This is a genomic window from Methanobacterium subterraneum, assembly GCF_002813695.1.
Classification (GTDB): domain Archaea; phylum Methanobacteriota; class Methanobacteria; order Methanobacteriales; family Methanobacteriaceae; genus Methanobacterium; species Methanobacterium subterraneum.
Map to the genome: position 1 here is coordinate 1,300,858 of NZ_CP017768.1, position 57,671 is coordinate 1,358,528.

Here is a 57,671-nt window from a genome sequence, read left to right on the forward strand (position 1 = left end):
GTATGTTTGGTTTTCATCCAGAAATGTTAAATTGTATTTACCGAAACGTTTACTTTTAGGGAAAAGCCGGGACAGGCCTATCATCCTGTAAAATGATACACTGAATGTGGGAAAACTCCTGCGGCAAGCCCTGTCCAGTGAACCGTCAGGTAAGAGAACTTTACACCCCAGAGCACCTATATTATCATCTTTTTCCATGTGGTTGATGCATTTGGACAGGCAGTCTTTAAGGATCACCGTATCTGAGTTCAGTAACAACACGTAGCGGGCCTTGCTTTGTTGAATAGCCAGGTTATTAGCATGGGCAAAGCCACTGTTTCTGTTGTTGGCAATGATCTTTATTAAATCGGTTTCTATTTCTCGGGCAAAGTCTTCCTGCAATCTCTCCAGACTGCCATCATGGGAAGCATTGTCCACCAGGAATACCTCATAATGAATGGGATGATCCTTGCTGATTATTGATTCTATGGCCTGTTTTGTCAGTTCATAGGTACGATAGTGAACTATTATAATCGATAAATCCATTTTATCGCCTTTAAGCAACTTAAAACCTGATACTATTTTCCATTGCTTTTACAAAATATTAAATATGCTGGCGCGTTTACTATTAAAAACATTATTATTAAAGATGTTAAATAAATGATTTCTAAAATATTGTGAATTGTGAATTAAAGCCATCATAAACATATATTTGGTAGTTCTAACTATAATAAGTTACGTTGGAAATATGATTAATTTATGAATTTCAACACCTGAGACCCCTTCTCGTTGTGCTAGAAAATATGTTCTCGTGGAGAATAGGCGAAGTTAACTAATTACCTTGGACATATAATGATTGAAGTAACCTTGATTTATTTGATTTGAAAATGCGTTCTGAGTATAATAAAACTTATATTACTTAGAAATCAGAGAAGATTTAGTGCTGAGGGCCAGGTGAAAGCATGAAAGTCCAATGTTCAAAATGTGGGGAAGAATACCATTTAAGACCAGACGAAAATCCCTCTGACTTCCAATGCAAATGTGGGGGAGAACTAATAAAAACGAATGGCCCCCCATATAATCCTGAATCACCAGAGGATGAAGGGGAGACAGATCCTGAAGCATCAAACAATACCTATGATGACTTGGAGAAAAAACCACCTGTAGCATCAAATGATGACCGGGAGAAAAAAAAATCTAAGAGTATCTTCGATGACTGGAAAAAACAGTACATGATTGTTATAGCCGTGGTTTTTTTGGTTTTCATTATTATAGCTGTGGATAGTGCTTTTTTCTTTGGGGATCTGGTTGTGACCAATGTAACCGCTCCCTCAACTGCCTTGAAGGGTCAGGAAATAATCATACCTAACACCATTAAAAACGACGGTATTTTACCCACCGGTGATTGTAATGTTACCTTCCAGTTTACACCGGAACAGAATTCGAAAAACATCATATTTCTGGGAAAATTACGGATTAGTGATCTTGCCAGTGGGGCGAGTGTAACCCAGGATACAAAATTCACAGTACCCCAGAATATCACACCAGGCAGATACTACATTAGGGTGGTAGTAGATTCTAATAAAGAAATATACGAAGCCAACGAAAACAACAATGAGATCTACAGTTCTACTCAGGTCAACATAATATGATGATAACACCCTATTATTTTTATATTTTCTTAATAAAACAGGAATCTGAGGGTGTTCCTGATTAATATCCATTGGATGATGAAATAGTTTTTAAAATTTTTATGGGTATATGTTACTTTACCAATCTTTTTTCGTGATTTATATCCCTCTTTTAAACCAGCCCAATAGATCCTTCCATAACCTTTCCTGGAGAAAAAGATGTATTTAATGAAATAGCCTATACCGAGGAAAACAAGATTCACCAACAGTTGAGGCCAGGGCATGTTTTTATAAGGAACATATACATTGTTCCGGGCAGCTAATCTGGTTTTGAATTCATTGTACCTGCTCCCGCTGGTTTGGCTTCCCACATGGTAAACAACTGCTTCGGGACAGTACCAGCATTTGTAACCATGGATTCTGGCCCGGTAGCTGAGGTCCACGTCTTCCATGTAGGCGAAGAAGTTCTCATCAAAGTATCCGATTTCTTCCAGGATTCTTCTACGGTAGATTGATGCTGCGGCACAGGCACTGAAGATCTCCCTTTCCTGGACATAGTTGTCAGGAGATTTCCCATATCCCACCCGGCGTGTCCAGCCCAGGATGGTGTATTCATCCCCTGCATCATCCATTTTATTTGGATCATGGTACTGGATTATCTTCGAAGAAACTGCAAAGATGTTTTCATCCTTTTTAATGCATTTTAAAAGGCTGGAAATGGTCCCCTGCTCCAACTGCACATCATTATTCATGAGAAAAATATATTCTGAACTGGAAGCCTTTATTCCCTGATTTACAGCTGCTGCGAATCCAAGATTCTCTTGGTTTTCAATAAGGGTGAATTCTGGATAATTTTCACAGATATGAGCTGCACTTCCATCCTGAGACGCGTTGTCAATAACAATAACATCAAAGGGATGATCCTGATTTTTCAGAGATTCCAAACACTCCCCTAGAAAAGGTTGGCCATTGTAGTTGGGGATTATAACTGTTAAATCCATACAATTCACATTCCATCAATCCATACACCATTCCATCAAAAGAATGTCTGTTTTTACTATTCATTTAATAATAAAAGGAATATGAGCATGTTGAATCCACCTAATCGTTTAAGTTGATAAACTTCTCATAAGCATCACATACTTCGTCAACTGGACCCTGGGTGATTAATTTACCTTTATCCAGCCATATTGCCCTGTTACATATATTCCTAACTTGTTGAGTGGAATGCGATACAAAAAGAACCGTTGCATCCTCATCTAAGAGTGAATTCATTTTTTCACGGCTTTTCTCCTGGAATTTAGCATCTCCCACCGATAGAACCTCATCAATGATTAAGATTTCCGGTTCAACCATGGTGGCAATGGAGAATGCCAGCCTGGCTTTCATCCCTGATGAGTAATTTTTCAGGGGGACATCAATGAATTCTTCTAACTCGGAAAACTCCACTATTTCATCGAATTTTTCTTCTAAAAAACGCCGGGTGTACCCCAATAAAGCGCCTTTAAGAAAAATATTTTCCCGACCAGTGTAATCCGGATCAAAACCGGCCCCCATTTCTAGTAAGGGCACTATACCCCCAGTTACAGTTATATCCCCTTCAGTAGGTTTCATAACACCGGCGATTAGCTTTAAAAGTGTACTTTTCCCAGCACCGTTTAATCCAATGATCCCAAACTTATCTCCCTTGTTGACTTCAAAAGAAACACCTTTTAAGGCCCAGAATGGATGGTAATGCAGTTCTCTTTTTATGAACTTAATAAAATATTCTTTAAGGTTGTCTGTTTTTTCCTTACTTAAATTGAATTTCATTTTAACATTTTCAACCTTAATAACAGTTTTTGCCAATGTTTCACCTGTAATCAATTGTAGAATTTTATACGTGTAGTATGAATTTATCCTGGTATTTATAGAACAGTGTTAAACCTACAATCATAGCCACTGCAGCTGATATTAATGCGAATATTAGTTGATGTGGATCATACAATTTACCGTAAAGAAAAGCATCCCTACAGCAACTTATAACTGCATAGATAGGGTTATAATCCTGAATGAAACGGAAACTTGCAGGTACAATGCTAGGAGGATAAAATATGGGTGTAGCGTACATTAAAAGTGTTAAGAAAACTCCGTATAAATGTTGAAGATCCCGGAAGAAGACATTCACAGTGGCCAGTATCAGTCCCACCCCTATGGTGAAGAAAAGTAACGCAAGGATAGGTAAACTGGTGAAGATTATGTAAATTGTAAATGGAGCATGGGTAGCGGCCATGACTAAAAATAACACCACCAATGATAGTAAGAAGGTTACAAAGTTGGATAATATTGCCGAAAGGGAATAAATATACTTTGGCACATAAACTGTTTTTAAAATTCCGGCACTACCCCTTATGGATCTCATGGCAGCACTGGTTCCCCCTGCAAAGAAGGTGAAAATTAGCCGACCAGTTAATAGATAAACTGGATAATTTTGAACTCCCCATCCTTTAAATATAGTTGAAAATATGATTGTAAGCACGATCATGGTAAGAAGGGGTTCTAAAAAACTCCAAAATATTCCTAAAACAGATTTACGGTATTTAGTTTTTATGTCCCTGCTTACTAACTGGTAAAGTAGGAATTTATATTTTCTAAAATTGTGTAGAAATCTGTGTCCAGTGACGTTCCCTGCCATGTTCAACTTCCCTCGTAACCATTGCCTATTTGATGATATTCAAAGCCAAATTCTTTCAGTGTTTCCTTATTATACTGGTTTCTGCCGTCGAAAATTATTTTATTAACCATCCTTTTACTCATTTCCTCAAAGTCCGGACTTCTGAATTCCTTCCACTCAGTTAATAATAGTAAAGAATGGACACTATCCAGGGCATCATACTTATTTTTTGCATATTTTACCTTTTTATTATCTTCAAAATAGTATTTTTCAGCAACTTCCATTGCCTGTGGATCATAAACCTGCACTTTAGCCCCTAATTCACATAACTTGTTAATGGTGACCACTGAAGGTGCTTCTCGCATATCATCAGTACCAGGTTTAAAGGAAAGGCCCCATATTCCAAAAGTCAACCCAGAAAGGCTTTCCCCAAATTTATCTACTACTTTACGTACTAAAGTTAGTTTCTGTTGATTGTTAAGTGCTTCAACTTCTTTTAAAATGTTAGCGTCATACCCCTTATTAGCTGCGATTTTGATCAAAGCTTTAACATCTTTAGGGAAACAACTGCCTCCATATCCACAACCAGCGTACAAAAAATTGTATCCAATCCTTTTATCACTACCTATACCCTTTCGAACGTTATTAATATCCGCACCTACCTTTTCACAAATATTGGCTATTTCATTCATGAAGGATATTCTGGTGGCGAGCATGGCATTGGCTGCGTATTTAGTCATTTCTGCACTGCGAACATCCATGGTGATGAATCTCTCATGGTTGGTGGTGAATGGAGCGTATAATTCTTTCAAGGTTTCAATTACATTTTCATTACTTGATCCAATTATTACCCGGTCAGGTCGCATGAAATCTTCCACCGCAGATCCTTCTTTTAAAAATTCTGGGTTTGAAACTACTTCTATGTTGAATTTAAGATTTCTTTGCTCTAGTTCTTCAAGTATGGTTGTTTTCACTTTATCTGCGGTTCCCACTGGAACCGTGGATTTGTTAACCACAATCAAGTCATGGTTTACCAATTGACCTACCTCTTTAGCAGCATCCAGAACATGTTGCAAATTAGCACTGCCATCTTCACCCATGGGAGTGCCCACGGCAATGAAACAAATATTAGAGTTATTCAAACCCTCTTTAAGGTTATTGGTGAAGATAAGATCGCCATTAGACTGATTTTTAAGTACTAATTCTTCCAGTCCGGGTTCGTAGATAGGTACTATGCCTTTTTTAAGACATTCTATCTTCCCATTATCAATATCTATGCAATAAACATTATTTCCCATCTCTGAAAAACAGGTTCCCGTGACTAATCCCACGTATCCTGTTCCGATAACTGTAATTTTCATATCGGTCCACCTGAAAGATAGTTTATCTTCAAACTGAGTTTATTTTCTTAATGACAAATCTTTTTCCATTTCTTGAAATGAATAATACTTTGCCGCTGCAGCAAAATCCATTAATATTTGCATTTTATTAAGATATGGATAACGATTTTCTTTTGTCATAGTTATCATATTTCCTTTACGATAATATTTGTCAGCAGAAAATCGTTCATTTAATAATTCTTTGAAACATTCTATTAGATTAATTTGTTTTTCGTGATATAAATTGATGATTTTACTTATTTCTTCATTAATGAAATAATCTAACTCGTTTAAGCCTATAACTTTTATAATATTTCGGTCGAATTTGTCAAGTTCGTTGAACTTATTCCTTAAGACTTGCTTTAAGTTTTCATTAACATAACCATAATCCCACAAGAAAGGATCTTTTTGATGGTATGTAGAATCAAGTTTTGTTAGATGGGGTTTTACATCGGTTTGAGGTAATGAATCCCCAGCAAACGGAATAGTTAATAATTTAGGTTCAGAACGTTGCAATATTTCATAAACAAATTCTTTGAAAGCATTTTCATCTCCGTGTTCAGCATACAATAAAGCAAACCATGTCTCATATTCTGTGAAGAACAACGGAAAGAAAAAATTTTTATGGAAAAGAATTCTTCTTGCAAACCACCTATTACCTGAACATATTTTATCTATTGTATATCTTTTAAAAGCATCCATGCCTAATTGAGCAATTACAGAAAAGTTGGATATTTTTCTAGTATAACCAATTACAAAATCTTTTGAATTCCAATCTCCTTGGGCCATATAAAATGTTAAAGCATAGTCTTTATACTCATTAGTATTTGGACGTTTATTATTTTGAGGAACAACATGAAAATGTTTGACATTAAGAACTTTGGCCACTTTTTTAGCAATAACTACATCTGGATGAGTGTCTTGACCAGAAGTACTGCATTCAAAGGATATTCCCTGCTTTTTACATATTGGTGAAAGAATAGCTGCAGTTAATCTAGAATCTAATCCTCCAGTTAATCCTAAAGTTATTTTTTCAAAGTTAGGTTTCAAACTAACTAAATTTGCCTCCACAAAATTAATCAAACTATCATAATAATCATCAAATAACTTGTGTTTATTATTGTTATATGAATCTCTAAACCATTGCGGAATTTCAATAGATTCTTTTCTTTCTATTAATATTTTACCTTCTTTAAAATATTTAGTATCTTGTGGGAATATCCTCTTTATCTCTTTAAAAATAGTATTTCGTGGAAAATCTCTTGGTGTCCACTCCCTGAAAACAGAATCTTCTATGAAATCATAATCATAATGATGAACGAAAGGTTTTTCCCTAAATTTTTGAATACCATCAACAATTAGTTTTATTTCTGTTGAAATTACATCACAGTTCTCGTCTTCATAATGAAATAATTGCCTTACACTTAAAGGAGGAGTTCTAATAAATCCATTACCTTCTTTATCTATCGAAATTATTTGGTAATCACCAAAAAATTCTGTTGAATCGTTTAACTGATCAAAAAATACGCTTATATCTGGATTCCTTAGATCATTGTTAACATTAACAATTCCATTAACCAACAAAAGTCTATCTTCATCAGCAAAATAAGAATAACCATAAACCTCATGATCAATATGGTCATAGGGATAAATATAAATGATAAAATTAGAAATTTCAAATTTAATGGCCTCTCTAGAAATTAAAGAAGGAGCATCAGAAGAGTTTAATAAGTGTTCATTTATTTGTTCATCCTTAAATGAATCTTTTTTTGAAATCAGAATAAAATGCATATTAACTCCTCATTTAATTTTCTTCCTTAATTATTCATATGTATAATATGGAGAGGGGAGACTAAATGTTAGCTTGAACCTTATAACCATTAGTTAAGTAATCACTATAAAAATCATTTAGATAGTTTAATAACCCATTTATACCGTGATTTTTAACATAAGCGTTTTTTTCATTTAACATTCAACCTTTTTTTAGCATCAATCACCCAAGGCCAATGATTTATTTCATCCAAACATAACTCCTTAGTCATCTGTCGAGTTTTTTGTAATTGTTCAACATTATTTTGAGTTCTCTTTTGGGGCCTATGATGATAAAGATGGTATAATGTATCGTCGATTCTATATTGTTTTAGGTTAAATATATCTGCTCTTAGCATTAGTTCGTTGTCTTCGCCACCCCAACCAGTGAAATATTCATTTTGCATTCCAATATTTATAAAAGAATATTTATTCCAGAAAACAATACCTCCATCAGCCCAAGGCCTATTCTGTTCAGGAGTTTTGACTGTGTTAAAATCATAGTTTTTTATGAAAGTTTTCTTATCAACTATATCATTAACTCTTTTATTGAATGGATGGACAACATCATAATGCTTATTTAATAAAAAAATAGCCATATTAATATTTTTTTTCTTCGTTAAACAATCAACATCATAATAAGCAATGTAAGGAGTTTTAGCTTTATCCACACCCCTATTAACAGCTTTAGCTAATTGGAATAAGTCTCCATTTGAATTTGTGTGGACAACAATAAATGATTTAAATAATTTGGAAAATTTAGAAGTTAGAAAATTTCTAGCTGAGACATCTGCATGTTCAGATATTATTATATTATTAATCCCTATTTTACTTAAATAATTCAAAGTAATATCCAGATTCTCTTCACGATCCGGATCATTTGTTTTTCGGTAGGGTAGAATTAATGTTAAATCATCATATCGTGTGGAAGGGTTAAACCCCTGCAGTTGGATATATAGTTTAAAAATTCTATCTTTTTTATTTACCGAAAAATTTTCTAATTTGAGATACAAATTGTTAATACTCAATTTAAATCGTTTATTGATCCGATAAGCAATATTTTTCGATTTGTATTTTATATAACCAGTAAAAGTTAGGTGTTCTGACAATTCGTTTTTATTTGAATCTAATATTCGTTGTAAATCATTTTTTTCTTTTTCTATTTTATTTTGAGTTTCTATGAAATTTTTAATAATCTCAGACAGTGAAATTGCATCATTATATCTTTTATCGACTATATTATTAAAAAGTGGAGTTAAATACCTTTTATTGAGTTCTATATCATATTTATTGAATTCCTCGATAAGAAAACCTATTGTTTCTAACAATTCTCTTTTTTCAATTGAACTTGTATTACTTATAATAAAACCATCCATCCAGAATTGTAAATGTCCCTTAAAAAGAGTTGGATAAAATTCTTCTTTCCCATAATTCTTCAATAAATCGAATGTTTTATGGTATGCCTGAATCATACCCATTAAGTTTTTCTTATTCCTATTTCGACTTATGCCTTTATCACCTTTTGAATCACGTATTCGATTATAATTAAACAAAAAACGATTATTTAAGTATACAATTCCATTTGCTTCTAGAAAAGAATGGACTACGAAAGTCAGGTCTTGGGCAGGAACACCTTCTGGAAATCTAATATCATTTTCCACAATGAAACTTCTTTTAAATATTTTTGTCCATACTGACGGAGGAATTGTAAAGAGTCCAGGTTCTTCATCAATTTTTTTGACTTTTATTTCATCTAAATCTCCAAAAATACTGTGACATCTTTGGATTTTATTTTCAAAAACATAAACATATCTACTAAATACAATATCTACATTTTCCGCAACGATCCTATTATATAAGACTTCACAAGCATCCTCAGTATAATAATCATCAGGATCAAGGAACATTAAATAATTTCCATTAGAATTTTCAATTCCAATGTTTCTTGGCTTTCCAGCAGCTCCGCTGTTTTCGGGTAGATGTATAGCCTTGAAATTTTTATATTTACTAGCATATTCGTCCATTATTTTCCCACTATTATCAGTGGAACAATCATTCACCATAATAACTTCTAGATGTTCTAAACCAATACTTTGTCTTATAATTGAGTTTAAAGCATTTCGAATATAGTTTTCTACATTATATACGGGGATTATTATGCTTATTTTGAATTGACTATTATCTAAAAGTGATTTTAGATATTTGATTTGATCATTAGCTCTGATTGGATATATATACAATTTTTCTTGATTATTCATACAATCAACACAACAATAATATTTGATTATTATAATTTGAACTGTTTATAATTAAACAATTTATATTTCAAACTATAGTTCTCTAATAATCTTTTTTCAATATTTTAAGAATTTTTTAATCCACTTTTTGGCATAACTTAACGATTGTGAGCATTTTTGAAGTTTTTTCAATTAATTTTCGTAGTTGTTCTTTGGTTTTTATGGATAGTGGAGATAATTTTCGTTCACTTTTTTCCAGATGAATTTTATTGGATTGAGTTGTGGAAGGTATGGTGGGTAGAAATAAGAGGTCTATGTTGAGTTTTCCTGCGGTTTCAGTGGTTAGTTTGGTGTGGTGGGCTCTGAAGTTGTCAAGTATGATCATTATTCTACCATAAGAGTTTACTGTTCTTATTTGTTTGAGGAAAGCATTTATGTCTTCTTTTTTGGAATTTCTTTGAAATCTATTTTACTTTGTCATTTTATAGCGTAAAATCCCATTGTATTGGATTTTAGACAGGTGCTGTTTTTGGTTATAGTGGATTTGGTAATTGACCAAACTCTTTGAGTGTTGACTGTGTTTTGTGGTGAAAATTCGTCAAAAAACCTATTAAATCATCTTTTTTAGTTAAAGAGTGGTTTATGTTGTTTTTAACTGGTTTTCTGCATCTGGTGGTCTTCTGTAATCTTTTGAGTAGGGTTACCGAATTTTTAATCCCATATTTCTTAAAATGATCCCTACTTGTTTAGGCTGTATTCAACTCCAAATTCTTCATGAATCATTTTTCTGATTTCTTTGGTTGTCCAATCGTTTCTTTCTTTTAAAGTTTCTTTAATGCTTTTTTCTTGGTCTGTGAGTTTTGATCGTCTTCTCCCTACAAATCAGGTAATAAGACCTTCATTCAATCTTTCCAGCCGGTTTTTATGAATCGAATAATTCAAAGAACAATTAAAACAATTAATTAAATATAAAGTGGAAGATAAAATTCGGTTTCCATACATTTTTTTCCACAGCAATATCCAATTAAAAATATTATTCCTCATCCCAATTTGTCACTATATCTGTCTAAACTGTGATTTCTTTCTAAACAACCATAAAATTAGCCGATGTGAGTATTATTTAATTTCAGATACTTTATTATACACTATTTAAAGTATATGGAATCATTAAAGTTACTAGGATTAATAAACCTTTTTAAATTTAACCGCAAGAATTCCATACCTTTTTTCAGCATTATCATGATCATATGGTACATTAACATGAATACTTTGATATAAGCCATTTTCAGATTTTTCGTAGTGCCTTTCATCTAACACCTTAAAAGGCTTAAATTTTTCTGTAATATTAAACGAAAAAGAAATGGGTTCACATTCAGTGGGTTCATGATTAACATCAGTTAATAATAAGAATAACCCTCCCACTTTCAAAACCCTTTTAATTTCAGATATTGATTTTTCCAGATTGTCAACATGATCTAATGAATTAAAACTACAAACAACATCAAAATAATTATCGAAAAAAGGAATATGCTCACTTCCTGAAGATACATAATTCATATTATGTTTGTCAGTACCTAACTCCACATAATCATCTGCTAACGGATCCAGTCCTATCCTTTCCTTTGCCATATCTGCCCATTCTAAACTTCCTCTAGGACCACAACCAATATCCAGTATTTTTTTACCATTAAAATAATCTTTATCTAAACCAAAAAAAGTTGTATAGAAATACTCATAATGATCATTACTAAGATTACCTTCATTTTCTTTGGTTTTAAGCCAATAATGAAGTTCACTTTCTCCTTTAATTGAATTATTATCATAATTTTCTATTAATTCATCTTTTCTAAAAATTTTTTTTAACTCAAGAATTTGGCTTGAAATGCCATCATTTTTTTGTGCATATACCCAATTTCCTTTTTCCACAAAATTATGATAACTTGGATGAGTTTTCACTAATAATTCATAAATTTTCCTTACATGAGCTGTGTTCCTTTCATCGAAAGGCATTTTTTGAACTTTTTCAGAATTTTTAAAGCTTGGACTTTTATTGAAAGTCAAGTTAATATCATCAAAAATTATCCAACCTCCAGGTACGAGTAATTTATCAACAAGAAAAAAAGCAAACCCATCATTAAACCAATCATGAACTCCATTAATATAACATAAATCAAATGTAGGAGCAGAATTTCGTTCAATTAACTTCATTAATCGCCAATTATAGGAAGTAGGCTCATGATAAATTGTAACATAAGAAAACAATCCTAATTTTTTCAAGACAGATTCAATATTCGGCTGTTTATTTCGTGCAAGTTCTAGAACTATTGTTGTAAGATGACCATTTTTCATTTCATCCAAACTACTTGCAATATAACAGGAAGATGCTCCATACGAAAACCTTAATTCTAATATATTCTTCAACTTTTTTGATTTGATAAAACTGGTCATTTCAGTCACTTTATCCAAATCCATTTCTGAAATACTATCAACAACAGCATATACTTGTTCAAGATCCATAACGATCTAACTCCACTATTGAAACTTCTCACTTGATTACTTATTATTTTTTTATTTTTTGTTGGGGTAGTTTTTCATATTTTTTTATCAATACTTAAAACCGCATTAAATGTGAAAAATATTTCCAGTATACATTTTTAGCAATATTATATTATATTCTTTTCCAATATAATACTATATTAATATCTATAAAGTTTATCCTATTAATATTTATAATTTAGACTTGTACAATTTAAGCTTAATGGTTAAATTATTATAAAAATAAAACATGGTTTGTCTTACATTTATTCAAATCATCTTGCATATAATCTTTAAATTGTTAGTGGAAGAATGTAAGGTATTTTATAATCTTATGATTTAATATCATAGTCTCTTGATCGATTGTTCTGATTGAATTAATATTCTCGATTTTCTAATTTTCAAGAATCAACAAATCATTTCAAAAATACCGATCTTTTATATTAAGTAAAGTATTACTAATTTTGTATCAGTTCCATTAATATTTAATGAAAAAAATATAAATTATTGAGGTGGTGAATATGGCGTCTTTTATGAGTCCTTTGAACTTTATAAAAAAAGCAAATAGAACATTTAATGTATATCTCGGTAATTATAAGAGAATAGATTCTTTTTTAAATTCATATGAAAGAAACCAAGAAAAGACAGAGGCCTTTTTAAAAGCCTTCTTAGATATATACGGAGAAAACCAAGCTAAAAACGAAGAATTCATAGAAAAATACGAAAACAACCAAGAAAAGACAGAGGCCTTTTTAAAAGCCTTCTTAGATATATACGGAGAAAACCAAGCTAAAAACGAAGAATTCATAGAAAAATACGAAAACAACCAAGAAAAATTAGAAACTTTTTTAAAAGGCTCCTTAGATATATACAGAGAAAACCAAGAAAAAATAAATGATTGTATTGATTCTTATATTTCCATAAAGGAAAATTTGGAAAAGGCTATTGACACCTTCAATCAAAATTATGATAGTTGCAAGGGATATTTCTTTAATTGTGCTGAAAATTCATATGAAATGATGAACACCGATCAATTCTTCCAAATGTGCTTTTTTAATAATATCAAACTTTTATCTCATTCTCCATCAGAAAATAGAATATACCTCGAAACTGAAGATGGGATTAAACTTGTGACAAATAATCGTTTTTACACTATTAGTGAGATTTATGCTAGGGATGGATATTCAGTACCACAATTATATCAGTTTAAAGAATTTGTTGTTTTTGATATAGGAATGAATAGGGGATATGCTGCACTGAAATTCGCTAATTATGATTCCTGCAAAGCAGTCTACGGTTTTGAAATAAATCAAGAAACGTATGATTTTGCTTTAGAGAATCTTAACCTCAACCCCAAGTTAACTCATAAAATAAAAGCATATGACTTTGGACTTTCCGATAAAAATGGAGAAATAGACATATATTGTCTTCCAGGTTCCGATGGGATCACAACCACTGAATTAGAGTTTACTAATGTCCAATCTGAATGGTTAAAAGGTAAAGAACAAATGAAGATTGAAAAGGCGATGATTAAAGAGGCAAGCGCAATTATATTAGATATCATCAAAAAGGATAATATCAATTCAAATATCGTGTTAAAAATAGACACTGAAGGTTCAGAACATAAAATTATTGATAATTTAATAGATAACGATGTATTAGATAAAGTCGATTTAATTATGGGTGAAAACCATTTATTGGGAGAAGATTTGGACGAAAAATTAGTAGGATTTAAAAATATTAGCAAAAAGTTTTATACAGACAAAATTTACAGTTTTTGCTATGTAAAGGATAAATATTTTAAAAAATTACCAAAGGCAAATTTTTAATCAATCATCAATTATTTAAGAAAAATAATGGAAAATATTATCTATTATCTTCTAAGAGCCCAATTAATCTTATATTTTTTTTTAAACGAACGCTTAATCTATTAACTGTAATATTAACTCTATCCTTTTTTCAAACGTAAAGTTAGAAAAATCAGTTCTTTCGAACGATTCTTCTTTTTTCTCATAATTGACTAAATAATAATTAATAAGTGATTGAAGATCATCAGAATCTCCATAAGTCACCACAGTATCTTCAAAAACATCCTCCACTCCCTTAACTTTATCCGAAATAATAAAAGCCCCGCAGGCAGATGCATCGAATAGGCGATTAGAAAGGAAACCTTTATCCCTCATATCATCCCAGTGATCACAGAGTAAGATCTTACAGGATGAATAGGCTTTTCTCAGTTCCTTGTTGGGTATGTGCTCTCCTTTAATATATTTTTTATCTATCAATCCTTCCCATCCTGCACCGTACACTGCCAGGTCCTCCTCTGTGGGCAGTAAATCCTTGATGATCCTCCGGTACACTCCCCGGGAGTTCCCTACAAACAAGAGATCATGTTTGTACCTATCATCAGGGTCCGGGTAGAATAACTCTGGGTCAGTGCACTGTAACATGGCTTCCACTGGAACATCCACTTTCTGGGCTATTTCCTCGGCCCAGTACTGGGAGGCTATGAACACGTGCTGGTACTGATTGTACTCCTCAATCAACACCCCATCAGGGTGGGATATGTTCCACATTATATTGAAATGCTGTGGTTTAGGCTGGTAACGGCTTAAACCCCTTAAAACCAGAACAATATCACAACGGGCATCACCATCACCATCCCACTCCGGTAAAACCTGCAATACGACATCACAATCCTTCCTCTCCAGTTCCTTCTTCAATCCTAGGGCCAGATGGTAATCACCCCACTCTTCCACTTCATCCCAGTTTGGTGCTGGGATTTTAATGGCCATCTTCTTCTTCAGGATGTAACTTTCCAGGCAGCTTTTTATCTTCTCCGCCCGCTGGTCATAGGTATGCTGGGATAAGACAAACTCCTGTAATTCCTCTATTTTTGCTTTCCTCCCCTCATCATGGGAGAGATAAAACTCAAGGAGTTCTTTAAGTTCATCCTTTGATTTATAAACTGGGAGGATTCCTTTAAAGGTTTCCTCTGCACCCAGGTCTCCGTTGGTAACCACCAGAACACCGCTGGCAATGGCATCAAAAACCCGGCTATTCACAGATCCGTATTCCTTGGTCACCCGGTTGGCATCATCCACCACAATCCTGGTGGATCTATAAACCCGTGGTATGTCATGATAGTTAACAAAACCTCCATAATAATCCTTTAATTTCTCGAATTCATCCCAGTTTTTACCGAAAAGTTTAAAGGTATATGGTAGGCTCTCCGGGTCCAGCATGTCCACGATTTCCCTGGGATCTTTCCAGTAACTGCCAGTGAAACAGTAATCACATTCCCATTCCTTATTTCCTGCAATTAAAGGGTTGAAGGTCTCTGGATCAGTGGCCAGAGGCAGTAGATCGGTTTTCATCCCAGTTTTTTCTTCTATGTAACGGCAGGCAGTTTCACTGGTGGCCATCACCAGGTCGAAATCCATAAAATCAGGGTGTGATATCCACCGGCTGAGCCAGTTACGTGGCCATGCCAGTTTAATGAGTAAATTATTCTCAGAACGGATTTTACGAATGTCATAGGCGTCAAGTAGGGATACCAGTACATCAACATCCGGGGCTACTTCGTACCAGTCCTTAGATTCTGTTCTGGAAATAAAATCGATTTCCCAACCGAATTTTTTGAAACTCTTCCCTAGTGATAGAGCTGTGAAGTAATCACCGGCAGAGCTGTTTTCACCAGTCTCAGTAACTACAAAGGCCACTTTCAAAGGTTTTTCAGAGTATAACTGGTTGCAGTTTAACTTATCCATTAACAGTTCCCTGCGCAGCCATCTACCCCATCTTTCCTGGAACAATTCCCTGTTACTTAAACGCCTTTGTTTAACTTCATGGTTTTTATCAGCTTCCTGTGTCCCGAACTCGTAGTGAAATAAAAGTGCCTTAGGGCAATATATGTTCTTGTAACCTTTTTTAAGTAGTTTTAAGCAGAAATCCACATCTTCATAACCATAAACAAATCCCTCATCCAGACCATCCACCTGGAAATATTTATCCTTAGAAATAAGTAACGCTGCAGCTGTAACTGCTGCCCGTGGTTCATCCAGCTCGCCTTTAACCTGGAAAACATCACCATTACCTATGTTATATGGTTTGATGAAACCATTTTCCTCCCGGAAGGCTATTCCAGTGTGCTGAATTTTAAATGAGTTCCTTCTATTGTAACGGGACCCTGAACAGTCAGGATAGACCAGTTTGGCCCCCACAGCACCCACCTCACTTGACTGGATTGCTGAATTCATCATCTGATTTAACCAACCATAAGTTGGTTCAATATCATTATTTAAAAACAGCAAATACTCTCCATCCGCTATTTCCGCTGCCTGGTTGTTTGATCTTGAGAATGATTCATTCTTTTTGTTTTTAATAATTTTCAGGGGTAGAATTCCCGAAATATCCTCTAAAAAAGGTATTGATCCATCGCTGGAATCATTGTCAACTACTATGATCTCGAAGTGGGGGTACTGGATTTTCTGGGTGAAGTCTTCCAACAATCTTTTTAAATGTTTAAGACCATTCCTGTTGATTATTATAATGGAAACCAGGGGTGCTTCATTGTTAAATTCCATCAGTTCAAGATTAGAAAAATTTTGATCAATTATTGATTCATATAATTCTTTTTTCTGACTTTCAGTGAGTTTATAATCCTGTTTAATAAAATCCATTATCCGTGATTCTTTCAATTGTTTAACTTTAGAAACAGTTCTATGTTTTAAGGAGTTATATGAATCCCGTATATGGTTTCTAAACATTCTTAATTCTTCGAATCCTTTTAATTTTCTCACGCTGGGGGGAATTTTCACCATAAAAACCTCGTGAACTAATCACTTTTTGAGTAATATCAATACAAGTCCATTAGATGGTTAGAATATCTGAATTTAAGTTGATAGGTAAAGATAATATTCTAAATGTATATTTTTGAGTTTTATAAATTTTTAGGATTTATGATGTATAAAGTAGACCGTTAAAGTATTCCATACTATATTCTTACCAAAATTTCAGTATGAACATTAATAATTGTAGGGGTACCTCAATGAACATTAATTATGGGAATACCTATAAAGTTTTATTAACTGAATGCAAATAAACCATACGTCATAACTAATGGGAAAATTTATTTCCAAAATAATATGTATTGTAAAACAATTTGGGAAATAATCAATTCCCTTATCAAACTAATTAAATAAAATTAATAAGAGTGGTTAAACAATGTCCAAGAAATTAATTGCCCTAATCATATTAATAATCCTCGTTGCCGGCGCAGGATTGGTTATATCTCATTTTTATTCCCAGGGAAAGGAAAAATTTGAGGGAAACTACAACGTACTACTCCTATGTGTGGACACTTCAGAGCAGAGACCCGGTGTTGGGGCAGTTGATATGGCCTTTGTGGTGAATGTTAACCAGGGAAAGGTTATAAACATGACCCCAGTTTACCCAGGAGGCCTGGCACACCCCACTTTATCTCCCACTTCTGATATGCGAAGTTATGGTGTGGATAAATTCTATCTGCATGATTCCCTGTGGACTACTGATGTGGAAAAAGGATCCAAAATTGCCCAAGAAACAGTTGAATATCATACTGGCCTGAAGACTGATATGGTGATTATTGTAACCCCCGAGTCTATAGATGCCATCATAAAAGCCATTGGCCCCATCTATGTGAATGGTCAGGGATACGTTACAGGAAACTCTGTTGAATTCCTGAGGGAAGAACAAGATAGTGGTGGTATGTCCCGGGGTAGTGCAGTGCAGTCCCTGATGGAGGGTATAAAAACTGCAATTCAAGACCCAAAAAATCGTAAAGCCCTCATGGATACCGTTTCCGCCCAGTACTCCCAGGGAAACATATACGTGATTCCTTCAAATGTTTTACAGGAGTTTTTAGTCTATGAGGGCATAAACACCCTCTTCTAACCTAATTTTTATTTTAAAGAGAAGTTAAAATCTTTTCTTGTAATCTAACTCCTTGAAGGTGATTTTAAATTCAGTACCGTGACTTCTTTCCAGGGTGATTTCACCATCGATCTGATGAACTAAACTGTTTACTAATTGCAGACCAAGGGATTCTGTTTTTTTGAAATTAAAGTTTTCAGGCACCCCTATTCCATTATCAGCAATAATTAATGTATGGTCACCATTGCTAGTTTTCATTTCAACGGTGACTGAACCCTCATCCATCTCTGGAAAGGCAAATTTAAGGCTGTTGGTAACCAGTTCATTAATGATAAGACCTAATGGTATGGCAGTTTCCATGTTCATTTCAATATCTTCAACTTTGAAAATAGCCTCTATTGTACCCTTCTTAATTCCATAGGTGTAAAAAATATCTGAAACCAGTTTTTCAGTGTAGTCTTTAAAATTGATATGGCTTAGATCACGGGACATGTAGAGCTTTTCATGGATCATGGCCATGGATTTCACCCGGCTCTGGCTATCTTTGAGCACGTTTCTGGTTTCATCCTCCTGGACATATGATCGTTGCAGGTTTAGTAAACTGGAGATGATCTGCATGTTATTTTTCACACGGTGATGAATTTCCCGTAATAAAACTTCTTTTTCATCTAAAGAGTTTTCAAGAGATTTCTCCCTTAATTTAAGTTCAGTTATATCCTCCAGAATCAGGGCAATTCCAATTATTTTCCCTTCCTTTTTCATGGGACTATAATGTACCTTGGCAAATTTTTGATGGCCTTCCTTGTTAATGAAACCCCATTCAGTCTTTTTTAGAGATTTTCCCATTAAAATATCCTTAAAAGCTCCCAAAACCTCTTTAGCATCGATTTTAATAGATGGTATCATCTGGATCAAATTTCGACCCACAACTTCGTCTTTTTCAAATCCAAGCAATTCTAAAGTTTTTAGATTAGTTTCAATAACAGTTCCTTTTCTATCAAAAAGAGTTATTCCTTCAGCTGCAGTTTCAACCACATGCCGGTATTTCTCTTCACTATGTTTTAATTCTTTTTCAGCATTTTTACGATCAGTGATATCCCTACTATTAAACACTAACGATTCAAAATTGCCCTCTGCATCGTATACTGCTTTCCCAAGGGCTTCCACCCATAAATAACTGCCATCTGATTTTTTAACCTGGTATTCAATAGTTACAGGTTGTCTAGTTATTATTGCCTGTTGAATTACTCCACTAACTATTTCCTGATCATCCGGATGAACTAAGTCAGATAAACCTTTACCTAAAACGTCAGAGGGGTTAAAACCAGTGAATTGTTTTATTGATGGGCTGAAATAGGTTATGATCCCTTCAGAATTAATCTGGCCCACAACATCAGACATGTTATCAGTTATGAACCGAAGCTGTTCTTCACTTTCCTCAATTTGCTGAATAGCCAGATGTCTTTCGTTAATATCTTCATTGCTGGCCCTTTGACCTAAAAATTCACCTTCTTCATTGAATACTGGTTGACAGTTGTGACTAATCCAGATTTCTTCACCATCTTTCCTTATGATCCTGAATTCAATTTCTCCACCAACTCTCATTTCATTAAAATCATTTTCATGTTTTAAAAAGAGTTTTTTATCATCAGGATGGATTATTTTTACCAGTAGCTTCGGTTCTTCAATGAATTCTTCAGGGGTGTATCCAGATATGCGTTCACATGAAGGTGAAACGTATAATAGATCTCCATTGGGACTCACCCAGTACTCCCAATCATAAGTAAAGTCAGCCACAGTTTTAAACTTCTGTTCACTCTCCATCAGCTTTATTTCAAGGTTTTTACGATCATCAATATCAAAAGAGAGAATAAAAATACCTTCCGGTACTGGAAAGACACTGAGTTCAAACCATTGGCCAGTGCCATCGGGAAAGGTGAAATAAATTTCCAGGTGATGTGATGTGCGTTTTTTCATGGCACTTTCCAATATCTTGAACATTTCACTTTCCCCAATACCCGGATACACTTCCATCATGGACCGGCCGTCCAAATCTTCTTTTACCACCCTTGCGTGTCTGGTAGCAGCATCGTTTACATAGATGTACCTCCAATCATAATCGATGAGCTGACAGCCTTCCATCATGTTGTCCAGGGCATGGCGATATTTTTTCTCACTTTCCCTGAGTCTTTTTTCACTTTCTTTAATCTCGGTGATGTCCCTGGCCACCACCACCGAACCAGTGATTTCACCCTCTTTATCACGTATTGGTCCAAAACTGTAATTACCCCACCATTTTTCACCAGTATCCTTCCGTTCTATAATATATTCTGCACTGGATACTGTCTCACCCCTAAGGGCACGGGGTACCGCCCACATATCCAAGGGGGCTAAGGTCCCATTATCAAAATAAACATTCACGTAATCAGGATATTCAGAAAGAGTTTTGTAGCATTCTTCCTTGTTTTTGAACTTGTGATAGGTTGCAAAGGCTTCGTTGAATTCTATAAAGTTACCTTCTTTATCAGATATGAATACCGCATCATTCATGCTTTCTATTACAGCTTCAAGTTTGGCTTCACTCCCACCTAACTTTTCTTCCATCTGTTTACGTTGGGAAATATCTTCAAAGATGTTGTACACTTGATATGGTTTATATTCCCCTTCCCTGAATTTGGGAGTTGCATTTATAGTTATCCAACGGGTTTTCCTCTTTTTAGGGTTAAAAAAACCCATCACCACATTTTTAACTTTTTTTCCAGTTTTTAATGCCACCATTGCCGGGTGTTCTTCACATGGAAAATCGGATCCATCTTCATGGATACACTTCCAACGAGGATCCTTGGAATTACGGCCCTGCATTTCATTAATGGTCAGGCCCAATATCTCCTCTGCTGCAGGATTGGCAGATAGGATTTCCCCATTTTTATCCTGGTATACCACTCCCTGATCCATGGTTTCGAAAAGGTTACGATAATTCTTTTCACTTTCTTTTAACTCTTCTTGCATTTTATTTCTATAAATAGCGAGTTCAATAGAATATTTAAGTTCTATAGTATTATAGGGCTTTGTTAAATATCCATAAGGTTCGGTGAGTTTGGCTCTTTCAATGGTAGATTCTTCAGGATGAGCTGTTAAAAATATAACTGGTATGTTAAACTTTTTAATCTCAAGAGCAGCATCAATACCATCAGTTTTCCCTTTTAAAATTATATCCATCAAAATAAGATCAGGCTTTATTTCTAAGGCCTTCTTAACAGCTTCTTCGCCATTGGAAGCAACATATGGGACCTCATATCCAAAAGATTCCAGTGTACGTTTAATATCCAGGGCTTCTATGCTTTCATCCTCAACCAGGAGAATTTTGTCTGCCAATGGAATAACCCCCCCCCCCCCACTGTAATTTATATTTAATGTTTATGAATGAAACCAAATAATGCTTCCCATGATCATTTTCCCAGTTTCCAGGTTAAAAAAACTATAAAAATTTGGTATTGATTTTAACCTAGATGGTTTTCTATTTCTTCTGGATCAAAACGTAGGATAATCAGCCGGGTATTACCCCTTACGCCCTTACCTGTGAATTGGGTGTCAATTATCCTCAAGAATTCCAGTTTCTTAAGAGCCCGGTCAAATGATGCGTAGCTTGAAGATTTCCACCCTTCTTTAAGACCCTCTTCCTTAAGTAGATTGAAAAGGTTCCCTGCAGTGGGATGATCCTCCTCTGCTTTAATTATTGCCTTCAACAGGTTTTTTTCATCCCCCGACAACTTAGTTACAGTATCCTGAAGGTGATGGGAGTCAAAATCCTGCATTGCTCGCTCCAAATGTTCCTTCTGGATGTTCCGGGAGGCATCAGCCTCGGCAAAATTTCCACTGGTGCGCAAAAGATCAATTCCCACCCTCAAATCGCCAGTAGAGAGCGTGGCCTCGGTGATTTCATCCAGAAGTTCTTCGGATAATACTGATGGATAAAAACCAACCCTCACCCGGTCATTCAGTATGTCTTTTACCTCCGGGAAGGTGTAGGGATCAAAGATCACTTCCTGAGGGATGAAAACAGAGCTAACATTCTTATCCAGCATGTAACGGAATTCTATGTCGGATATTATGGCAAAAACCCCAGTTCTAACCCCCGGAAATACCTCATGAGCCCGGAGTATGTCGTAAAGTATCTGGTTGGCATTTTTACTGTAAAAAAGGTGGTTGATATCATCCAGGGCCACCACCAGGGCCTTTCCCTCGTTGGACAGTTTTTTCATTATTTCCCCGTAGATACGTGAAAATGGAACACCAGTTTCTGGAGGAATATGACCGAAGATGTGCTGGTATATCTGGGAGAAAATATTGAAACGAGTGTTGTAAAGTTGGCAGTTGACATAGGCACAGACCAGTTTCTCGGACCTGCCCTCCACCATCTCAAAAATTTTACGGATAGCAGTGGTTTTACCAGTGGCAGGAGAACCCAAAACCACACTGTTAACCGGTTTACCTCCCTTTAATGCCGGTCGAAGGCACAGGGCCAGGGCTTCCATCTGGGATTCCCTATGGAGATAGTTTTCAGGAATGTAATCCGGATTAAAAGCAGCAATATTCTTGAAAAGAGTCTCTTCACCCATTAAAATATCCTCAACACGACCGGTCATGATTTTACCCCATTTTTTTACTTTATTGCCCTTTAAATAAACTCATAATAGTTATGGTTATATTTTCTTAATTTTAGAGATGATTATTTTAAATTCAAATCTGGATTTCCTGCAGGTATTCTGGATCCACATCCTCCACACCCTTAACTTTCTCCCCGGTGGAAATATTAAAAAACTTAATATCCGAGTTACTGGCAGCCCATTTAACCAGTTTTTTGGCCCATTTCAACTTTTTCTCCTTTATCGTGTCTGCAGGACCATCCTCCTGGTCCGGTCGAGAGTAGTGGGTGACTGTTTTCCCAAAATCCATTCCTGACAAAATGATAATCCGTGCTCCCAGGGCCATGGCCAGGAAAACACAACGATCACCATCGGTGAATCCTCCAAAGTTATGGACACTGGCCAGTGGTTCGCTTTGAGTGGTTCCCAGAACATTCACCAGTTGAGGAGTGTATTTTTCTATCTGTTCCAGGTTGTTTCCATGGGCATGGACCACCAGGAGGGAACCATTCTGGTTAGCACCCATAATATCATCCATTCGCCCATCAAGGTCAGTTACTATAATATCTGGTATAATACTCTCCTCTAACAGGGCAGTGGTTGCCCCGTCAGCAGCTATGAGGGTGAATTCATCCAGATCCACCTTTTTGAGATCCGCTAGATTGGGCTTTAGAGAGGGACCAGCACCGAAAACAATGACCTTTTCCTTAATTTTAATATCCTGAGGAGTTAAAGCACCAATATCATCTATTATATTGTTTAATATTTCTGCAGATAATTCATCATCCTTTCTTTTGAAATCGAAGTCTTCCAGGATTGATTGGTACCATTGCATCCAGAGGGTCAGTTCCATATATAAGGTATATCCCATTATATAGATAATATAACTTTGGAGGATATTTTTAAATTGGAGTTGAACAAGATGGATGAAACTTTACTGATGATTCCGGGACCCACCCGTGTGGCCCCCAGGGTCCTGAAGGCCATGTCAGAAAACATTATAAATCATAGAAGCGCCCTTTTCGGTGAAATTCTCACCGAAACCAACCAGATGATGTCTGAAGTGTTCCAGACTGAAAATCAGTCTTACCTTATTACTGGCTCCGGAACTGCAGCCATGGAAGCCGCCCTGGCCAACACCATCAGTAAGGGAGACCGTGTTTTAAACATCGTCGGGGGTAAATTCGGACAGAGATTCATGCAGATCACCGAAACCCATAAAGGTATTCCAGTGCAGCTGGAAGTGGAATGGGGGCATGGTGTGAACCCTGATGATGTGCGTTACATTATGGAAGAGGAAGAAGATATTAAAGCAGTGACCATTGTGCACAACGAAACCTCCACTGGTGTAACTAACCCCATCGATGAAGTGGGTAAGATCATGCAGGACTACGATGCCCTGTACATTGTGGACACTGTATCCAGCCTGGGTGGGGATGATGTGTTCGTGGATGGATACGGAATCGATATATGTGTCACTGGCTCCCAGAAGTGTCTGGCTGCACCTCCAGGTATGGCTGCCATTACCCTCAGTGATGATGCCTGGGATGTGGTGGATAAAACTGATAATCAGACTTACTACCTTAACCTGAAAAAATACAAAAAGAGTGGAGATGCAACACCACCAGAAACACCCTACACCCCTGCAGTTTCATTAATCTACGCCATGCAGGAAGCTCTAAGAGTTATAATGGAGGAAGGTTTAGAAGAAAGAGTTTTAAGACATAAACTCGCCGCTAAAGCCACCCAGAATGGTGTTACTGCCCTGGGATTGGATTTATTCGCCCAGAATGAGGTTTCCAGTAACACAGTAACCTCAGTTAAAATGCCAGAGGGAATAACTGATAAAGAGTTAAGGGGAACCATGAGGGAACGTTACCGGATTGAACTGGCCGGAGGTCAGGACCATCTTAAGGGTAATGTGTTCCGTATCGGTCACATGGGTAATGTAACCCACCGGGAGATAATCAGCACCATCGCTGCCCTGGAAATGACCCTGCAAGGACTTGGATTGGATTTAGAGATTGGAGAAGGTGTGGCTGCTGTGGCGGACACTTATCTAACTGAATAATCGACAATCAATCCCTATTTTTTTTATTTTTATAGATTCAAATAAAATTTTTATATGAATTTTTTTTTATAAATGCAGTTTTATTTACTCTAAATTTTAATTCTAAATTTCATCCACCCCAAAAGAATCTATTTAAAAATAGAAAAGATTAGGGAGGGATAAAAAAAATGATCAAAAAATCTTATTTTTTTGATAACCTTCCTAATAACTTTTTTAGATAACATCTCGAATAACCCAGACAACCGTTTTAAGAAGGATTGGCCCACCATGCCTGCCAGAGTAAGTAACCTGGTCAGAGGTAGAAGGCCTTGTACTGTAATTTCCTTAGTTATTCCAAGGATCAGTCCACCTTACCCCGCACTGGGGAGATGAGGTAACTCTTGGGAACTTCAATTCCCTATTGAGATTAATTTAAAATTTATTACTTCTTTAAACTTCTTTAATCATAGTAGCTACCGTTTTTAGAAGTATAGGACCATCCATCCTCACCTGTTTCATTAAATAAACTGGTCTAAGGTAGAATTGGCGGAAGGCCTTTTTCTGAAGTTTTTTAAGCTCGTCCAAAGAACAATCCACAGTATCCAGTACTGGGGATAGTAATGTGTACTTGGACCAGTCCTTAACCCTAATTATGTTATTTTGGACAGCCTCCTGATAGAACTTAGTTCCAGGATAGGGTGTGGCCAGACTGAAAACAGCATAAGAAGGGTTGATTTCTCGGGCAAATTTAATGGTTCTTTCTATACTGCTCCGTGTGTCTCCAGGCATTCCTAGCACTACCGAGGCTATGGTACGGATGTCATTTTCCCGGGCAAGCTTAAAGGCACTTCTTATTTTGTCAATGGTGATCTGCTTGTTCACCCGGTCCAGTTGTTGCTGATCAGCTGATTCCACCCCTAAAAACATGGTTATGCAACCAGAATCGCTCATTTTATGGAGTAATGGTCCTGAAAGAGTGTCTACCCGGGCAGTGCACCCCCAGTACACATCCATATCCCTTTTTTTGATCTCTTCACATATTGCTTCCACCTGGCTGGGTTTCAGGGTGAAAGTATCATCCATGAAGGCTATCATCCCGGCATTATGGTCATTAACCAGGTGTTCCATTTCATCAACCACATTACCCGGTGATCTCATCCGGAGTCGGTTCCCATGCAGGGCAGCTGATGCGCAGAAAGAACACTGCATAGGACATCCCCGGCCAGATATCATGGTAGCAGTGTGTAGTTTCATGTTTAGAATCTTATAATGTTCCATGGGGAGGAGGTGTCTGGCAGGGAATGGTAGTTCTTCCAGGTCACTGATTAATGGCCGTGGAGGGGTAACTCCCCCTTCATAGGCGATTCCCTGAACATTTTTAAGATCTCCCCCTTCATCCAGAGTCTCCACCAGATCCAGGAGTGTGATTTCTCCCTCACCCATTACCACAATATCCACATAATCCTTTGCTAACATTTCCTGGTAGTTGAAGGTTGGATGGTATCCTCCTAAAACCACTGTTGCATGGGGACATGTTTTTTTGGCCAGTTCCGCAGTTTGCAGAGCTTTAGCAATGGTGGGTGTCAGGGCAGTTATTGCCACCAGATCTGGGGAGATTCTTTTGATTTCAGTTTCCAGGGTTTCCCACCTCATTTCAAGGGCGGCTGCATCAATGATCTCCACATCGATATTGTTTTCTTCCAGTACTGCCGCCATATAGGCAATGCCTAATGGTGGGGCTACTAATCCTATGAATTTGTATTTAGAATTAAAGTATGGTGGGTTAATGAAAAGCACCTTCATTTAATCACCTGAAAATGTAAAATTTTCCATAAGTTCACCGGGGAGGGGGATGTCTTCATTTTTATCAACTATTATCTCTATAAGTACTGGTTTATTAAGTTTTACTGCCTCTTGCACTGCAACCAAAACATCACCAGGAGAATCTTCCATTCTGGCCTTTATATGGTAAGCATGGGCCAGTTTCATAAAATCGGGGTTCTCCAGTTCCACCTGGAATGGTCCATTGTGGTATAACTCCTGCCATTGGCGGATAATCCCCAGGGATTGGTTGTTCAAGAGACAGATGGTAATGGGCAGATCCATCTCCGCTATGGCAGCCAGTTCCTGGACGTTCATCTGGAACCCACCATCACCCACCACTACCACCACCTGCCTGGAGGGTCTGGCCAGGCTCACACCCACCGCCGCCGGGATCCCGTATCCCATGGGCCCGAATCCGCCTGAAAAGATCAATGATGATGGTTCCCTGACTTTCATGAGCAGGTTAACCCAGGTGGTATGGCTTCCAGCATCGTTAACCACAATAGAATCACCCATACCATCCAAGATCTCCTGGATGGCTCTTTGTGGTTTTAGGGGAGTGTCATCAAATTCAGTGAATACATCATGAGTTCTTTCATGTTTTTGGAGCTCTTCTAACCATTTACCAGTGTTTTTAATGGTAATTCCTTTGACTTTTTCCAGGAATTCTTTAACATCCCCCTGGAGGTTCAAATCTCCCTTTAAAACTGTCTCGTCCAGGTTAACCTGAATTACTGTACCTTTGCCTATCCCTTTCCGGGTTCTTTCGGATAACCGGCATCCCAGAGCCAGTATAAGATCTGCTTTTTCTCCTGCGAAATTAGCAGCAGGGGTGCCACGCAGACCAATCAGACCTAAAGAAAGGGGATGATCCTCACTTATAATCCCCCTAGCTGGATAAGTGGTTGTTACCGGAATTTGATTTTTTTCTGCAAATATTTCAAGATCCTCAACTGCATGGGACCATAATACACCGGCCCCAGCCAGGATCAGTGGTTTTTCTGAATTCTCGATCGGTTCCTTCAGATGATTTAAGGGGCCCCAATCAGTTTCTCTTTTAAGTTTCGCTGTTTCTCCCAACAGGGAAGGATCAATTTCTTCCTGGAGAATATCCTTGGGAAAATTAAGATGAATTGGGCCGGTTTTACCCTTTTTGAGTGTTAAAAATGCCTCTTTAATGATGGTGATTCCCTTTTGAGGGTCATCTATGAAGTGGGTCTGGAGGGTGATGGGATGAAAAACAGAGTTAACATCCACTTCCTGGAATACATTTTCACCCTTAAACTGGGAGGGTACATCACCAGTGATAACTAGTAAAGGAACTGAGTCCTTGTATGCAGTGGCAACTCCCATTACCATGTTTAACGCCCCGGGTCCTGCAGTTGCAACACATACTCCGGGTTGTGATGATGCCCGGGCATATCCATCAGCGGCATGAACGGCTCCCTGTTCATGGCGCATCAGAACATGTTTAATGGAGGATTTTTGGAGTGCCTGGTAGAATGGAAGAATTTGTTCTCCAGGGTAACCAAATATGAATTTTGTTTCCTCTTTTTCCAGTATTTTAACCAGTGCATCTGCCAATTTAATCTTGGCCGTGTTTTGCATGATTAGATTATATGGTTAGTTCCAATTAATTAAATGATGGACCCGTGGCAGTGATGATCATTTGCACCCGGAATGATCATTGAAACAATGTTCTATTGAAAAAAATTTATGACCTGGATGGACATAAAATATAGTAGGCATTAGTAATGGTGATTGATTTAGAATGGGGTTTACAGGAGGGGTTAATATTTCCAGTGATTTAGATGCTCTCTTACATGAGAACCGGTTATTCCCACCATCTGCGGATTTAATGGAAAATAGTAACATCCAGGAGTGGATGAAACGTTACGGGATTAAGGATTATGATGAACTTCTACAGCGGGCTCTTGAGGATCCGGATTGGTTCTGGGATGAGGTTGCCCGGGAACTGGAATGGTTCCAGCCCTATCAGGATGTTTTAAAGTGGGATCCTCCCCATGCAGAGTGGTTTTCCAGGGGTAAATTCAACATTGCTTATAATGCCCTGGACCGGCATGTGCAATCCTGGCGTAAAAATAAGGTGGCCTATATATGGGAGGGTGAATTGGGCCAGGTGAAGAAGTTAACCTATCATGATCTTTATGGTAAGGTTAACCAGATGGCTAATGCCCTCCGGGGTCTGGGTGTTGGGAAGGGGGATCGTGTGGCTATTTACTTGCCCATGATACTGGAGTTGCCCATTGCCATGCTGGCCTGTGCCAAGATCGGAGCGGTGCACAGTGTGGTTTTCTCCGGGTTCTGGGCCAAAGCATTCCATGAAAGGGCCAATGATGCCGAGGTGAAAGTGGCTATAACTGTGGATGGATTTTATCGCCGGGGAAAGGTCATACCCCTGAAAGAGAATGTGGATCAGGTTTTAGATGATATTCCTTCCCTTGAAAAACTGATTGTGGTACGTCATGCAGAGTGCCCGGTGGAGATGAAAGCAGGTCGGGATTTATGGTGGGATGAAGTAATTCGTGATCAGGAAAGGGAATGTCCCGCTGAAGTAATGGACTCAGAAGACCCCTTATTTATTTTATACACCTCTGGAACCACTGGTAAACCTAAGGGAGTGGTTCATGTCCATGGTGGCTACGCTGTTGGTATTTATACTACCTTGAAGATGGTATTTGACCTTAAAGATGAGGATATCTGGTGGTGTGCTGCGGATATAGGCTGGATAACCGGCCATAGCTACATTGTCTACGCACCCCTGCTCATGGGTGCCACCTCGGTGATGTATGAAGGTGCCCCGGATTATCCTGAACCAGATCGTATGTGGCAGATCATCGAGGAGTATGGGGTGAGTGTCTTATACACTGCCCCTACCACCATCCGTATGTTCATGAAACACGGGGAAAAATGGCCTCAGAAACATGATCTAACCTCCCTGAGACTTTTGGGTAGTGTGGGTGAGCCTATAAACCCGGAGGCCTGGATATGGTATCATAAACATATTGGCAACCGCCAGTGCCCTATTATGGATACCTGGTGGCAGACTGAGACTGGAATGCACCTCATAACACCCCTGCCCATCACCTCCCTCAAACCGGGATCAACAGTGAAACCTTTCCCCACTGTGGAGGCGGATGTGGTGGATGATGAGGGAAGATCTGTGAAAGAGGGTGGGGGTCACCTGGTTATTAAAAGTCCATGGCCGGCTATGTTCCGTACCCTCTACCATGACCCTGAACGTTACGTGGATGCTTACTGGAGTAAGTTTCCGGGGATGTATCTCAGTGGGGATGTAGCTCGTATTGATGAGGATGGTTATTTCTGGATACAGGGCCGTGAAGATGATGTTTTAAATGTTGCCGGACACCGGATAAGCACTGCTGAGGTGGAATCTGCCCTGGTGAGTTATGATGCTGTTGCTGAGGCAGCGGTGGTGGGAAAACCAGACCCAGTTAAGGGGGAAGAGATCTGCAGTTTCATCACCCTGAAAGAGGGATTCAAACCCAGCCCCAAGATGAAACACCTCCTCAGAGAACATGTACGGAAAGAGATCGGCCCGATAGCCAGTCCAGCCTGTGTTAATTTCGTTAATGATCTTCCTAAAACCCGTTCCGGTAAGATCATGCGTCGGGTGATTAAGGCCAAGGTTAAAGGGGATGATGTGGGAGATATAAGTACCCTGGCTAATCCTGAAGCTGTGGATGAACTGGATAATGCCGTTTAAAAAAAAACATTACATGAAAAAAATATGCAAAAAAAGGATTTATGCCCCAAATAGAAATTATATACTTTGAATGAGGCCTAAATCCTTTTATTTAATTTATTTATTAATTTATTCTTCTTTTTCCTGGTAACTGCCATTGTACTCCCCAGAACCTTCCACTGGGAAAACAACACCCTGGGCAATTCTTTCACCACGCCTGAGTGTGAAGGGATATTCTCCCTGGTTCACCAGTAGAAATTGCAGTGTACCATAAAAACCAGGATCACCCACTGCAGTGTGGATGCTTATGAAAGAACGCAGGAGTGTTGAACGGGGCACATACAGCATGGAATAACCTTTAGGGATTTTAATCTTCCGATCAATGGTTACACTGTAAGCGGTTTTTGGTTCCAGAGTGTAAAGGGGTGATTCCAGTCTTTCCAGTTCTGGAAGATCTTTTTCATTATCAATTAGAGATCCTGGTCCTTTCTGCCGGTAGACTTCATCCACCCGTAAGTCAATTCCAGATGGTTGAACCAGTTCTTTAAATTCAGGGAATAATTTTATGAGTTCTTTTTCACCTAACATGGGGAGATTCTCCTGCAATACATGGATATTTTAATCATTTTAATTACTTATTAGTGGGAATTTATTTGATAGGTTGGGATTCAACACTTAAAAATATGACATATGGAATATACTTGGAAAAAAATTGACAGTATGGATAATATTGAATTAATCCCAAAACTACTTCTTAACACATTGAATTTGCTTAAAATATTTCTTCCATTCAAAATCAGATCATTACAACAAATAAAGATAAAAAAATAATAAATATTTGATTAAGAGGTGGATTCGCCGCCTAAAAGTTTATTAGTCACCATCCCATCAACCCCCATTTTCAAAACAAACTTCATGTCCACTAGAGTGTCAACCACCCCAGTATATATCATCATATCGTGTTCATGGGCAGTTTCAACCATTTTTTCACTGAGATAATTATGAAATGGTAACATGTACTCTGCCCGAGCATCAAGTGCCATTTTTTCTGGATGAATGGGTTGAGCTATGAATATTATCCCGGTTTTCAATTTTTCTTCCATTAATTTGAGATTCAAAGATACATGATGATAAAAAGAGGCTACAATGACCTTTTTTACCATGTCTTCCTGTTTAATAATATCCAGAACCTCTTTTTCAATTCCGGGTTCTTTAATTTCAATTATAATACTCGGCTGATCTTTAAATTTAGATACTTTACCCAATTTAGATTTCACAAGTTTTAAAACTTCGTTGAGGGTGGGTATTGTTTCTCCATGGCCAGCATCTAATTTTTTCAACTCTAACAGTGTTTTATCCTTAACCATTCCAGTACCATTGGTGGTTCGGTCTAGAGTTGCATCATGGAAAACCACTATCTCCCCATCCCTTGACTGGCGAACATCAATTTCTACCATGTCTACTCCCACATCCAGAGCATTTCCTATTGAAAGCAGGGTGTTTTCTGGTAAGAGAAAGGAAGCACCCCGGTGAGCAATGATCTTCATGTGTATTTAATATATGCTTCCCATCAATAAGTCAGTTAGGGATCAGCTAAGTATCATTAAGGATAATATCAATTGAAAGAAAGAAAGGATCTTATTAATTGAAGGGATATTCACTTAAAATAGTTAAAGCCATTTGGAGTATTTTAAAATTATGTAAATTAAACCATTGAATAAATTATTTTATGACTTGAGACGATTAGATCATGGTGATTAAATGAAACAGGTTAAGGACCACTTTGAAAAGGAAGCAGAGATTTTTGACGAACTAATAAGAACTATAATTCCATTATACAAGGATATGGTTAATTCCCTGATTTTGGCACTTCCTTTTCACCGGAAAGAAGGGATGAAAGTTCTGGATCTTGGCTGTGGCACCGGAAACATATCCCTAGAGGTTAAAAATAGGTTTCCCAATGGACAAATAACCTGTGTGGATCTGGCAGAGAACATGATCAATATGGCCGAATCCAAACTCTCCCATTACAGTGATATAGAGTTTATCAGAGCGGATTTCCGTAACTTGGACTACCAAGAAGAATATGATGCAGTGGTATCCTCCCTGGCACTGCATCACCTCCAGAGGGAGGAACAAAAATCATTCTACCGTAGAATCAATCGCTTCTTAAAAGTGGGTGGAGTGTTTTACAATGCAGATATTGTACTGGGAAGCACTCCTTACCTGAAAGAGACCTACCTGGATAAGTGGGTGGAGTTCATGCTGGAAAATCACAGCCAGGAAGAAGTAGAAAAAATATGGTTACCCAAACATCGGGAAGAAGACTTTCCTGCACCCTTAATCAATCATATTCAGTGGTTAAAGGAGGCCGGGTTCCATGAGGTGGATGTGGTGTGGAAGTACTACATGTTCGGAGTTTATGGTGGAAAAAAGTAGATGACAACAATAAGGAATTATATAAAAAAATAGATTAGTATAAGGGATGAATAAGAGATTTAGATTAGTATAAGGGATAGATAAAGGATTTAGATTAGAATAAGAGATAAATTAATGATTAAAAGAAATAAATTAGAATAAATTAAAGATTTTTAAGAAAAAACAGCAAAATATTGGTTAATTATGGCAGATAAGTGGTTAATAAGGATTATTAATCCCCCAAAACCTGTTCAACCATCCAATCCGGGTGGAACTCCATAATATCCCCGTAACCCTGACCAACACCTAAAAAGAGTATTGGTTTATTTATAACATGACCAATGGATAGTGCTGCACCGCCTTTGGCGTCAGCATCGGCCTTGGTGAGTATGATCCCATCAACACCCACTGCGTCATCGAATTTACGGGCCTGTTCCACTGCATCGTTACCAGTAAGTGCATCCCCCACAAATATGGCTAGGTCCGGCTTTACAACCCTCTGGATCTTCTTCATTTCATCCATGAGGTTGATGTTAGTTTGCATTCTTCCAGCGGTGTCTATGAGAACCAGTTCTTTCTTCCGGGCTCTGGCGTGTTCCACTGCATCGTAGGCCACTGCCGCAGGATCAGCACCCTTCTTGTGGCGGATGATCTTCACTCCCACCTTTTCAGCATGGTGAGATATCTGTTCAATGGCCCCGGCACGGAAGGTATCTGAAGCGGCTATAACCGGAGTATAACCTTCTTTAACGTAATGATCAGCTATTTTAGAGATGGTAGTGGTTTTACCAGTTCCATTAACACCCACAAACATTACCTTAAGGGGTTCACCAGTTTCTTTGGCTTTCTGAACAAGTTCTTTTAAGTTAGGTCCATCAACAACCAGAATATCTGATATTGCTTTTTTAAGGGCATCACGGGTGAATTTGGCCACATCACTCCTTCTTTTGATCTTACGACCCACCAGATCTTCCTTGACTGTATTTATTATTTGTTCTGCCACTTCCATGGCAACATCGCCCTCCAGGAGGGCTAATTCCAGTTCAAAAAGAACATCATCAATATCTTTTTCTGATATGGTTTTGTGGGTGGCGAAGGTGAATAAACCTGAAGGTTCATCTTTAGTACCTTTTAGAGCTTCTTCCCCATCTTTACCCGGAGTAGTTGCGTCCTTCAAAAAATCAGCGCCAGATGTTTCAGAATCTTTTTCATTATCAGAAACATCTACGGATTCTCCCTCTTTGGAATCTTCATCTTCTGATTTCTTGCGGAAGAATGAAAAACGGGATTTCTTTTCCTCATCTTCTTCTTTGGGGTCTGAATCAGATTTGGCTTTTTTGGAAGTTTTATCTTTTATCCCTGAAGCAGTTTTAACCGTTTCACCTTTAGTTTTTCCTGTGGAAGATTTTTCAGTAGTTTTTACTTTTTCATCTTCCTTTAAAGCAGTTTTTGCCTTTTCTTTAGCAATTTCTTCTTCCTCTTCGGAAGATAGTTGATCAGAAATCTTTCCAATGGTTCCGGAAAACTTCTTTTTCAGAGATTCAAACAAAAAGATCCACTCCTTAAGGGAATGCTGTGGTATAAAATATTAAATATCTGGAATTTTTTGAAATGTTAAGAAATAAAAATTTAGGGTAGGGTTACCCTGGTGTGCCCTCAATTTTCTGGATGAGTTCCTCAGCTTCCGGGCTTTTCTGAGATATGATCTGGCTGATCTTCGTAAGATCGGACATCATCTTCTGCATGATGTTATCCAGTTCTTTCTTTTGCTCTTCAATGCTTTCCTTAGCATCATCTATATTTTTTTTAACCGCAGCACCGGATCCGAGACCAACAATTACTTCTTCAGTGTTCTTGATTTCGGTGATTAGAAATGAACCAGCACCAATTGGTACCAGAGTTTCAGGGGACTGTTTACCTTTAATAGCATCCAGGGTTTCCTGGGCTATGGTCAGGTCGGCTATGGTGGTTTTAAGGGTTTCCACCTGCTGGTTCAACATGTCAGCCTGTGCCTTGTAGGCGTTGAGTTCGTTTATAATCCCTTCCAGCCTTTGTCGGTCTTCCATGTTGTTCACTCCGAAGTCAGTGATTTTATCAGTGTGTCCTGAACTTCTTCAGCAGAGATTTCTTCTATCTTTTGAATGTGTATTTGATTGCGTACAATGTGATGTTTGCTACCAAATTCGGAGTATATTTTCTCCTTAATATCATCTTCACCCATGGCTTTCAGTTCCTTAGTGAATGGTTTGAACCTGTCGCCCATGATGAACTTACCTTGCACTCTAAATATTTTTGTCTTCATAATAATTCCTCAAGAAAACCTAATGATTCTTCTATTCTTGCCATTTCCGGACCGGTAGTCTTTTCTCCCACCATAACTCCATTGGAGTTAGCCACTGCGCCTGCTCCCACCAGTTTTGTTCCCTGGTTAACGGTTCCCACATCCACAGGAACCTTCATGGTTTTCTCCAGGAACTCTAATTCATCTGATGTTGCTAGTGGGTGAACCAGTACTCCTTTATTGGTGGCCACAGCCACTGATCCAGCGATTTTGAAATTAGCTATACTGCCTCTGACCACTTCAATATCCAGGGTTTCAGATACAACATCCACTGCTTCATCTGAGAGTAGTGGATTCACCATTGCCCCGTGGTCATTGGCCAGGATGATGTTACCCACTGCAGTGAGTCGGTCCGGTATCCGTTCTACTTCCAACCCAGAGTCCTTAATGGCATTTAACTCTGTGTCAAACGCATATTTGGATACTACAAATCCCCTGGAGTTTCCTACTGCAAGGGCACCGGCAAGGCTACTTCCACTGATGGGGGTTTTTATTACCGGGACCTGGAGGCATTCCTCCACAACTCCCACCATTTTTTCTCCCAGGTTAGGTGGGGCCAAAGCCACTTTATCGGTAGCTGCAATGGAAACACCAAGGTTGGGATTGCCTGCCAGATTAACTCTCCTAATCATAGGAGCTCACCTACTGAGCTAGGGTGACCAGAACGGAACCATCTTCTTCTTTGGTTGCCTTAACCTTGATCTTAGGGGGTATTTTCTGAATTCCCCTTTCCCATATTTTTTCATTTACCGATTCGTCCATTTTGACGTCTTCGGATTTCATGTGTTTCTGGATGAATTCCCTTACCACACGGGTGGCTTTAGGTGACCTTTTGGTACGGGGTGCCTTTTTTGCATCCCGAAGGGGTATAACGTAAACTCTTTCCATCTCTGTTCACTCCTCGTATTCAATATTTATACCTTTAGACTACTTCTTCTCCAGTGTCTCATCTTCGGGTGAGTTCTGACCTTACGATTGGTCTTCATCATAACCCATAGAGGCACTCGCCTGTTCTGCTTGCCTGCCTTTGCCATTCTTAACTTTTTGGCTAATGGTCTATTTCTGCTCATCTTCTCTCCATCCTATTACTCTTGATTGTGTGTGTGGTGGGAATAAATTACTAGCTGCTTCCTCACCTTCACGATTGGTTATGAGAAATCTTATTTCAATCTCATAGTCAGAATTGTTTTCCATACTGGTGGGTTCTTTCACCAGGTTGAAAAATTGTTCTGACAACTGTTTTATAGTTCTATGACCCCATCCTGCAAGGTTCAAATACTGGACACCTTTAGAATCTTCAAGGCTTTGTATTTCCATTTGATTTAGCTTAGGCACCCTATCATCTCTGCGGGTACCATCTGCCACTAAAGGATATTTCTCTGCGGCCAGTTTTAATACTTCCCGGTGCAGGTGGTTAATCCCCTGGTTGGGAAATCCATCGTGCAGGATCAAGTCCACCACTCCCTCCAGGAGATTGGGATCTGCTTCCAGGATACTGTGTTTGAAACCCAATGCGGATGCAGATTCTGCTGCTGATTTCCAGGAGGGATAAAAACCGAAATTGGCTGTTAAAAGGTCCACCTGATATCCTAAGCGTTTTAGTATGACAGCCATTAACGAGCTGTCTTTACCCCCGCTATAGAGTACCGCGGCTTTCATTTCCAAGTGATGTTAATATCTCTTTTTTGACCTGCTAGTTTGCGGAGTAACTCTTTAAGCTGCTCGTCAGTAATTTTTGACTGCACCCGGCCCATCTGGGCTAGTTGAATGAGTTGCATTTCGATTTGATCCACGAACTCGGGTTTGGTGAGACGGAGGTTAGCCAGGCGACTGCGTGCTTCAGGGGTGAGTATCTGCATCATTGCCTGTCTCTTCTGAGCTTCCATCTCCCTGCGCATTTGTTCCTGGGATTGGGCATCTGGAGATTGCTGTTGAGCCTGTTGAGCTGCTGCCTGCTGTTGCAGTTCTTCCATTCTCCTACGCCTTATTTCCTCAATATCGCTCATCTAATACCTCCCGATCCTATAAAGCATACCAATAAATGTTGATTCATTAATATTTTGCCAGTTCAGGAATATCTTTTTTTAACTCGAAGGATGCTTTGTCCATGAAAGACCTTCCAGCAGGAGTTACCACACGTCCGTCTTCTCGTTTTTCAACAAACCCGGCGTCTTCTAACTGGTGAAGGGCTGTTCGAGTTACAGAGCCACTACCTCGCCTGAATTTTTCAGGGCTGGTGCCTCTGTCCTTTTTCCCACCGTAGTAAGTTCTTAGGCTGTTAATTCCCACGGGACCATCTATGTAAACCCGGCGAAGTATGGATGCGCATCGCACATACCACCAGTCAGGGTTTTCAGGTCTTCTCTCTTTGTGAACCCCTGTTTTGACGAATGGAGTCCATTCTGGGGGGGTTATCTTTTTGTTTTCATTTAATTCCTTGGCGACTTGACTAATGAGCGAGTCGGCAGGTACATCGTAAATTGTAGTCATATTATCCTCCTAATTATCTCTTTTTTTTGAAGATTACTGCAACGTTACCTCGAAAATCAATGAGTTTAGCATTTGATTTTTCGATGATGTGGGTAATATAGTTTTCTTTCTCAGGGGATATACCCTTTGAAAATCTGAGCTTCACCACTTCTCTTTCTTTGAGTTGGCGGTTGATTTCATCCATAACACCAGAGTTAACTCCGGATTTGCCTATGTTTAGGGTGATGGTTGAAAGGGATCTATGCATCAGTTCCTTCTTGGAATGTGCGGGATTCAATTTTACTCCTCCGTTTTGCCTTTTTTTCTTTCATGTAAGGCTTTCTCATAATTTCTCCACATTCCATGCATTTTATGTTTACCATTGAATCTTTCAAACGGAGCTGACAGTTAGAACCTGGTTTCAGGAATTTATTACAGTTCCGGCAGAACCTTCCCCTCCATGAGGATGGCATTTTCAGGTTATACTTGGTGGCTATTTTTCGGGCCATTTCCACGTATCTATGGGAACGCTCAGGATGAAGAGCAAATTCTTCCTCAGCACGTTGTAAGAGGATTTCCATACGCTCTAGGGCTATTTTTATCATCCATCGCGGTCTTCTTCCCCTTCTCAACGTATATACCTCTTGTAAAACATTAGAATGCCAGAATACGGAGATCTTAAGTTCATCAGAATCTGAATTTTTAGGGGTTGATTCCTAAAAGCTGAGAATGTACTTAAGAATAATGTATTAGTTTATCTTTTTACCCCTTAAAAAGCTTTCCCTACTAAAGGTTACATGGATTCACGTAACCCCCATACACACTATCCACCTAGATATCCTGAAAAATCAATTTCACCAACAGGGAATAATTTTTTCCCTGCAATAACTTCTAAAATAAGGTTAACTGCTTCTTCAGGAGTTAAGTTGGTGGTTTCAATTTCATGTACTTTGGTGCTGTGTATCTGATGGGCTTCCCATGTGCAAATATCCAGGGCCTCTGCTTCCAGGTTTTCATGAATTTTAGTTTCTTTCCAGCCTCTTTTTTGGAGTCTTCCTTTGAGAATGCTGGGTTCAGTACGGAGGACCACCACCAGATCAGCCTGGGGGAAATAATGGGATAGGTGTCCCTCAATTATTATACCGAACTTTTCATCAGAATCAGCTCCAAGATGATCCTCTTCAAGGATCTTGTGAAGTTCTTCCTCTAAAGCCTCCATATCCACAATTTTATAGTCTTTTTCAGGGTCTAAACCGGTGTAGAGGTGTTTTTCATCTACCAGTTGGTTTACATCCACCAGTTGGTAGCCTAGTTTTTCAGCGAGAAGGCAGGAGATGGTGGTTTTACCAGTTCCAGGAGTTCCTGTGAGGATTAAAATCATTCTTCTACCACCATATTAATTAGTTTTGATTTAATAGCCATTGTTACCTATTTAGGTTCTAATAACCATTTGCGCATTATAGTTTAAACAACCATTGCACCCATTTACTCATTTCAGCTTTTCAATGAGCATCTCCGCCACTTTTTCTCCAGATAGAAGCATACCCCCAAAGATGGGACCCATACGTGGTGAACCGTGCACAGCGTTGGCTGCCATTCCAGTAACGTACATTCCAGGGTAGATTTCACCCACATTGCCCATTATGTTCTGTTCAGCTACATCAGCCCACATGGACTTTTCTCCCATGATTTTGCCGGTTTCAGTTTTAAGGGGTGCTTCCATTTTCCTTTCCAGGACCTTAACCACTTCACAGGGGTGTCCTGTGGCATCGATAACTGCCCGGGCACCGACGGTGATGGGATCTACGTGCAGACCTGCCATTTCCACCGGGCTCCAGTTGATTACCAACCCTTCCACACCTTCCCCCTTGATCATCACATCTTCAATTTCCATGAGGTTGAAGACTTTCAACCCCGCCTGGCAGGCTTTGGAGCAGATGGTGGAAGCTGATTCCACAGAATCGGCAAGGTAGTATCCTTCTTCATATTCCTGGTTTCGGATACCCATTTCATCCAGGATTCGTTTTCCTTCTTCCTGGACTACTATCTTGTTGAACATCATACCCCCACCCCACATTCCACCACCCATACTGAGTTTTTTCTCAAACAAAGCTACTTTCAGCCCTGCTTTGGCCAGGTAGTATCCGGCGGTGAGACCTGATGGGCCCCCTCCACCTATAGCCACATCCATTTCCATGTAATCCAGTAATTCTTCCATGTATCCGGCAACTATTCCCTTTGAGACTATGATATCATCCAGTTTCATTTTTCCACCTCATAGGTTGTGATTGATATTGATTTTTACAATTTTAATTATGATTTCATGACAATTGTCTATCCAACGAAATAATTCCAATTCAAGGTCTTTTACTCTTAAGGAATACTATTAATATAATTATTTCTTGATGATTAATCGTAGAACATCCTTATCTTCCATTACATGGTCCAGTCCTACTTTTTGTCCGGGGAATTTCACGGAGCTACCCCATATCTTTGCATGTCGGAAGTTTTTTAGGAAATCTCGGTGTAACTTACCGGCAACATCCTCCACAGTGGAACCTTTCCTCACAATTAAAGGATCTTCCAGGTCGGCTTTCTTACCCTGAGGCTTCAGATAAATTCGGATTAGTTTAAGATGGTCAAAGATTTCTTCTTTAAGCTCATCTATCATCATTCCCTTATCCGCAGCAATGTAGAGTGCATCCCCCATTTTTTCTTGGAGTTCTTCCAGGTAGGATGCATCTGCCAGGTCGATCTTATTCACCACCAGGAGGAGGGGGATGTATACGATACTGTTGTCCAGTGAATCTATGAAGCGATCCACAGTGACATCTTCCCTGATGAGAACATCGGCACTGTGCACACCGTACTCGTTGAGTATGGAACGGATGGTTCCATCATCCATGTGGGTAAGGGGTACTGTGGATGCAACTTTAACTCCACCTATTTTCCTGCGTTTTACAGTGACATCAGGCGCATTCTGGCTGGGCCTGATTCCAATGTTAAGGAGTTCTTCCAGGATAAGATCCTGGTGATGGGGGTTGAAAACATCCAGAACCATGACTATAAGGTCCGCATTCCGGGCCACTGAAAGGATTTCCCTTCCCCTTCCTTTTCCCTTGGAAGCTCCGGTTATTATTCCCGGAATGTCGAATATCTGTATCTGCGCTCCACGATAATCCATAACCCCGGGAATCACATCCAGGGTGGTGAACTCATAGGCCCCTATCTTGGACTGGGCATTGGTGATCTGGTTGAGTATGGTGGATTTTCCCACTGAAGGAAACCCTACCAGAACCACAGTTGAATCCCCACTCTTTTTAAGAGTGAACCCTCTCCCTTTAGTACCTGATGAACCTCTTTTTATTGATTCCTCCCTTAACTTGGAGATTTTTGCCTTTAATTTCCCAATATGATGGGAGGTTGCCTTGTTGTAAGGGGTTTTGGTGATCTCCTCTTCGATCTTGCGGATCCTGTCTTCGATGTCCATAAAGCTCACTTTAAAATAAGAATATGATTATCAAATTCCAAATTATCAATATTCTAAAAAATTTCTTATATTACTATTTGTAGTGCAATTGTCTTAAAAACTTACACTTAATTCTAGTATTGATTTTCCACTTAAAAAGGTTTTAATTAAAAATAATAAAGTGAGGGAATGGGGTTATTTAACTCACATTCCACACCATTACTTCTGATATTCCTTTAGCTGGTTCTTTGTGGGCCAGTTTAAAGTGGGTTAATCCGGCTCCCTGCATGAAGAACAATCGGGTGAACATGGAATCTTCCAGTTCCTTGTTCATGGCCACTGCAATCAGGTTGTCATCCTGTTTAATCACCAATATGGAAAATGTGCTCTGGTTGTTAACAATGGTGTCCACAGCAGTGGTTCCATCGGTAACGACAATCAGGCGATGAGGTGGGGCAATTTTGTTGGGACTGACCTGTATACCCCCAGTAACCCCTGTACCATTGATCTGGACCGTTACATTGTTTTCACCCTGGATGGTGACCACATTGTTTTCCGTGGTGGCATTGGCCTGGGCCAGGGAATAGATGTAGTTAGTGGAATTTTTACTGTCAAAGTTCCAGTTTCCAAAGTAGGACCACCAACCTGCTTTACCAACCATGTCCAGACTGGTGACGAATAGGCTGGGTGTGCTATTTGCAGGATGGGTGTATTGTAATACATTCTGGGCCTGTTCAGTGGTCAATCCGTACTGAGTAGTCATTATGTTCTGGGCTGAAGTTTTATCAGCAACCAGAATCTTGTCCATGATTTCCACAGTTTTTCCCGTGTTATTGGTGTAGTTTTCCAGGGTATTATAACCATTATCTCCACTGGAGGCCAGCATCTTAAGTATACCTGCCGAGAGGGCTTCATTATTGGTAGATAATGCTTTACCAACCCAGTATGCGCGTGCGTTGTTCTGTGAACCTCCGTCAAAGGTGACTCCTCTATCTGCCTTGGCTGCGAAGAGGTGTCCGAAATCCCACCAGGAGGTCATCACTGCATTGGATGGTGTGTTGTTCTTTACCCAGGTAAGTGTATTTACCATGGCATCATCAGTTCCAGGGATTACGGAGTTAGATATTGTGTTTGCAGAACTTACCGGGGCGAAACACACCAGCACCAATATTAAAGCCATGGCAATTGTGTGGAAGAGTGGTTTTTCTATTTGGGTTTTCAGATAATCAGCAATGAACCCTACAAAGATTCCTGCACAAAGCGCTATAGGGAGTGAAAATGCTTCCAAAAACCTTACACCCTTGGTAAAAGCGTAAGCTGTTATTAACAACCATACTGAGAAAAGAATGGCATAGTACAGGTAATTACCTCTCTTTTCAGGCGGTATAATGCTCCCCAATTCAGTTTGCTCAGGTTTAACCTCTTGTGGTTCTTCTTTTCTTCTACGTGATTTCCTTTTTGCTATTCTTTCCTTTTTAGAAACTTTGGTTTTGGTTTTAGTTTTTCCCTTGGCTTTTTTAATCCTTAAGTTCCAGAAGATCAGTAGCAGCCCCAGTATTCCAAAGGCAAATGGGAAGATTCCTCCCACATCTGCCACCACGGTGGCTGCACTTGGAATCTGCAGTTCACCTACAGATATGAATACATTAGGGTATGCACTGGTCTGTGTTGCTGCTTGAAGTTGGATTACACTTAATGGCTCGGTGAGGGAAGTGAAGAATGAATTTCCCCAGAATAAGAACATCAATACCGAGCTTAAACCCACGAATATGACCAGTGGAAGTAGGACTGGTTGTCCTAATAACCATTCCTTCTTGCTGGAGTATCCCCTCCATGATTGGAAGCTATCCATTTCAAAGATATACTTGGAGATCAGCATGTACAGTACAGTGACTCCCACCACCAGGTAGAATATATACCACCAGCCCTGCCAGGCCAGGGAGAATATTAACATTGAAATACCGGCAAAAACTGCGTATAACATTTTCTTCCGGCTTTCAGTGGTCGTGATACTAACACTGAAGAACCATACAACCAGAAGGGGTAGGATCATACCGAACATGTCGGTGTCGAAGAAACCGGCGAAGGTGTGGGAGAAATAGAAAGTAGATACTCCCACTAACACTGCGGCAGTTATACCACCATACTCATTGCTTATTCCCTTTATGAAGAAGTAGGCAGGTATGACACACAGTGAAGCTATGATAGCTGGTGTCCAGAAGCTGACCACCAGTAAGGGGAAATCTCCGAATAAATTGGCTATTTGGTAGAAGAATGCCGTGATCCATGCAATGAGGGGCGGATATTCTGCAGATCTTCCTGGAGGAAAGTATGAATGCAGGTCCCAATCTGTACCATTTATGGTGGTATCCCCTAAACGGCCGTTTTCCACGAAGTTGTTTGTTAAACGGAAGTTATAATACGAGTCCATCTCACTGAAGTAAGGGAGACCCGTATCCTCCTGGAAGTATACTTTCATCTGGTCAGGAACTCCCGGGATGTCAGCTGCCTGTGCCCGGAGGAAAAATACTAAAGAAAATAAAAGTAGGACAATTATGATTGGTTTTAATTTAGTTAAGATGTTCTTTGCGTCCATATTGTTCTTTCCCCATTTCACCTTTTTGTTGAATTAGGATTGATTTGTAAACGTGTTAGTCTATTTATCTAATATTGGGATGTTTTAACTATTTAAAGTATAAGCCTTTGGCAGTTTTAGTATTACTAGGATAGAGTCTCAACTCTTGGATTTAATAACAGATTACCCAAAAAAATTCTATAATAGGTAAAAAATGAATTAATGATAAAAAGATGAAATTTTAAGATTTTTTAAGACTTTTCATCTGCGGGTTCCTGCTTTTCTTCCAGTGAACGGGTGTAGCGACATCGTGGAAACCCACTGCATCCCACAAATTCACCGTATCTTCCCCTTCTTTTTATGAGATCCTTCCCACAGTCGGGACAGACTCCCACCACTTCATTCTGTAAAGGTTCATCACCGTCACGGCCACATTTAGGATCCATACAGGCCCTCTGTCTGGGTTTTCCAAAGGAGATCATTGGAAGGCCACATTCCTCACATTTTGTTTTAAGAACTGTAGCACCCCTGGGCATGGAGTAGGTTGATTTACAATCGGGATATGAGGTACAGCCCACAAAGCTACCGCCTTTCTGTGAGTTGATCATGATGAGGTTACCACCACATTTACACTTACCCACAATCATGCTCTCCCGGTAGGCAGCGTAGAGCTCTTCCCCAATTTTCATCTTGTTAGCATCGATATCATCCAGTATGGAACTTACTTCTGATTTGGCTTCAGTAATTATCTCATCCTTTTTAACCTCAGCCTTCATTATCCCCTCTAATTTGGTTTCAAATTCGCGGGTGAGTTCTTCACTGGTTATTTTCTCCGAGTATTTTTTGAGGGTGTCAATGAGGTGCTCACCCAACTGATTGACTGAGATCTTTTGACCTTCAACGTATTTCCGATCGTACAAGATGGATATGATATTAGCACGGGTTGATTTGGTCCCAAGACCACGTTTTTCCAGTTCACGGATGAGTGAAGCCTGATTATACCTGGCTGGAGGTTTGGTTTCCTTTTCCTCGGAGTATGCCCTGGCATCCAGGCAATCCCCCTCTTTGAGTGCAGGGAACTCATCGTTCTCCACTTTACGGTAGGGGTAATGTTCTCTCCAACCCATTTTTGCCATTCTTTTCCTGCTGAAGCTGAATTCCTGACCCCCAATATCTAGTTGGGTTTTCATGGTTTCCAGGAGACCATTCTCACCGAAAACACTGATGAACCTGTATACAATAAGTTCGTAGAGTTTCTGATAGTCTCTTCCCAGCCCTTTAGGAATCAGGCCGGTGGGGTGGATGGCAGGGTGAGCTTCATCTGTTTTTTTACCTTCACGAGGTTTGATTGGTTCCTTGAGCTTTTCAATTTGTTTTCTGAATGCAGCGTTCTTTTGAAGTTGCCCTAGTATCTTCTTATAACCAATGCTAGGTGGTAATTTTTGAGATGATGTACGGGGATAGGAGGTATATCCTTCCGCATAGAGATTCTGGGCAATGGACTGGGTTTTCTTGGGACTGAAACCAAAAACTCCGTAAGCCTCAGATTGCAGAGAACCAAGGTCAAATGGAACCGGAGGTAACTGTGGGGTTTCTTTAATACCAATTTTACTGACCCTGGCATCTTTACCCTCACAATCTGCCAGTATTTCATCCTGGACTTTTTTATCGAAGATTTTACCCTTCTTATGATCGGCAATTATATTTCCTTCGATTTTAGCCTTTATAAGCCAGTATGGTTCTGGGATGAAGCTCTGTATTTCTTTCTCCCTTTCAACCAGGATGGCTAGTGTTGGGGTTTGAACTCGGCCAGCAGATAGTTGTATGTAACGGCTGGTGGCTTTCATCACTGAATCCGTGAGGTTTTTGGATATGTTCACTCCGAAGATGAAATCCAGAACATGTCGAGCTTCCCCACTATCCACCTGATTGAAATCAAGTTCAATTGGTTCATTGTATGCTCTTAACAGGTCTTCCTTGGTAAGTGTGGAGAATTTCATACGTACCACATTATCAATACTATCCTCACCACAGGCATACTTCAAAGCATTGAATCCGATTAATGTACCTTCAATATCGTAATCGCAGGCATGTATGAACCTATCTGCATTTTTAGAGAATTTTTTAATGGCATCAATGTAATTTTTCACATACTTTTTGCTTTTATCCTTCTCATAGAGTGGCACCCACCCCACTTCAAACATACGTCCCTTTTCCTTTTTTAAGGGAGATAAAGAGTATAAATGACCTACTGCCGAAAGTACAGTGGTTTTTTTCCCACCTTCTTCTATTTCATAGTAAGGTACTTTTTTATAACTCTTCTTTACTGCTTTGCCAGGTATGGCACCAGCTATCTTTTCAGATGCCTTAGGTTTCTCGCATACTATAACTTCGTGCATGAAAATCACTTAAATAATAATAATTCAATATTTAATAATAATTATAATCTGGTTTGACCAATAACATACCATCCAATATAATCTGATATGTTGATTATAAATAATATGGTAAATTATGGTACATATTACATATATTATATAATAGTAGTTGGTAGGATAATGCCCACTGCAATATAACTAACATTATACCATCAGGTTATGATAAGAACTTGGTTGGATACTGGTAGATAGATGTGAATATAATATGTATCATTCCCATGCCTTTCAATTTCTAAAAATTCATTAAAAAATTAAAAATCTAACAGCTATTTAGGAGATTTGAATGTTAATTGGCGTTATTTCAGACACTCACATTCCAGAGAGATCCATATATATCCCGGAAAAGGTTTTTGAAATTTTTGAAAATGTAGATCTTATATTACATGCTGGAGATCTTGTTTCACTCCAGGTTAAAGATCAACTGGAAGAAATAGCACCCACCATCTGTGTTCAGGGCAATATGGATCGCTACAAGGGATTAAAACTCCCTGAAAGAGAAAAATTGGATTTGGAAGGCATCCCAATTGGTTTGGCCCATGGAGAAGTTTATCCCCGGGGAGACACTCAGCAGTTACGTTACATTGGTTTGGAGATGGGAGTGGAAGTTTTAATAACTGGTCATACCCACTGGTCCTTCATTAAGGAATTACCCGATATGTTACTGCTTAACCCTGGAAGCCCCACCGTGCCCCGACTATCAGACCCATCAGTGATGATTATAGACCTTAAAGAAAGGAAATTAGATGCTAAGATAGTTAAAATCGGGGATCCAATCTGTAAAGCACTTAATTTTAAAGGAGAAAGATTATAATGAATCAATGGAATCAAGAACATCGAAATGATGAGTATTATAAGAAAGCTAAAAAACAGGATTACCGTTCCAGAGCTTCCTTTAAACTATTACAATTAAACCGTAAATATAAAATAATCAAAAAAGGGGATTCTGTGGTTGATCTAGGGGCTGCTCCTGGCGGATGGTCCCAGGTGGCCCTGGAAGCAGCAGGTGAAGATGGTTTAGTGATTGCTGTGGATCTTAACTGGATAAAACCCTTCCCTGAAGAAAATTTCTGGGGTATAAAAGGGGATTTCACCCAGGAAGAGACTATTAACGAGATTAAACGCACCCTGCAGGGTAAGGCCCAGGTGATCATATCCGATGCTGCCCCTAAACTATCCGGGATTAAGGATCTGGATCAACTCCGAGTCATGGACCTGGCACAAACTGTACTGCAGATTAGCGACAGTGTCCTTAAATATAAAGGTAACATAATTATGAAGGTTTTCCAGGGGGAAGGCTATCCTGAACTCCTGAAGGAGGTTAAAAGAAATTTCCAAACTGTGAGAACCACCAAACCACCATCTTCACGTAAAAAAAGTGGAGAAATGTACATAGTAGGGAGAGGTTTTAGAAGAGCGGGAAAACAGAATTAGGTTATTAAAATTAAAGTTTTTTGATATACCAGTTAAGTTATCCCTAAACTGAATCAATAACTATTATATCACAAATTTGAATTTAAAAATCAAAAAAAATGGGATTTAATATAGAATATCCGGTTTAGTGAATGAATTCATCTAGATTAAATACCATCCCGTTGTTATATTCTTGATCTTATACCGGTTAAACTGGATTTAGCTTTTTCCAGTTGGACCTTGGCGGTTTCAATCCTTGCGGTCACCTCATCAGCAGGTTTACCCACTGAAATAGCACTCTCAACATCACCAATAGCGGACTGAGTTTTAATCAACTCCAATTCTGCAGTATTATAATCCTCTTTCAATTTGGTATTGGAACTTTTTTGAACCTGAATCTTAACATTATCAAATTGAGTTTTTAGACTTGAATACTCTGATCTAAGAGATACTAATTGCTCATTAGCATTATTAGAGCTAGCATCGTCCGATATGAAAGATGAAAGTGATTGGAATCCAAAGTAGGCCAGTATGGCCACTGTGGCCACTATCATCAACACCCCCATAACTGAAATAGTCATGGAAGTAACCTTGAACATTCTTAACCTTGATCTTTTCATTTATTCACCTTGGAACTGAACTTTGTTTAGTAAATTCAATAAACAAAATTTAAACAGGAATTGTATTAAATTATAGAGAGTAGAAGTTATCAGTTAATTCCCACATTCCTTGAATCAACATATTTATTTTTATTTTATAGCAGATAATTTTTTTATTATCATGTATTTCTTTCCAACGAATGTTTCTGTTTATCTATTCCTAGCTAATATATCAAAACAACTCCTTTATATAAAATACCTCACCCAATAATATTATTATAATAATTTTATAAATTATTACTATTTCTTGTTGCCCAAATTCATTTAATTAACAATATAAGTATTTGAAAGAGTTTTAAATAGATTAAAATTAGTTTAAAAGAATTTAGAAAAAATTAAAAGGTTTAAAACCAATACTGGCTTTTTTTAATAAGTTTAATATTTCATGAGAATTTTTTTATAATAGAAGATATTATAGTTAGTCGATGGAAACTTCAGCCGAATCTACAACTGACAAAACTAAAAATCCTGTGGCCAAGTTCGAGGAGTTCTTTAGTACCAAGTATAAAGACACTGTTTATGAAGCTTTGGAGAAATATCCCGAAGACAGATCAGTGTTAGTGGACTACGTAGAGCTAGAGATGTTCGACCCGGACCTGGCCGACCTGATAATCGAAAAACCAGACGAAGTAATCAAAGCCGCTTCCAAGGCCGTTCAAAACATTGACCCCCTTAGAAAAAACGCGGAGCTTCATATTCGCTTCGAAAATGTGCGTAACAACATCCCTCTACGCTTTCTGCGCAGCAAATACATAGGTAAGTTCGTAGCAGTGGATGGAATTGTACGAAAAACCGATGAAATCAGGCCCCGAATTTTAAAAGCCATTTTTGAGTGCCGTAGTTGTATGAGGCTACATGAAGTGCAGCAAAAAAGCAATTTAGTCACTGAACCCGCACTTTGCCAGGAATGCGGAGGTCGGTCATTCCGTATTCTCCAGGAAGAATCAGAGTTCATGGACACCCAAAACACCAAAGTACAGGAACCCCTGGAAAACCTCTCTGGAGGGGAACAACCCCGTCAGATCAACGTGGTACTGGAAGACGACTTGGTAGACACTGTAACCCCTGGAGACGTGGTTAGAATCACTGGAACCATGAAAACCGTTCGGGATGAGAAAACAAAACGTTTTCATAATTACATTTATGGTAACTACATCAGTGCCCTTGAACAGGAGTTCGAAGAGTTAAAGATCAGCCCGGAAGATGAGGAAAAAATCAAAGAACTGGCTGCCAATCCCGATGTTTACAATAAAATAATCAACTCCACCGCACCATCCATAAAAGGATACAGGGAAGTGAAAGAAGCAATAGCCCTACAATTATTCGGTGGATCTGCTAAAGAATTGGACGATAAGACCAGAATCAGGGGAGACATACACATACTCATTGTGGGGGATCCGGGTATAGGTAAGTCTCAGATGCTCAAGTACGTGTCTAAACTGGCCCCGCGTGGTATTTACACCAGTGGAAAGGGTACCAGTGGAGTAGGTTTAACTGCTGCGGCTGTTAGGGATGAGTTCGGTGGTTGGTCATTAGAAGCAGGTGCACTGGTCCTGGGGGATAAAGGTAATGTCTGTGTGGACGAACTGGACAAGATGCGGCCAGAAGATCGATCCGCCATCCACGAGGCCCTGGAACAACAGACCATCAGTATAGCCAAAGCCGGGATCATGGCCACTTTAAACTCACGTTGCTCAGTTTTAGCAGCAGCAAACCCCAAGTTCGGACGTTTTGACCGCTATAAATCAATAGCAGAACAAATTAATCTCCCTTCCACAATTTTATCACGTTTTGACCTCACTTTTGTAGTTGAAGATAAGCCAGATATTGAAAAAGATAGCGCACTGGCCACCCACATTCTTAACACACACCGAGATACTGCAGTACCATATGATATCGAACCCGAACTTCTCAGGAAATACATTGCTTATGCCCGGAGAAATGTCCACCCCCACTTAACCAACGAGGCCATGGATGTGCTTCGAGAGTTTTACGTAGGTATGCGTGGTGGGTCTGTTGATGAAGATTCTCCAGTGCCTATCACAGCCAGACAGCTGGAAGCTCTGGTCCGGTTAGCCGAAGCAAGCTCTAAAATTCGATTGGGAGCCGAAGTTACTCGTGAAGATGCTAAACGGGCTGTCACCCTCCAGGAGAACTGTCTCAAACAGGTAGGATACGATCCAGAGACGGGTAAAGTGGATATTGACAAGGTGGAAGGTCGTACTCCCAAGTCTGATCGAGACAAGATCAGGGTGGTGCAGGAAATTATCAAAGAACTGGAAGAAGAGTACGGCGGACGAGCACCCACCAATATACTTATAACTGAAATGCGAGATAGATATAACATGAGCGAGGAGAAGGTAGAAGACCTGATCCGTCAGTTGAAACGAAAAGGAATCATTTACGAACCCCAGCAAGGTTACCTTAGAGTTGCCTGAGTTGGAATTATGTTAAATTTTTCTTTATTTAAGTTAAATTTAGTTTAACCAGTTTTACGCGAATTTTAGTTGAAGGAGGTATCAAATATGAGCGATTATGAAGAATTACTGGATCGAGCCATTGAACAATTACCGCCACAAGCACTGGAGACCAAAAGGTTCTCAGTACCTAAGGCTTACTCAATAATCCAGGGAAACCGGACTATAATCCAGAACTTTGGAGAAATAGCCGATGCCATGAACCGGGACCCACAACACATCCTTAAATTCCTGTTAAGGGAACTGGGTACTGCTGGGAACCTGGAAGGAAACCGAGCTATTATGCAGGGAAAATTCACCCATTACCTCATTAACGAGCGGATGGAGGACTACGTGCAACGGTTCATCATGTGCCATGAGTGTAACCGGCCAGATACCAGAATAATAAGGGAAGACCGCATATTCCTTCTTAAATGTGAGGCATGCGGCGCTAAGGCTCCTCTAAAGACCCTTTAATTCCCTTTTTTTATTCTATTACTTTTTTAAACTTAGAAAAAATTTTTGTTAAATAAATATTATAGATCTAGATACTATGTTCTGTATTGAATGCGGTAAAGAAGACGAAAAACTGTTTGAAGGTCTCTGCCATTCCTGTTTTGCTGCTAATAATAAATTAATCAGCATACCCCCCGAATTAGAGGTTGAAGTTTGTGCTCACTGTTCATCCCTCCATATGGGAGATAGATGGCAGGAAACAAAACAATCAGAAGAAGATTTAGTTGCAGAGACCATAGCCAAAGCATCAGTAACTGACGTGAATGCTGATGATGTGGTGCTGGAAATAGATCTCATTAATCAAAGGGGATCCCTCCTGGAACTCCTGGTAAAAGCCAACGGGACGGTTTTAGGTGTGCCCATTGAAAGGGAATTTAAGGTTAATGTTAAAATTAATCGTAACGCCTGCCCAGAATGCAGTAAGTATGCCTCAGGATACTACGAAGCAGTCCTGCAGTTACGAGCAGACGAAAGACTCTTGAGTAATGAAGAAATCCAGACCGTGGATGGGATTATAAAAAATCTCCTTGAAAAACTCTCCCGCACCAACCGAATGGCTTACTTATCCCAAAGGTTAATGCTTAAGGAGGGAGTTGATTACTACTTCGGATCATACAAGGCTGCTCGGAAGATATCCAATGCCCTCAAAGAGCAGATGGGGGGAATGATGGGAGAATCACCCCGACTGATGGGCCGGGACAAATCTGCAGGGAAGGACCTCTATCGAATATGGATCTCCCTAAGGCTCCCCATGTTCCAGAAAGGGGACTTTCTGGCCCATGAAAATCATATAGGGCAGGTAATTGATTTGAATGGGAGAAAGATTGTTTCCATGGACCTGGGAACACTGGAGAATATATCCATATCCTGGCGCCAATATGATAATCTGGAAAAGGTGGCCAGCAGGGAAGATGTGAAAACAACCACAGTTACTTCCAAATCCCCCACAGAAATACAGTTATTACACCCTGAAACCTACCAACCCCTGGATTTACCTATGATCCTGGGATTAACTGACTTAAATATCGGGGAAGAAGTGGAAGTAATTGAAATAAAGGGAAAACTGTACATTATCCCCCCTAAAAAGGATATAATAAAAGATAATTGATAATTAGATTAATTTAATATTAAAATCACTACGATAAAACCCATGATGGTGACAACAATGGACATGGATTCTACAATGAACACTATAGAGCAAGGCGCCCTGGAAGTGGTAACTCCAGAAGAACTTAAAAGTAAACTGGAAAAAGATGAAAGAACAGCCTACATTGGATATGAACCATCAGGAAAGGTGCATCTGGGACATGCCATCACTGTGAAGAAGATGATAGACTTGCAGAAGGCAGGTTTTAAGATAAAAATTCTCCTGGCAGATCTTCATGCCTACCTCAATGGTAAGGGAAGTTTAGAGGAAATCAAAAAGATTTCCGAATACAACCAGCGTTGTTTCCGGGCTTTAGGGCTCTCTGAAGATACTGAATTCATTTTGGGCAGTAGTTTTCAGACCGGTGAAGACTATACCATGAAAGTTTACCAGTTAGCCCTTTCCACTACTTTAACCCGGGCTAAAAGGAGCATGGCCCAGATAACCAGGGATGCTGAGGACCATCAAGTGGCAGAGGTCATCTATCCCCTGATGCAGGTGGTGGATATGTTGTTTTTAGGAGTAGACCTGGCAGTGGGAGGTATGGAACAACGTAAGATCCATATGCTGGCCAGGGACAACCTGCCTAAACTGGGATTCCAGTCACCGGTGTGTATTCACACCCCCCTACTGCACGGTACTGATGGCTCGGATAAGATGTCTTCCAGTAAAGAGAACTTCATAGCCATTGATGATGAACCAGCATTGATCACTGAAAAGATCAAAAAGAGTTACTGCCCTGCAGGGGAAGTTGATGGAAATCCAGTTTTGGAGATAGCCCATCATTTCATATTCAGTGAAAGAGACACTCTGCTTATAAAACGACCCAAGAAGTTTGGGGGAAACCTGGAATTAACCCAGACAGAACTGGAACAAATGTATGGGGATGGAGAATTACATCCGCTCGATCTAAAAAATGGGGTTGCGGAGTGTTTGGCGGATATTCTAGAACCAGTACGGGATTTTCTTAAAAATTGAGAAGTAAATTATTCCATACTTGATATCCTAAAAGATTAATTATTAGTACAGGTTAAAGAGAAAATTATAAGCCGAACTATAAGAAATTAGAGGAGATTTGAATAAATAAGAGAATAATAAAATTAATTGATTTTTCATAAATATTGAGGCGATATCTATGGCAGAAGATAGAATAGAAGAAGATGTGATGGGAGAAGATATGCTGTATGAGATGCGGATTCCCCCGGGAATTACTGAAAGGATAATGGCTGAAGTCATAACCAAATTCGATTTGGAACTAAAAACCACTGATGACGGCCCTTTACTCTATGGGAAGAAAGAAAATCTGGAAAATGCCCAAGACCACATTGTAAAAGCCCTTAATCAGCGTATAAAAGAACTTGAAAAAAATGATTAAATTTTTTGAATCCTTTTTTTAGGTTTTTTGATTCTTATCAATTTTTGAATTGATCCAGTTTAGTCTATTACTTTAATTCAAATTTGTTTTTTAAATTCCATCCAAGATCTTATGTCCACTTCTCATTTTTCAGAACGAGAAACTATATGCACATACCCAGTTTAGGGGCAACGATTCTTTTTATATCATCTTGAACTTTGTTAACCCCATTGTTAGCATTAACCACCATGAAGCCATGCTGTTGAGCCAGTTTAAGGTATCTTTGACGGACACTCTCCAGGAAATCCGCATCTTCAAAACTGTCATTACCATCACATCTACTGATGGCAATTCCAACTTCCAGATCCAGTAATATTACCAGGTCCGGTTCCAGGGCATGCTGATTTATCTGAGCTATCCATTCTTCACCATTCTGGTAAGCCAGACTGGAGTAGAATGAACGGTCACTGATAACAATCCGTTTCATTTCTTCCTCTGCATGGATCTTATCCATGAGAAGCGTTCGATCCGCAGCAAAGAGAAGTGCTAATGTCCTCTGGAAACCTTCATCCTGTGCCTTAGGGTCCTGAAGCATCACCCTAATTAACCTACCCACTGGTGAATCAGTAGGTTCTCTAATGCGGGTTACGGTGAAACCACAATTTTCCAGCCATTTACCCAGACGTTCCAGTTGTGTGGATTTTCCGGAACCATCAATTCCCTCCAAACAGATGTACATAGCTTTTCCTATCCTCAAAATAACTAATAAACTTTGGGAAATTCCCAGGATCCACTCGAAAAGCAGGTGAGATTTTCACCGCCCAAAATATTTCAAACCATAATCTCATAATATTTTCATTTCCAATTTAACCAATAAAAAGAAATTATTTAAAGCGTCCTAATTTATTTAACTGAATTATAAATAATCCCGGGTAATAATAGATTTAAAATATATTTTTAATCCCCCTGAACTGTTAAATCATTATAAAATATTATTGTTTCAATTATTTAATCTGATGATGCCCGTGACTCAGTGATTGAAAATCCAAATTCTCTTATAGGTGGAGGAAGTACTAAAGAATCATGGATAATGGCGATATCATAGGTTTAATACTGGTTTATGCATACGTGATACTTTTACTGGTGATTTCCCAGAAATTGATTAAAGAACATCCTAATTTCAGTAGAAAGTTCCTGCACATCATGGTAGGGAACATCTTATTCATATTACCCCTCTTCCAATCAAGATGGGTTATGGCCCTCTTAGTGGCTGCCCCATTTATTCTCCTAACTTTTCTGATAAGCCCTTATTCCCCATTGAAGATAAAAGACAGAATATCCAGTTCCGGTCATGGTCTGGGCCTGGTTTATTATGCCATCTCCTGGACAGTTCTGGCCATTATCTTCTTTGATCAGCCCTGGATTATCGCCGTGGGCATAGCTGCCATGTCCTACGGTGATGGAATGGCCTCACTAGTTGGTGTGAAGTATGGTAAAATTAAATACAACCTCTCCGGAGACACCAAAAGCCTGGAAGGATCCCTGACCATGTTCATAGTACTCGTATGCGTATTATGGGTAGTTTTAGCCTATTATGCAGTGCCAGTTAATCCACTGGTAATAGTAGCGGTGGCAATGGTAGCCACCATCTTGGAAGGACTGACACCGAAAGGCCTGGATAACATTACAGCCTGTTTTTCAGCAGTTATAACTTATATTTTACTGACCATCTAATATTAGAGGATAATATGCGTTTTATTATTATTGACGGACTTGACGGTTCTGGGAAGAGTACTCAAGCGAAATTTATTGAAAAAAGATACATATCCCGCGGGGAGGGTGTTATTCTCAGGGAACACCCTTCTATTGACAATTCTTATGGATTAAAGGCCAAAAAGGCCCTGCTTGGCCGGGGAAAATTGAATAGAATCAAAGCTTCAATTTATTATGCTCTGGATGTTATCCGTTCTGTTAGAAAATATAAGGGTAAATCAGATAACATTATCATGGTCCGTTACCTGATGGGGTTAGCTTACCTGCCCCTTCCCCTGGCACAGCTTCTTTACAGTTTTTTCACCAGGATCCTTCCCACATCACAGTATATGTTCTTCTTAGATCTGGAAGTAGAAGAGTCCCTCAGACGAATGTCCTCCCGTGAGGAAACAGAAATGTTTGAAAACCGGGATGATCTCATTAAGGTACGGGAAAAGGCTTTGAAATTGGCCCAGGGCTGGTATATCATTAACACGGCAGGGAGTATTGGTGAAGTAAATCAAAAGATAAACGAGATTTTGGATGAATTGGATAAACCATGCTGAAATAGTATTTCAATGGATATTCTAGGTTTTTTAAGGATAATCTTTATTAAACAAACATTAAAATAATGATTTAGGAATAAAAAAAAGAATTTATTTTAAAAGATGCAGTTTAATCCACAGCCATTTCCTCAATTTGCTCTTTGGAAAGTTTCAGTATCATGTAATCCCCAATTTCGGCAATATCATCACTGGAGATTAGAACCTGTTTCCGATTGAAGGTTCCGCCCATGGAAATTACCACATTATGGATTAGGCATCCGGCTGGATCAATGATCATATCCTGTATCTTTCCTATTTCCATACCTTCCGTTGCGAGAACTACCTTTCCCTCCAAATTTTTGAATCTTTTTTCTTTAGAGGCTAGATCATCTAGTTTATCCACTTTGATCTTATTCTCCAGCACTTCCCCATTGAATTTTAGCTGAACATAGTCCCCGATAGCAGCTACGTCCTCCTCTTTAACTGCAAAATACTTTTTACTCAAGGCAGATCCTGTGGCTATGAATATCTGTTCAACCATGCATTTTTTTATTGTAACAGCCAGGTCTTCCACCTTTCCCACTTCCTTGGCACCAATATCTATAACCTTCATTCCAATAAAGTCACTGACTCTCATTTTTTACACCCACTTCCATATTTTTTAATATTTTTTATCTTCTTAATGATATAATAGATTATGGGTATTATTCTTATATGGTATTTTTTTCACTGTTTAATGACGGTTAAGGGATTTTATAAAATTAGAAGGAGTGATGGTAATTTTAAATGTTCAAACAATGGGATATACTCCCAAATATAACATCCCATAAATTGCCTTTACCGTTCTTACACATAAAAAAATAAGTGCAATTCTCAACATAATAGTTATGGAAAATCTTTCATATTTCGTAGATTATGTCTTTAGGGGTTATCTAATGATGGGGAAAGACAAACTGGTAGAAAGAATAGAAGAGACAGAACTGGAAAAAACACAGATTGAAAAGGATGTATGGGAGAAACATATCTATTTAGACGAAAACAAAGTTCTTATTATTGGTTATGAAGAGGAAGAATCATTTGATGAACAGAAACCAGGTGAAGAAACCGTTAGGAATTATTATTGGTATTGGGAGCTCCGGGAAACTGAAAGCTGGGATGTTTTATTCGATAATCATGATAAAGAGTTCAATTTTTGTGAATCAGTTTTAGGTGAGTTCACTGACCAGGACCGTGTGGAAGATATGGTGGGAGATATTGAAGAAGAAGATGTGTGCACCTGGAGTGAACAGGACTGGATTGAGGATATTTCTGAAGACATAGCCGAAGAGGCAATTGAATGGTTAGAAAATCTTAAAAAATGAGTTTATTACCAGTTGGTTACTTTCAAAAATAATTGTTCTTAGATTGTGCAAAAAAATATAATTCTAATTCCTAATCCAAAAAATAACTTTCAATTAAAAAAAAAAATGGAAGATTATCCAAAAAAGAAAAAAAATATTTAATTTTTTTAATCTTCACTAGCTTCAAACTCTTCCATTTCACTCTTATCAAATTCGCATCTAATCAATGATCCGAAAACTCCTCCTACTGCAGCAATAACAATTTCAAGCACTAAATAAATGAGACATGTGCTGATTATGCTAACCAGGTAGTCTCCGTATCCTTGCAGATACATCATTGAAATTAGGATTCCATTAACTATTACCCCTCCAATCAAACCCAGTATAGCTCCATTAATA

Annotated in this window: 52 protein-coding genes and 1 pseudogene (2 of these 53 only partly in view); 16 read left to right on the forward strand and 37 right to left on the reverse strand. The window is 38.8% G+C overall.

The genetic code is table 11. The features are described 5' to 3' along the window. Nucleotides 1-525 carry the 5' portion of a glycosyltransferase family 2 protein gene (locus BK009_RS06255; RefSeq protein ID WP_100909250.1) on the reverse strand. 369 nt of this gene lie to the left of the window's left edge, so the window shows 525 of its 894 coding nt (coding positions 1-525); the start codon lies at nucleotides 523-525; its stop codon lies off the left edge, out of view. A gap of 416 nt (nucleotides 526-941) precedes the next feature. On the opposite strand from BK009_RS06255, the gene BK009_RS06260 reads away from it, so the two are divergent. After that, a complete protein-coding gene (locus BK009_RS06260; RefSeq protein WP_100909251.1) occupies nucleotides 942-1,631 on the forward strand; it encodes a CARDB domain-containing protein in 690 nt (229 codons plus the stop codon). Between the two features lie 29 nt (nucleotides 1,632-1,660). Here the strand turns inward: BK009_RS06260 and BK009_RS06265 are convergent, their stop codons facing one another. The 8 genes and pseudogenes from BK009_RS06265 to BK009_RS06300 all read right to left on the reverse strand — a co-directional run bounded on the left by BK009_RS06265 (nucleotide 1,661) and on the right by BK009_RS06300 (nucleotide 12,205). Further along, on the reverse strand, nucleotides 1,661-2,611 hold the full coding sequence (locus BK009_RS06265) for a glycosyltransferase family 2 protein (protein WP_100909252.1): 951 nt from the start codon (nucleotides 2,609-2,611) through the stop codon (nucleotides 1,661-1,663). A 100-nt stretch (nucleotides 2,612-2,711) separates the two neighbouring features. Continuing rightward, on the reverse strand, nucleotides 2,712-3,458 hold the full coding sequence (locus BK009_RS06270) for an ABC transporter ATP-binding protein (RefSeq protein ID WP_232728047.1): 747 nt from the start codon (nucleotides 3,456-3,458) through the stop codon (nucleotides 2,712-2,714). A gap of 28 nt (nucleotides 3,459-3,486) precedes the next feature. Continuing rightward, nucleotides 3,487-4,284, reverse strand: coding sequence for an ABC transporter permease (locus tag BK009_RS06275; RefSeq protein WP_100906935.1), 798 nt, complete (start codon nucleotides 4,282-4,284; stop codon nucleotides 3,487-3,489). A gap of 2 nt (nucleotides 4,285-4,286) precedes the next feature. Beyond that, nucleotides 4,287-5,624, reverse strand: coding sequence for a UDP-glucose dehydrogenase family protein (locus BK009_RS06280; protein WP_100909253.1), 1,338 nt, complete (start codon nucleotides 5,622-5,624; stop codon nucleotides 4,287-4,289). Between the two features lie 39 nt (nucleotides 5,625-5,663). Continuing rightward, nucleotides 5,664-7,433 carry a hypothetical protein gene (locus BK009_RS06285; protein WP_100909254.1) on the reverse strand — a complete coding sequence of 590 codons (1,770 nt, stop codon included), beginning with the start codon at nucleotides 7,431-7,433 and terminating at the stop codon, nucleotides 5,664-5,666. A gap of 170 nt (nucleotides 7,434-7,603) precedes the next feature. After that, the gene (locus BK009_RS06290) at nucleotides 7,604-9,709 is read right to left on the reverse strand and encodes a glycosyltransferase family 2 protein (RefSeq protein ID WP_100909255.1); all 2,106 of its coding nucleotides are present in this window, start codon (nucleotides 9,707-9,709) and stop codon (nucleotides 7,604-7,606) included. 115 nt (nucleotides 9,710-9,824) lie between these two features. Further along, nucleotides 9,825-10,139, reverse strand: a pseudogene (locus BK009_RS06295) (hypothetical protein); the annotation flags it as partial. A gap of 731 nt (nucleotides 10,140-10,870) precedes the next feature. Next, complete coding sequence (locus BK009_RS06300; RefSeq protein WP_100909257.1) at nucleotides 10,871-12,205, reverse strand: methyltransferase domain-containing protein; 1,335 nt, start codon at nucleotides 12,203-12,205, stop codon at nucleotides 10,871-10,873. A 539-nt stretch (nucleotides 12,206-12,744) separates the two neighbouring features. Here BK009_RS06300 and BK009_RS06305 point away from each other — a divergent pair. Then, nucleotides 12,745-14,052: an FkbM family methyltransferase gene (locus tag BK009_RS06305; protein WP_100909258.1), complete on the forward strand. Its 1,308-nt coding sequence runs from the start codon at nucleotides 12,745-12,747 to the stop codon at nucleotides 14,050-14,052. Between the two features lie 93 nt (nucleotides 14,053-14,145). Here BK009_RS06305 and BK009_RS06310 read toward each other — a convergent pair whose 3' ends face one another. Then, the gene (locus BK009_RS06310) at nucleotides 14,146-17,025 is read right to left on the reverse strand and encodes a glycosyltransferase family protein (RefSeq protein WP_169923158.1); all 2,880 of its coding nucleotides are present in this window, start codon (nucleotides 17,023-17,025) and stop codon (nucleotides 14,146-14,148) included. 424 nt (nucleotides 17,026-17,449) lie between these two features. Here BK009_RS06310 and BK009_RS06315 point away from each other — a divergent pair, with 424 nt between their 5' ends. Beyond that, nucleotides 17,450-18,157 (forward strand): DUF4012 domain-containing protein, encoded by a 708-nt coding sequence (locus BK009_RS06315; protein WP_100909260.1) that lies wholly within the window; start codon nucleotides 17,450-17,452, stop codon nucleotides 18,155-18,157. Nucleotides 18,158-18,181: 24 nt separating this feature from the next. Here the strand turns inward: BK009_RS06315 and BK009_RS06320 are convergent, their stop codons facing one another. From BK009_RS06320 to BK009_RS06330, 3 genes are all read right to left on the reverse strand, one after another. Beyond that, on the reverse strand, nucleotides 18,182-21,511 hold the full coding sequence (locus BK009_RS06320; protein ID WP_100909261.1) for a PAS domain S-box protein: 3,330 nt from the start codon (nucleotides 21,509-21,511) through the stop codon (nucleotides 18,182-18,184). A gap of 125 nt (nucleotides 21,512-21,636) precedes the next feature. Next, nucleotides 21,637-22,782 carry an ORC1-type DNA replication protein gene (locus BK009_RS06325; RefSeq protein ID WP_240005798.1) on the reverse strand — a complete coding sequence of 382 codons (1,146 nt, stop codon included), beginning with the start codon at nucleotides 22,780-22,782 and terminating at the stop codon, nucleotides 21,637-21,639. 94 nt (nucleotides 22,783-22,876) lie between these two features. Further along, nucleotides 22,877-23,635, reverse strand: coding sequence for a 6-hydroxymethylpterin diphosphokinase MptE-like protein (locus BK009_RS06330; RefSeq protein ID WP_100909262.1), 759 nt, complete (start codon nucleotides 23,633-23,635; stop codon nucleotides 22,877-22,879). 69 nt (nucleotides 23,636-23,704) lie between these two features. On the opposite strand from BK009_RS06330, the gene BK009_RS06335 reads away from it, so the two are divergent. After that, a complete protein-coding gene (locus BK009_RS06335) occupies nucleotides 23,705-24,853 on the forward strand; it encodes a pyridoxal-phosphate-dependent aminotransferase family protein (protein WP_100905786.1) in 1,149 nt (382 codons plus the stop codon). A 429-nt stretch (nucleotides 24,854-25,282) separates the two neighbouring features. On the opposite strand, the gene BK009_RS06340 is transcribed toward BK009_RS06335, so the two are convergent. Together BK009_RS06340 and BK009_RS06345 are read right to left on the reverse strand one after the other, a co-directional pair. Continuing rightward, nucleotides 25,283-26,635, reverse strand: a complete 1,353-nt coding sequence (locus BK009_RS06340) for a B12-binding domain-containing radical SAM protein (protein ID WP_100906954.1) — start codon at nucleotides 26,633-26,635, stop codon at nucleotides 25,283-25,285. Then, on the reverse strand, nucleotides 26,636-28,264 hold the full coding sequence (locus BK009_RS06345) for a thiamine pyrophosphate-binding protein (protein ID WP_100909263.1): 1,629 nt from the start codon (nucleotides 28,262-28,264) through the stop codon (nucleotides 26,636-26,638). It abuts the gene before it with no gap. 163 nt (nucleotides 28,265-28,427) lie between these two features. Between BK009_RS06345 and acs the strand changes: the two genes are divergently transcribed. Then, a complete protein-coding gene (gene acs, locus BK009_RS06350) occupies nucleotides 28,428-30,404 on the forward strand; it encodes an acetate--CoA ligase (RefSeq protein WP_100909264.1) in 1,977 nt (658 codons plus the stop codon). Nucleotides 30,405-30,512: 108 nt separating this feature from the next. Here acs and BK009_RS06355 read toward each other — a convergent pair whose 3' ends face one another. Together BK009_RS06355 and BK009_RS06360 are read right to left on the reverse strand one after the other, a co-directional pair. Further along, entirely contained in the window at nucleotides 30,513-30,971 is a 459-nt protein-coding gene (locus BK009_RS06355; protein ID WP_100906957.1) for a dCTP deaminase, read from the reverse strand. Between the two features lie 254 nt (nucleotides 30,972-31,225). Then, entirely contained in the window at nucleotides 31,226-31,930 is a 705-nt protein-coding gene (locus BK009_RS06360; protein ID WP_100906958.1) for a glycerophosphodiester phosphodiesterase, read from the reverse strand. 214 nt (nucleotides 31,931-32,144) lie between these two features. On the opposite strand from BK009_RS06360, the gene BK009_RS06365 reads away from it, so the two are divergent. Next, the gene (locus tag BK009_RS06365; protein WP_100909265.1) at nucleotides 32,145-32,822 is read left to right on the forward strand and encodes a class I SAM-dependent methyltransferase; all 678 of its coding nucleotides are present in this window, start codon (nucleotides 32,145-32,147) and stop codon (nucleotides 32,820-32,822) included. 211 nt (nucleotides 32,823-33,033) lie between these two features. Here the strand turns inward: BK009_RS06365 and ftsY are convergent, their stop codons facing one another. From ftsY to topA, 16 genes are all read right to left on the reverse strand, one after another. Further along, complete coding sequence (gene ftsY / locus BK009_RS06370; RefSeq protein ID WP_100909266.1) at nucleotides 33,034-34,350, reverse strand: signal recognition particle-docking protein FtsY; 1,317 nt, start codon at nucleotides 34,348-34,350, stop codon at nucleotides 33,034-33,036. A gap of 91 nt (nucleotides 34,351-34,441) precedes the next feature. Then, nucleotides 34,442-34,867, reverse strand: coding sequence for a prefoldin subunit alpha (gene pfdA / locus BK009_RS06375; RefSeq protein WP_100905778.1), 426 nt, complete (start codon nucleotides 34,865-34,867; stop codon nucleotides 34,442-34,444). Nucleotides 34,868-34,872: 5 nt separating this feature from the next. Beyond that, entirely contained in the window at nucleotides 34,873-35,103 is a 231-nt protein-coding gene (gene rpl18a / locus BK009_RS06380) for a 50S ribosomal protein L18Ae (RefSeq protein ID WP_100905777.1), read from the reverse strand. Further along, a complete protein-coding gene (locus BK009_RS06385) occupies nucleotides 35,100-35,774 on the reverse strand; it encodes a translation initiation factor IF-6 (RefSeq protein WP_100905776.1) in 675 nt (224 codons plus the stop codon). Before BK009_RS06385 ends, rpl18a begins: the two co-directional genes overlap by 4 nt. Before the next feature lie 10 nt (nucleotides 35,775-35,784). Then, the gene (locus tag BK009_RS06390; RefSeq protein WP_100905775.1) at nucleotides 35,785-36,030 is read right to left on the reverse strand and encodes a 50S ribosomal protein L31e; all 246 of its coding nucleotides are present in this window, start codon (nucleotides 36,028-36,030) and stop codon (nucleotides 35,785-35,787) included. 26 nt (nucleotides 36,031-36,056) lie between these two features. Continuing rightward, nucleotides 36,057-36,212, reverse strand: a complete 156-nt coding sequence (locus BK009_RS06395; RefSeq protein WP_048200264.1) for a 50S ribosomal protein L39e — start codon at nucleotides 36,210-36,212, stop codon at nucleotides 36,057-36,059. Continuing rightward, a complete protein-coding gene (locus tag BK009_RS06400) occupies nucleotides 36,199-36,801 on the reverse strand; it encodes a DUF7411 family protein (RefSeq protein WP_100909267.1) in 603 nt (200 codons plus the stop codon). The genes BK009_RS06395 and BK009_RS06400 overlap by 14 nt, the downstream gene beginning before the upstream one ends. Next, on the reverse strand, nucleotides 36,798-37,148 hold the full coding sequence (locus tag BK009_RS06405; RefSeq protein ID WP_100905773.1) for a DNA-binding protein: 351 nt from the start codon (nucleotides 37,146-37,148) through the stop codon (nucleotides 36,798-36,800). The genes BK009_RS06400 and BK009_RS06405 overlap by 4 nt, the downstream gene beginning before the upstream one ends. A gap of 46 nt (nucleotides 37,149-37,194) precedes the next feature. Next, on the reverse strand, nucleotides 37,195-37,632 hold the full coding sequence (locus tag BK009_RS06410) for a 30S ribosomal protein S19e (RefSeq protein WP_100906962.1): 438 nt from the start codon (nucleotides 37,630-37,632) through the stop codon (nucleotides 37,195-37,197). A gap of 13 nt (nucleotides 37,633-37,645) precedes the next feature. Further along, nucleotides 37,646-37,879, reverse strand: a complete 234-nt coding sequence (locus BK009_RS06415; RefSeq protein ID WP_100905772.1) for a YhbY family RNA-binding protein — start codon at nucleotides 37,877-37,879, stop codon at nucleotides 37,646-37,648. Next, a complete protein-coding gene (locus tag BK009_RS06420) occupies nucleotides 37,872-38,216 on the reverse strand; it encodes a ribonuclease P protein component 4 (protein ID WP_100909268.1) in 345 nt (114 codons plus the stop codon). Before BK009_RS06420 ends, BK009_RS06415 begins: the two co-directional genes overlap by 8 nt. Nucleotides 38,217-38,434: 218 nt before the next feature. After that, nucleotides 38,435-38,992, reverse strand: a complete 558-nt coding sequence (locus tag BK009_RS06425) for an adenylate kinase family protein (RefSeq protein WP_100909269.1) — start codon at nucleotides 38,990-38,992, stop codon at nucleotides 38,435-38,437. A 108-nt stretch (nucleotides 38,993-39,100) separates the two neighbouring features. Beyond that, nucleotides 39,101-39,877, reverse strand: a complete 777-nt coding sequence (locus BK009_RS06430; RefSeq protein ID WP_100909270.1) for a sulfide-dependent adenosine diphosphate thiazole synthase — start codon at nucleotides 39,875-39,877, stop codon at nucleotides 39,101-39,103. Nucleotides 39,878-40,006: 129 nt separating this feature from the next. Continuing rightward, the gene (locus BK009_RS06435) at nucleotides 40,007-41,101 is read right to left on the reverse strand and encodes an OBG GTPase family GTP-binding protein (RefSeq protein WP_100905768.1); all 1,095 of its coding nucleotides are present in this window, start codon (nucleotides 41,099-41,101) and stop codon (nucleotides 40,007-40,009) included. 178 nt (nucleotides 41,102-41,279) lie between these two features. Continuing rightward, entirely contained in the window at nucleotides 41,280-43,676 is a 2,397-nt protein-coding gene (locus BK009_RS06440; protein WP_100909271.1) for an STT3 domain-containing protein, read from the reverse strand. 230 nt (nucleotides 43,677-43,906) lie between these two features. Continuing rightward, on the reverse strand, nucleotides 43,907-46,054 hold the full coding sequence (gene topA / locus BK009_RS06445) for a DNA topoisomerase I (RefSeq protein WP_100909272.1): 2,148 nt from the start codon (nucleotides 46,052-46,054) through the stop codon (nucleotides 43,907-43,909). Between the two features lie 322 nt (nucleotides 46,055-46,376). Between topA and BK009_RS06450 the strand changes: the two genes are divergently transcribed. Both BK009_RS06450 and BK009_RS06455 read left to right on the forward strand, forming a co-directional pair. Continuing rightward, a complete protein-coding gene (locus tag BK009_RS06450) occupies nucleotides 46,377-46,904 on the forward strand; it encodes a metallophosphoesterase (RefSeq protein WP_100905765.1) in 528 nt (175 codons plus the stop codon). Next, nucleotides 46,901-47,524: an RlmE family RNA methyltransferase gene (locus BK009_RS06455; RefSeq protein WP_100905764.1), complete on the forward strand. Its 624-nt coding sequence runs from the start codon at nucleotides 46,901-46,903 to the stop codon at nucleotides 47,522-47,524. The genes BK009_RS06450 and BK009_RS06455 overlap by 4 nt, the downstream gene beginning before the upstream one ends. A gap of 164 nt (nucleotides 47,525-47,688) precedes the next feature. On the opposite strand, the gene BK009_RS06460 is transcribed toward BK009_RS06455, so the two are convergent. Then, nucleotides 47,689-48,123: a hypothetical protein gene (locus tag BK009_RS06460; protein ID WP_100906967.1), complete on the reverse strand. Its 435-nt coding sequence runs from the start codon at nucleotides 48,121-48,123 to the stop codon at nucleotides 47,689-47,691. A 464-nt stretch (nucleotides 48,124-48,587) separates the two neighbouring features. On the opposite strand from BK009_RS06460, the gene mcm reads away from it, so the two are divergent. From mcm to BK009_RS06485, 5 genes are all read left to right on the forward strand, one after another. Then, nucleotides 48,588-50,600 (forward strand): minichromosome maintenance protein MCM, encoded by a 2,013-nt coding sequence (gene mcm, locus BK009_RS06465; protein WP_100905762.1) that lies wholly within the window; start codon nucleotides 48,588-48,590, stop codon nucleotides 50,598-50,600. A gap of 87 nt (nucleotides 50,601-50,687) precedes the next feature. Then, nucleotides 50,688-51,095, forward strand: a complete 408-nt coding sequence (locus tag BK009_RS06470) for a translation initiation factor IF-2 subunit beta (protein WP_008515652.1) — start codon at nucleotides 50,688-50,690, stop codon at nucleotides 51,093-51,095. Between the two features lie 76 nt (nucleotides 51,096-51,171). Then, nucleotides 51,172-52,242 (forward strand): 60S ribosomal export protein NMD3, encoded by a 1,071-nt coding sequence (locus BK009_RS06475; RefSeq protein ID WP_100905761.1) that lies wholly within the window; start codon nucleotides 51,172-51,174, stop codon nucleotides 52,240-52,242. A gap of 57 nt (nucleotides 52,243-52,299) precedes the next feature. Beyond that, nucleotides 52,300-53,259: a tyrosine--tRNA ligase gene (locus tag BK009_RS06480; RefSeq protein ID WP_211290129.1), complete on the forward strand. Its 960-nt coding sequence runs from the start codon at nucleotides 52,300-52,302 to the stop codon at nucleotides 53,257-53,259. A 157-nt stretch (nucleotides 53,260-53,416) separates the two neighbouring features. Then, nucleotides 53,417-53,656 carry a hypothetical protein gene (locus tag BK009_RS06485; RefSeq protein WP_394340070.1) on the forward strand — a complete coding sequence of 80 codons (240 nt, stop codon included), beginning with the start codon at nucleotides 53,417-53,419 and terminating at the stop codon, nucleotides 53,654-53,656. 142 nt (nucleotides 53,657-53,798) lie between these two features. Here the strand turns inward: BK009_RS06485 and tmk are convergent, their stop codons facing one another. Then, on the reverse strand, nucleotides 53,799-54,374 hold the full coding sequence (tmk, locus tag BK009_RS06490; protein ID WP_100909273.1) for a dTMP kinase: 576 nt from the start codon (nucleotides 54,372-54,374) through the stop codon (nucleotides 53,799-53,801). A gap of 344 nt (nucleotides 54,375-54,718) precedes the next feature. Here tmk and BK009_RS06495 point away from each other — a divergent pair, with 344 nt between their 5' ends. Together BK009_RS06495 and BK009_RS06500 are read left to right on the forward strand one after the other, a co-directional pair. Further along, nucleotides 54,719-55,369 carry a diacylglycerol/polyprenol kinase family protein gene (locus BK009_RS06495; protein WP_100905759.1) on the forward strand — a complete coding sequence of 217 codons (651 nt, stop codon included), beginning with the start codon at nucleotides 54,719-54,721 and terminating at the stop codon, nucleotides 55,367-55,369. Between the two features lie 14 nt (nucleotides 55,370-55,383). Next, nucleotides 55,384-55,953 carry a nucleoside/nucleotide kinase family protein gene (locus BK009_RS06500; protein WP_100905758.1) on the forward strand — a complete coding sequence of 190 codons (570 nt, stop codon included), beginning with the start codon at nucleotides 55,384-55,386 and terminating at the stop codon, nucleotides 55,951-55,953. A gap of 109 nt (nucleotides 55,954-56,062) precedes the next feature. Here the strand turns inward: BK009_RS06500 and BK009_RS06505 are convergent, their stop codons facing one another. Next, a complete protein-coding gene (locus tag BK009_RS06505; RefSeq protein WP_100909274.1) occupies nucleotides 56,063-56,569 on the reverse strand; it encodes a PRC-barrel domain-containing protein in 507 nt (168 codons plus the stop codon). 298 nt (nucleotides 56,570-56,867) lie between these two features. On the opposite strand from BK009_RS06505, the gene BK009_RS06510 reads away from it, so the two are divergent. After that, nucleotides 56,868-57,293, forward strand: coding sequence for a hypothetical protein (locus BK009_RS06510; protein WP_100909275.1), 426 nt, complete (start codon nucleotides 56,868-56,870; stop codon nucleotides 57,291-57,293). A gap of 146 nt (nucleotides 57,294-57,439) precedes the next feature. Here the strand turns inward: BK009_RS06510 and BK009_RS06515 are convergent, their stop codons facing one another. After that, a protein-coding gene (locus tag BK009_RS06515; RefSeq protein ID WP_100909732.1) for a DUF5518 domain-containing protein crosses the window boundary here: on the reverse strand, nucleotides 57,440-57,671 show its 3' portion. 170 nt of this gene lie beyond the right edge of the window; the window shows 232 of its 402 coding nt (coding positions 171-402); its start codon lies beyond the right edge, outside the window; it ends in the stop codon at nucleotides 57,440-57,442.

Bases quoted from the DNA above. Each gene is read 5' to 3' on its own strand.
- BK009_RS06420 (WP_100909268.1), bottom strand. From the start codon at position 38,216: ATGATAAAAATAGCCCTAGAGCGTATGGAAATCCTCTTACAACGTGCT.
- BK009_RS06325 (WP_240005798.1), bottom strand. From the start codon at position 22,782: ATGACCGGTCGTGTTGAGGATATTTTAATGGGTGAAGAGACTCTTTTC.
- BK009_RS06485 (WP_394340070.1), top strand. From the start codon at position 53,417: ATGGCAGAAGATAGAATAGAAGAAGATGTGATGGGAGAAGATATGCTG.
- BK009_RS06405 (WP_100905773.1), bottom strand. From the start codon at position 37,148: ATGAGCGATATTGAGGAAATAAGGCGTAGGAGAATGGAAGAACTGCAA.
- BK009_RS06505 (WP_100909274.1), bottom strand. From the start codon at position 56,569: ATGAGAGTCAGTGACTTTATTGGAATGAAGGTTATAGATATTGGTGCC.
- pfdA (WP_100905778.1), bottom strand. From the start codon at position 34,867: ATGGAAGACCGACAAAGGCTGGAAGGGATTATAAACGAACTCAACGCC.
- tmk (WP_100909273.1), bottom strand. From the start codon at position 54,374: ATGTACATCTGTTTGGAGGGAATTGATGGTTCCGGAAAATCCACACAA.
- BK009_RS06410 (WP_100906962.1), bottom strand. From the start codon at position 37,632: ATGACTACAATTTACGATGTACCTGCCGACTCGCTCATTAGTCAAGTC.
- BK009_RS06385 (WP_100905776.1), bottom strand. From the start codon at position 35,774: ATGATTAGGAGAGTTAATCTGGCAGGCAATCCCAACCTTGGTGTTTCC.
- BK009_RS06480 (WP_211290129.1), top strand. From the start codon at position 52,300: ATGGACATGGATTCTACAATGAACACTATAGAGCAAGGCGCCCTGGAA.
- BK009_RS06315 (WP_100909260.1), top strand. From the start codon at position 17,450: ATGTCCAAGAAATTAATTGCCCTAATCATATTAATAATCCTCGTTGCC.
- BK009_RS06400 (WP_100909267.1), bottom strand. From the start codon at position 36,801: ATGAAAGCCGCGGTACTCTATAGCGGGGGTAAAGACAGCTCGTTAATG.
- BK009_RS06265 (WP_100909252.1), bottom strand. From the start codon at position 2,611: ATGGATTTAACAGTTATAATCCCCAACTACAATGGCCAACCTTTTCTA.
- BK009_RS06500 (WP_100905758.1), top strand. From the start codon at position 55,384: ATGCGTTTTATTATTATTGACGGACTTGACGGTTCTGGGAAGAGTACT.
- BK009_RS06365 (WP_100909265.1), top strand. From the start codon at position 32,145: ATGAAACAGGTTAAGGACCACTTTGAAAAGGAAGCAGAGATTTTTGAC.
- rpl18a (WP_100905777.1), bottom strand. From the start codon at position 35,103: ATGAAGACAAAAATATTTAGAGTGCAAGGTAAGTTCATCATGGGCGAC.
- BK009_RS06415 (WP_100905772.1), bottom strand. From the start codon at position 37,879: ATGCATAGATCCCTTTCAACCATCACCCTAAACATAGGCAAATCCGGA.
- BK009_RS06435 (WP_100905768.1), bottom strand. From the start codon at position 41,101: ATGGACATCGAAGACAGGATCCGCAAGATCGAAGAGGAGATCACCAAA.
- BK009_RS06275 (WP_100906935.1), bottom strand. From the start codon at position 4,284: ATGGCAGGGAACGTCACTGGACACAGATTTCTACACAATTTTAGAAAA.
- BK009_RS06290 (WP_100909255.1), bottom strand. From the start codon at position 9,709: ATGAATAATCAAGAAAAATTGTATATATATCCAATCAGAGCTAATGAT.
- BK009_RS06430 (WP_100909270.1), bottom strand. From the start codon at position 39,877: ATGAAACTGGATGATATCATAGTCTCAAAGGGAATAGTTGCCGGATAC.
- mcm (WP_100905762.1), top strand. From the start codon at position 48,588: ATGGAAACTTCAGCCGAATCTACAACTGACAAAACTAAAAATCCTGTG.
- BK009_RS06395 (WP_048200264.1), bottom strand. From the start codon at position 36,212: ATGAGCAGAAATAGACCATTAGCCAAAAAGTTAAGAATGGCAAAGGCA.
- BK009_RS06340 (WP_100906954.1), bottom strand. From the start codon at position 26,635: ATGAAGGTGCTTTTCATTAACCCACCATACTTTAATTCTAAATACAAA.
- BK009_RS06425 (WP_100909269.1), bottom strand. From the start codon at position 38,992: ATGATTTTAATCCTCACAGGAACTCCTGGAACTGGTAAAACCACCATC.
- BK009_RS06280 (WP_100909253.1), bottom strand. From the start codon at position 5,624: ATGAAAATTACAGTTATCGGAACAGGATACGTGGGATTAGTCACGGGA.
- acs (WP_100909264.1), top strand. From the start codon at position 28,428: ATGGGGTTTACAGGAGGGGTTAATATTTCCAGTGATTTAGATGCTCTC.
- BK009_RS06300 (WP_100909257.1), bottom strand. From the start codon at position 12,205: ATGGATCTTGAACAAGTATATGCTGTTGTTGATAGTATTTCAGAAATG.
- BK009_RS06355 (WP_100906957.1), bottom strand. From the start codon at position 30,971: ATGTTAGGTGAAAAAGAACTCATAAAATTATTCCCTGAATTTAAAGAA.
- topA (WP_100909272.1), bottom strand. From the start codon at position 46,054: ATGCACGAAGTTATAGTATGCGAGAAACCTAAGGCATCTGAAAAGATA.
- BK009_RS06360 (WP_100906958.1), bottom strand. From the start codon at position 31,930: ATGAAGATCATTGCTCACCGGGGTGCTTCCTTTCTCTTACCAGAAAAC.
- BK009_RS06475 (WP_100905761.1), top strand. From the start codon at position 51,172: ATGTTCTGTATTGAATGCGGTAAAGAAGACGAAAAACTGTTTGAAGGT.
- BK009_RS06335 (WP_100905786.1), top strand. From the start codon at position 23,705: ATGGATGAAACTTTACTGATGATTCCGGGACCCACCCGTGTGGCCCCC.
- BK009_RS06260 (WP_100909251.1), top strand. From the start codon at position 942: ATGAAAGTCCAATGTTCAAAATGTGGGGAAGAATACCATTTAAGACCA.
- BK009_RS06450 (WP_100905765.1), top strand. From the start codon at position 46,377: ATGTTAATTGGCGTTATTTCAGACACTCACATTCCAGAGAGATCCATA.
- BK009_RS06440 (WP_100909271.1), bottom strand. From the start codon at position 43,676: ATGGACGCAAAGAACATCTTAACTAAATTAAAACCAATCATAATTGTC.
- BK009_RS06495 (WP_100905759.1), top strand. From the start codon at position 54,719: ATGGATAATGGCGATATCATAGGTTTAATACTGGTTTATGCATACGTG.
- BK009_RS06510 (WP_100909275.1), top strand. From the start codon at position 56,868: ATGATGGGGAAAGACAAACTGGTAGAAAGAATAGAAGAGACAGAACTG.
- BK009_RS06305 (WP_100909258.1), top strand. From the start codon at position 12,745: ATGGCGTCTTTTATGAGTCCTTTGAACTTTATAAAAAAAGCAAATAGA.
- BK009_RS06390 (WP_100905775.1), bottom strand. From the start codon at position 36,030: ATGGAAAGAGTTTACGTTATACCCCTTCGGGATGCAAAAAAGGCACCC.
- BK009_RS06460 (WP_100906967.1), bottom strand. From the start codon at position 48,123: ATGAAAAGATCAAGGTTAAGAATGTTCAAGGTTACTTCCATGACTATT.
- BK009_RS06345 (WP_100909263.1), bottom strand. From the start codon at position 28,264: ATGCAAAACACGGCCAAGATTAAATTGGCAGATGCACTGGTTAAAATA.
- BK009_RS06330 (WP_100909262.1), bottom strand. From the start codon at position 23,635: ATGGAACTGACCCTCTGGATGCAATGGTACCAATCAATCCTGGAAGAC.
- BK009_RS06470 (WP_008515652.1), top strand. From the start codon at position 50,688: ATGAGCGATTATGAAGAATTACTGGATCGAGCCATTGAACAATTACCG.
- BK009_RS06285 (WP_100909254.1), bottom strand. From the start codon at position 7,433: ATGCATTTTATTCTGATTTCAAAAAAAGATTCATTTAAGGATGAACAA.